The following is a 57,671-nucleotide window of genomic DNA, read 5'->3' as shown; positions in this document are numbered from 1 at the left end:
CGCATGACCCTGTGCAACATGGCGATCGAGATGGGCGCGAAAGCGGGCCTGGTCGCGCCGGATGAAACCACCTTCAATTACGTACGCGGCCGTCTGCACGCGCCGAAAGGCAAAGATTTTGACGATGCGGTGGCGTACTGGAAAACCCTGAAAACCGACGACGGCGCCACATTTGACATCGTAGTGACGCTGCAGGCGGCTGAGATTGCCCCGCAGGTGACCTGGGGCACCAACCCGGGCCAGGTGATTTCGGTCAGCGATAATATCCCCGATCCTGCGTCGTTCAGCGACCCGGTGGAACGCGCCAGTGCCGAGAAAGCGCTGGCCTATATGGGGCTGAAATCCGGCATTCCGCTGACGGAAGTGGCTATCGATAAAGTATTCATCGGCTCCTGTACCAACTCGCGTATCGAAGATTTGCGCGCGGCGGCGGAAATCGCCAAAGGGCGTAAAGTGGCGCCGGGCGTCCAGGCGCTGGTGGTGCCGGGTTCCGGTCCGGTGAAAGCGCAAGCGGAAGCGGAAGGCCTGGATAAGATCTTTATCGAAGCCGGCTTTGAGTGGCGCTTACCGGGCTGCTCTATGTGTCTGGCGATGAACAACGACCGCCTGAACCCGGGCGAGCGCTGCGCCTCCACCAGCAACCGTAATTTTGAAGGCCGCCAGGGCCGCGGCGGACGCACGCACCTGGTGAGCCCGGCAATGGCCGCGGCGGCAGCTGTGACCGGCCATTTCGCCGATATCCGTAATCTGAAGTAAGGAGACCATCATGGCAGAGAAATTTACCCAACATACCGGCCTGGTGGTTCCGCTGGATGCTGCAAACGTCGATACCGACGCGATCATTCCCAAGCAGTTTCTGCAGAAAGTGACCCGCACCGGCTTTGGCGCGCACCTGTTCAACGACTGGCGCTTCCTCGACGATAAAGGTCAACAGCCGAACCCGGAGTTCGTGCTGAACTTTCCTGAGTACAAAGGCGCATCTATCCTGCTGGCGCGGGAAAACTTCGGCTGTGGCTCCTCGCGCGAGCATGCGCCGTGGGCGCTGACCGATTACGGTTTTAAAGTCGTTATCGCCCCAAGCTTTGCCGATATTTTCTATGGCAACAGCTTCAACAACCAGCTGCTGCCGGTGACGTTGAGCGATGAGCAGGTCGACGAGCTGTTCAAACTGGTGCAGGCCAAACCGGGCATTACGTTTGAAGTGGACCTGGAAGCGCAGGTGGTTAAAGCGGGGGATAAAACCTACAGCTTTAAGATCGACGATTTCCGTCGCCACTGCATGCTCAATGGCCTGGATAGCATCGGCCTGACGCTGCAACATGAAGCGGCTATTTCCGACTATGAGCACAAGCTGCCGGCGTTTATGAATTAATCTTCGCGCCCGGTCATTTGACCGGGCTTTTTAGTTTATTGCGGCAGAAAATTGAGATCTCAAGCACAAAAAACAATATTGCTTCGCCGATTGTCAGCCCATGACGTTGGCCTGCCCCACGCGATAAAGACGAATGATTCCGCTTTCCTCCCCCTGACCTGCGCGGTTTATGTATTATCCCTTCACTGCAAGTAAAAATAAGGTACGAGTGTTTAATATAAAAATATAAAAATGTGAAAAAAGCGTTAATCTCATAGAGAACCCCTATAGCTCACAGCAAAAAAAAGCATTATTTTTCGATTTTTCGCCTCGCTATCTTTTCCCACAGAGAAATATTAACTAAGGACACGCCCGGGCCCCCGCATAGCGGCTTCCCGGCCTCCTGTGGAGAGAAGAGATGAGCCACTATCCGCACCTTTTCAGTCCGTTGACCATCAACGGCATGACGCTAAAAAACCGCATTATTATGCCCCCGATGGGCACCAATATGGCCACGCTCAATGGCGAGGTCTCGCAGGAACAGCTGGAATACTACGAACTGCGGGCCAAAGGCGGCACCGGGCTTATCACCATCGAAAACATCTGTATTGATTTCCCTTTCGCCTCCAACGGCACCACCCAGCTGCGGATCGATAACGATCAATATATCCCACGGCTGTTTAAATTAACCGAGACCCTGCATAAACATGGCGCTTGCGTATCCATTCAGTTAAATCACGCAGGCGCTTCGGCTTATGCCTACCGCCTCGAAGGTCAGACACCGCTCTCCTCCTCGACGACGCCCTCGAAAAAGCACGGTAATATTCCGCGGCCAATGACCCATGAGGAAATTTATCACGCGGTGGAAAAATTCGGTGACGCCGCAGAGCGCGTTCGTCGCGCGGGTTTTGACTGCGTCGAAATTCATGCCGGCCACTCCTATTTAATTAGCCAGTTTTTATCGCCGTTATTTAACAAGCGCACCGATGAATTTGGCGGCAGCGTCGAAAACCGCACCCGGATATTAAGTCTGATTGTCGATAAAGTTCGCGCCTGCGTCGGGCCGCGTTTTCCGGTCAGCCTGCGCATTAGCGCCGACGACTTCCTCAAGGGCGGCAATACCCTCGAAGATTCTCTGCGCATCCTTGAGCTTTGCCAGGAGAAGGTCGATATCATCAACGTCTCGGCGGCGCAGAACGACAACCTGAATCTGCAAATCGACCAGATGTCGCTGGAGGATGGCTGGAAGCGTTATCTCTCCCGCGCGGTGCGCGATAAATTCCATAAGCCCACGGTCATCGCCGGCAATATCCGTACCCCGCAGGTGGCCGAGGATATCCTCGCCAGCGGCGATGCCGATCTCATTGCCATTGGTCGCGGTCTGATTGCCGAGCCGGAGTGGGTGCAGAAGGTGCAAAGCGGTAAAGAACGCCTGATGCGCAAATGCATCTCCTGCAACATCGGCTGCGCCGACCATCGCATCGCCCGCTCGCGCCCGCTGCGCTGTTCAATTAACCCGGACATCATTCACGGCGATACCTACAAAACGCGGCGCGTTAATCGCGAAACGAACGTGGTCGTCATCGGCGCCGGCACTGCCGGGATGGAGGCCGCCTGCACCGCGGCGGAAGTCGGCTGCCACACCTGGCTGCTGGAGGCGAAAAATCACGTCGGCGGTCTCGCCAGCGATATCGCCCGTCTGCCGGAGAAAAAACGCATCGCGGATTTCCCGCAGTTTATGAAAAACCGCATCGCCGCGCTGGATAACCTGATGCTGCAGGTCGGCAAACGGGCAGACGTGGCCTCGGTTTCCGCCCTGCGTCCGCATCTGATCGTCAATGCCACCGGCTCAAGCCCCCTGCTGCCGCCTATTGCAGGACTGCGGGAGAATATTGACGCCGCGGAAGGCAAGGTCTTTTCCATTACCGGCATGATCGACAATCTGGCGAAATTTACCCATGTCGAGGGCAAACGCATCGCCGTTGTCGGCGCGGGCGCCGTTGGCCTTGACGTCATCGAATACTTTACCGCTCGCGGCGCGCAAGCGGTATTAATCGAAATGCAGGACGCCGCCGGTCGCGATCTCGACATCATTACCAAAAATGCCATGTTGACCATGCTCGACGAGCACCAGGTCGAACAGCACATGAATACGCAACTGATGGCGGTGGCTGCCGACCATTTCCAGGTGAAAAATACACAGCATACCTTCGATATCCCCTTCGACTACGGCTTTGTCTGCCTGGGGATGCGCGCCAACCGGACAGGTCTCGACGAGATCGAGCGCTGGGCCAATGCCAACAACGTCAAAATCATGAATATCGGCGACAGCGTGATGGCGCGACGCATTATCGACGGCATCCGCGAAGGCCGCAACGTGCTGGACACCCTCGAAGACATGGGTGCGCTGGGCAGCCGCGAAGCACAACGAATTCCCTTTCTAACTTATTGAGGATTTTTGTCATGGCAGAACGTATTACTGGACACACTGAGCTGATTGGTCTGATCGCCACCCCGATTCGCCACAGCATGTCGCCCACCATGCACAACGAGGCTTTCGCCCATCTCGGGCTGGACTACGTCTACCTGGCTTTTGAAGTCGGTAATCAGGAGCTGAAAGACGTGGTACAGGGCTTCCGGGCTTTGAAGCTGCGCGGCTTTAACGTCTCTATGCCGAACAAAACCGAGATTTGCCAGTATCTTGATAAGCTCTCGCCGGCGGCGCAGCTGGTCGGAGCGGTGAATACCGTGGTCAATGACGACGGCGTACTGACCGGGCATATTACCGACGGTACCGGCTATATGCGCGCCCTTAGCGAAGCGGGTATCGATATTATTGGCAAGAAGATGACCGTGCTCGGCGCCGGCGGCGCGGCGACCGCGCTCTGCGTCCAGGCGGCACTGGATGGCGTGAAGGCGATCTCGATCTTCAACCGTCGCGATAAATTCTTCGCCAACGCTGAAGAAACGGTAGCCAAGATCCGCAACAACACGCGCTGCGAGATCCATCTGTTCGATCTCGACGATCATGACAAACTGCGTGCCGAAATCGACAGCAGCGTGATCCTGACCAATGCCACCGGGGTCGGCATGAAGCCGTTCGAAGGCCAGATGCTGCTCCCGGACGACAGCTTCCTGCGTCCGGACCTGATCGTCTCCGACGTCGTGTACAACCCGCGCAAAACCCACCTGCTGGAAGTGGCTGAGAAAAAAGGCTGCCGTACGCTAAACGGCCTCGGGATGATGCTGTGGCAAGGCGCGCGCGCGTTCGAAATCTGGACGGGTAAACAGATGCCGGTTGATTACATCAAAAGCATCCTGTTCTAAGGAGCAAGCGATGAAAAATAAATACGTCCCTACCGCGGCAGGGCTGTACCTCAACTACCTGATTCATGGCATGGGGGTGCTGCTGATCACCCTCAACATGGCCCATCTCCAGGAGCAGTGGGGAACAGACGCTGCCGGCGTATCAGTGGTGATCTCCTCGTTAGGGATCGGCAAACTGGCGACCATCGTGACCGGCTTTCTGTCGGATCGCTTTGGTCGTAAGCCCTTTATCTATCTGGGGATCCTCAGCTATCTGATCTTTTTTATCGGCATTCTGCTGACCAAAAATATCTATCTGGCCTATGTCTTCGGCATTATGGCGGGCCTGGCGAACAGCTTCCTCGACTCCGGCACCTATCCCGCGCTGATGGAATCTTTCCCGCACTCCGCCAGCCGGGCCAACGTGCTGATCAAAGCCTTCGTCTCCGCCGGACAGTTCCTGCTGCCGTTCATTATCAGTTTCCTGATCTGGGCGAATCTGTGGTTCGGCTGGTCGTTCGTGATTGCGGCGGCGCTGTTTGTTGTGAGCGGCCTCTATTTGCTCAAAATGCCGTTCCCGGATAGCCAGGCGGCGAAAAAAGAGACCACCCCAGGGCCACAGGCGGAAACCTCCGCCCGTCCGCAGGCCAACAAACTGGATATGGTGATCTTCACCCTGTACGGCTATATCGGCATGGCGACCTTCTATCTGGTCAGCCAGTGGCTGGCGCAGTACGGTCAGTTCGTGGTCGGCCTGCCCTATGCCTCGGCGATTAAGCTGCTCAGCATCTATACCGTCGGGTCGCTGGTCTGCGTTTTCGTGACCGCCGCCTTCGTCAAAGAGGTGTTCAGCTCCGCCGTCGCCATGATCATCTATACTGGCCTGTCGATGGTCTCGCTGCTGCTGGTGTGCCTGTTCCCGACGCCGATGATGGTTACCGGCTTCGCCTTTGTCATCGGCTTTGCCGCCGCGGGCGGAGTGCTACAGCTGGGAGCGACGATCATGGCGATGAGCTTCCCGAACGGGAAAGGCAAGGCAACCGGCATCTTCTACACCGCCGGCAGTATCGCCAGCTTCACGATCCCGCTGATCACCGCCAAACTTTCGCAGATCAGTATTGCCAGCATTATGTGGTTTGATTTTGCGATCGCCGTGATCGGCTTTGTGATCGCCCTGTACATCGGCTATCGTCAACTGCAGGCTCGGGCGGCGCAAAAAGTATCACCCACCGCAGTCACCGCCTGAGGTTCAACGCGAATAATAATGGATGCCTACATGACAAATGCAGTTACCGTAAAGAACATCACCTTCCAGGAAGGGGAAACCTTAATTTGTGTACCGCTGATCGGCAAAACGCTGGATGAAATACTGGGTAACGCCCACGGCCTGGTCGACGCCGGCGCCGATATCATCGAATGGCGCGTTGACCACTTTACTCAGGTGAGAGAGATGGCTCAGGTGATGGCCGCGCTGGCGGAAATCCGTGGCGCGCTGAAAGCGCTGCCGCTGCTGTTCACCTTCCGCAGCAAGAAAGAAGGCGGCGAGACCGAGCTCAGCGACGAGGCCTACTTCGCGCTCAACCGCGAAGCGGCGCGCAGTGGCCTGGTTGATGTCATCGATATCGAGCTGTTCAATGATGAAGCGCAGATCCGCGCGCTGGTTGACGATGCGCATGCCGCGGGCGTCAAAGTGATCATGAGTAACCATGATTTTCATAAGACCCCCGCCCAGGAAGATATCATCTATCGCCTGCGCCGCATGCAGGATCTGGGCGCCGATCTGCCGAAGATCGCGGTGATGCCGCAATCGCCGCAGGACGTTCTGACCCTGCTCGCCGCCACGCTGACCATGAAAGAGAAGTATGCCACCCGCCCGCTGATCACCATGTCGATGGGAAAATCGGGCGGCGTCAGCCGGGTGACCGGGCGTCTTTTTGGCTCAGCCATGACCTTCGGTACCGTGGGTCAGGCTTCCGCGCCGGGACAGATCGCCATCGACAAGCTGCGTGAAGTGATGGATATTCTCTCCTGATAACCCCTCAGCCCGGAGGACCTCTCCGGGCTATTCGCTAACAGATCTTCTGGCTGTCGTGGATGACCACATTTTTAAACGACTGCAGCGCAGGGGAAAGTCCGCGGTCTTTCATGGTTGCCAGATAGATATAGCGCGGAGGGAGGGTGTTTTTAATCTTCAGGATATGGACGTTGTAATGGGAGAGCGCCGAGATCCGCGGCATGATAGCGATTCCGTAGTCAATGCTGACCAGCCCGGCCATCGCGGTATCCTCTTCCACGTAGCAGGCAATCTCCGGCACCAGCTTTTGCTGCATAAATACATTATCGATAAACGGACGTAAGCCGCTATTTTCTGAAAAATAGATATAGGGATAATGAATCGTCTCCACGAGGTCGACTTCATGTTCATACAGCCGGGCCAGCGGATGATCCCTGGCGGTCACCACCACCAGCTCCTGCTGAATAACCGGAATAAAATCGATATCGGGTTCATCGGCAATATAAGAGCAGATCGCCAGATCGACTTTTCCCGCTTTCAGCTCCTGCAACAGCGTCAGCGAGGTCCCTTGAGTAAAAGAAAAAGTCACGTTGTGAAATTCAGGTGAAAGAGAATATTTATTAATTAACTGCGGAACAACATATTCGCCCATCGTGTAAATAAAGGCGATACGAATGTTTTCTTTATTTTCAGCGCCGTTTTTTTGCAAAACTGTGCGGCCATTTTCCAGTGAGGCCAGCGCATCTTCGACATACGGCAGAAAACGCTTGCCGTTTTGCGTAATTTTAACGTTCCGTCCCTGTCTGGCGAACAGCGCGACCCCTAACTCCTTCTCCAGCTCTGATATCGCATGGCTTAGCGAAGGCTGGGTGATGCACAGACTGGAGGCCGCTTCGGTATAATGTTCAGTTTCAGACAGACGTTTAAAATAATAAAGTTGCTTTAGGTTCATTATTTTTGCCCGTATAATATAAGAATAAATCCACTGATGCTAATATACCATGCAAGCCACCAATAATGCGCACGCGCGGGAAAATATTGGCGGTGCATCAAATATTATTTTCTGAAGCGGATGAATGTGCCACAAAGCGTTGCCATTCATAGATACTACCTATAGTTCCCGGAGATATTTTTGCATATACAAATATATGCAAAAATATTTTAAACTTTAAAGGAACTCGCTATGAGTATGTCAAACTCTCAGGAAGTCCTCACATCCTCATCGGGGACGAAAAAAAGAAGCCGCGTTCGGATAGTTATTTTACTGCTGTTGTCCGTCGGAACGATGATCAATTATCTCGACCGCACCATCCTCGGTATCGTTGCCCCACAGTTAACCCAGGAAATTCATATCGATCCGGCGATGATGGGCATCATTTTCTCCGCCTTTGCCTGGACCTATGCCCTGGCGCAGATCCCCGGCGGCATGTTTTTAGACCGCTTCGGCAACAAACTGACCTATGCCCTGTCAATTTTCTTCTGGTCGCTGTTTACCCTGCTGCAAAGTTTCACCCTCGGGCTTAAATCTCTGCTGCTTCTGCGCCTGGGACTCGGCGTCAGTGAAGCGCCCTGCTTCCCGGCCAACAGCCGCATCGTCAGCACCTGGTTCCCGCAGCATGAGCGCGCGCGGGCGACGGCAACATATACGGTTGGTGAATATATAGGACTGGCGGCCTTCTCGCCGCTGTTATTTTTAATCCTCGAACATCATGGCTGGAGAACGCTTTTTTTCCTCACCGGCGGATTAGGTATTTTATTTACTTTGGTGTGGTGGCGTTTTTATCACGAACCCCATGAATCGCGCACGGCTAATCAAGCGGAGCTGGATTATATCGGCGCAAACGGCATTGACAATAAAATCCAGAACGTTCCATTTAACTGGCGTGACGCCAGGCGCCTGCTGGGCTGTCGCCAGATCCTCGGCGCCAGTCTGGGTCAGTTTGCCGGTAACACCACGCTGGTGTTTTTCCTGACGTGGTTTCCCAGCTATCTGGCCAACGAGCGCCATCTTCCCTGGCTGCACGTTGGCTTCTTCGCCACCTGGCCGTTCCTCGCCGCCGCCATCGGCATCCTCTTCGGCGGCTGGATCTCGGACCGACTGCTGAAGCGAACCGGCTCCGTCAACATCAGTCGGAAGTTACCAATAATTTCCGGATTATTACTCTCCAGCTGTATTATTGCGGCGAACTGGGTGAGCGCCAACAGCACCGTTATTATTATCATGTCGGTGGCGTTTTTTGGCCAGGGAATGGTTGGCCTGGGCTGGACGTTAATTTCTGATATTGCCCCGGAAAATATGGCAGGCCTGACCGGCGGTATATTTAATTTCTGCGCTAATATGGCATCGATTATAGCCCCACTGATAATTGGCGTGATTATCTCCGCAACGGGTAACTTCTTTTACGCACTGATCTACGTCGGCCTGACGGCGCTGATCGGCGTGATTGCCTACATCTTTATCATCGGCGACATCAAGCGAATCGAACTGAAGTAAACCCGGCGGCCCCGGCGAATTGTACGCCGGGGCGAAGAGGACGGTCAGATATCCTTTACCTTGCTGGTTAAAAACAGCGTCACCAGCGAAATCGCGGCGATCGTCCAGTAGACGCTGGCGTGGCCATAGCTCTGCGATAGCGCCCCCTGCATCACGCCGGCCAGGATCACGCCAGTGGAAATACTGTTGGTAAACAGGGTGGTCGCCGCCCCCGCGCGCCCCGGCATTAAATCCTGGAACCACAGCATGCCGATCCCGGCGATAATGCCGATAAAGATGGCGTTGAACAGCTGCAGGGCCAGCAGCGCCGTACGGCCATGAAACAGGATCAGCCCCAGATAAAACAGCACACCGGCCGCCACCGCCGCCACCATCATTTTACGTTTACCAAAGCGCTTCACGTAGTAGCCGGCGAGGATCATCGCCGGAATCTCCAGCCCGGCGGCAGTGCCCATCAGGATCCCGGCCAGGCTGTCGGGAAGCCCGAGATCGCTGCTGATCCACAGCGGCATATCAATGATATACATGGTGTTGCAGGTCCACATCAGGGTGGAGGCGATAAACAACATGCGTACGTTCTTGTCCTGCCAGCCGCCGGCCTGCGCCAGCGCCTCCGCCTCTTCAGAGGGTTGCTCCACGCGCGGAACCGAGGGCAGTTTGACGGCAATCAGCGCCAGGCTGATCACAAAGATGCCCGCCGCAATGGAGAACATGGTGGTAAAGCCATAGTTGAGCGCCAGCATAAAGGCCAGCGGCGGGCCAATCACCCACGCCAGGGACAGCTGGGCACGCATGACCGAGCTGAACATCACCACTTCCCGCGCCGAGCTGTCGGCATACTCCCGCGCCAGGGCAAAGAGCTGCGGCATGGCGGCGTTAGCGATGGATGCCAGCATCACCCCGCAGGTGATCAGCGTCAGATAGTGGCGGTTGAAGGCAAACAGCAGCGCATTGCCTACCGCCATCAGGCAGCAGAACATAATTAACCGCCGCCGGTCGCCGCGGCTATCGGAGCGCTTGGCCAGCGCCAGACTCACCAGGATCCCGGCTATCGCATTCACGGTGTAGAACAGGCCCACCCAGAACGGCTGCGCCCCCACTTCGCGGCTGAGAAACAAACTCAACGTCGGCGCCTGCAATGCGCCCGCCACGCCCATCATAAAAGCAACCAGCATAAAGGCGGCATAGACGCCGTTTAGCCGTCGTCCCATCGTCATCAACCACAGCATGAAATGTCCTTAACACACGCGAAGTAAACGAAAAAAGCCAGCAGAGGCTTTCTGCTGGCGGGTGATTCTATACTCTGTGGAATTCACGTTGCAGGACAAACGGTTAACCGTTTTTGCGCTGGCTCCGAAAGGGTGAGTCCCGTAGGGGCGATTCACGCGGCCAGAACATAGGGCTCTGGGAGTATCGACAGCGATAGACCCGGGCGAGCGCGCGCACCTGCAGCTTGAAAAACGACGAGTATAACACCAATACTCAGTCACACATGATGTCTGCAAGTCAATGATCAGAGGTCTTTGACGTCACTCCCCACTGCATCAGTTCACCCAGAATTTCCTGCTGTCGTCCTGCCATCAGGCGGGCCAGCCAGGACGCTTCCTGCGTCGCAGAAAAGTAGCGCTGATAGAACGATTTTGCGGTAGACCTCATCATATTCACCTCCTCGCTTCATCGGGATTCATTATTGGCTTAATATGGGGAGTAATAAATTGCTGAGTTTTGCGCAGGAGTTCCCCTTTTATGTCTTCCGGCCGTCTGCAACAACAGTTCATCCGTCTATGGCAGTGCTGCGACGGCAAGTCGCAGGAGACCACCCTCAACGAGCTGGCGGAAATGCTGAGCTGCTCGCGCCGCCACATGCGCACCTTGCTCAATATGATGGAGTCCCGCGGCTGGCTGACCTGGGAGGCGGAGGCTGGCCGCGGAAAACGCTCGCGGCTGACCTTTCTCTATACCGGCCTCGCCCTGCAGCAGCAGCGTGCCGAAGATCTGCTTGAGCAGGATCGCATCGATCAGCTGGTGCAACTGGTCGGCGATAAAGCCGCCGTCCGTCAGATGCTGGTCTCGCATCTCGGGCGCAGCTTCCGCCAGGGGCGGCACATCCTGCGCGTGCTCTACTACCGGCCAATGAAGAATTTACTGCCCGGCAGCGCGCTGCGGCGTTCGGAAACCCATATCGCCCGGCAAATATTCAGCGCTCTGACGCGGGTAAATGAGGAAAATGGGGAACTGGAAGCCGATATTGCTCACCACTGGCAGCAGTTGACGCCCACCCACTGGCGCTTTTTCCTCCGGCCAGGCATCCATTTTCACCATGGCCGTGAGCTGGAGATGACCGATGTGATCGCTTCTCTGCAGCGCAGCAATGCCCTACCGCTCTATTCGCATATCGAACGCATTGAGTCGCCCACCGCCTGGACCCTGGATATTCATCTGCGCCAGCCCGACCGCTGGCTACCCTGGCTGCTGGGCCAGGTACCGGCGATGGTGCTGCCGCAGGAGTGGCGGACCATGAACCACTTTTCTTCGATGCCCGTCGGCACCGGCCCGTATGCCGTGGTGCGCAACAATCAGAACCAGCTCAAGATCCACGCCTTTGAGGACTATTTTGGCTACCGGGCGCTGATCGATGAGGTGAACGTCTGGGTGCTACCGGAAATTAGCGAAGAGCCCAACGGCGGCCTGACGCTGCAGGGCAATACCGAAAGCGAAAAGGCGGTGGAGAGTCGTCTGGAAGAGGGGTGCTACTACCTGCTGTTCGACTCGCGAAGCCCGCTGGGCGCCAACGAGGCGGTGCGCCGCTGGTTAAGCTATCTGTTCCAGCCCGCGAACCTGCTCTACCACGCGGGCGAGCTTTACCAGGGCAACTGGTTTCCCGCTTACGGCCTGCTGCCGCGCTGGCATCACGCCAGCAACCACGCCTGCGACAAGCCGGCGGGCCTGGAGACGGTCACCCTCACCTACTACCGCGATCACGTCGAACATCGGGTGATCGGCGGGATCATGCGCGACCTGCTGGCGGCGCATCAGGTAAAGCTGGAGATCCAGGAGCTGGAGTACGATGCCTGGCATCGCGGCGAGGTAGTCAGCGATATCTGGCTCAACAGCGTTAACTTCACCTTGCCGATCGAATTCTCGCTATTCGCCTATCTGTACGAAGTCCCGCTGATTCAGCGCTGCATCCCCATCGACTGGCAGGAAGACGCCAGCCGCTGGCGCGCGGGAGAGTTTAATCCGGCTACCTGGAGTCAGCGCCTGCTGGCCAGCCAGCATATCGTGCCGCTGATCCATCACTGGCTGATGATTCAGGGGCAGCGCAGTATGCGCGGCGTGCGGATGAACACCCTCGGCTGGTTCGATTTTAAATCCGCATGGTTTGCGCCGCCGGAGCCGTAAGCGCTTTCCGTCATCTGACAAAATCATTACACTAAGGCCGTTCTCAACGGGGTGCTAATAAACATACGCAATATCATTCAAGTTGCATCAAGGCAGCAAGCGGGTGAATCCCCTGGAGCATAGGTAACTATGTGACTGGGGTGAACGCGCGAAGCTAACGCAGATGCGGCTTGAAGGATGAAGCGTATGGGCTGAGAAAATACCCGTCGAACCTGATCCGGATAACGCCGGCGAAGGGATTTGAGGCTCACTCAAAATCCTTTGCCACCCCTTTTTTCTGAGGTGCAAAGTGTTGAAAAAATTACTCCCGCTGCTGGCGCTGGTCGCCATGCCCGCTCTGGCTAAGCCTGTCCTCACCGTCTATACCTATGACTCCTTCTCTGCCGACTGGGGCCCCGGCCCGGCGGTCAAAAAAGCGTTTGAAGCGGACTGCGGCTGCGAGCTGAAGTTCGTCGCGCTGGAAGATGGCGTTTCGCTGCTGAATCGTCTGCGCATGGAAGGCAAGAACAGCAAGGCTGACGTCGTGCTGGGCCTGGATAACAACCTGCTGGAAGCCGCGGCGCAGAGTCAGCTGTTCGCTAAAAGCCACGTTCCCGCCAGCGCGGTTAGCGTGCCGGGCGGCTGGGATAACGACACCTTTGTCCCCTACGATTACGGCTATTTCGCCTTCGTCTATGATAAAAACAAACTGGCCAATCCGCCGAAAAGCCTGAAAGAGTTGGTCGAGAGCCCGCAGAAGTGGCGCGTCATCTATGAAGATCCGCGCACCAGCACCCCGGGGCTGGGGCTGCTGCTATGGATGCAAAAAGTCTATGGCGATAAAGCGCCCGAGGCCTGGCAGAAGCTGGCGGCGAAGACCGTTACCGTCACCAAGGGCTGGAGCGAAGCCTACGGTCTGTTCCTGAAAGGCGAAAGCGACCTGGTGTTGAGCTACACCACCTCGCCGGCCTACCACATTATTGAAGAGAAAAAAGACCACTATGCGGCGGCGAACTTCGCCGAAGGCCACTATCTGCAGGTCGAAGTTGCCGCCCGCACCGCCGCCAGCAAGCAGCCGGAACTGGCGGAGAAATTCCTCAAATTCATGGTATCTCCTGGCTTCCAGAACGCCATCCCCACCGGCAACTGGATGTATCCGGTGACCCAGGTCGCGCTGCCGGCCGGTTTTGCAACCCTGGTGAAGCCGCAGACCACGCTGACGTTTACCCCGCAGCAGGTCGCCAGCGAGCGTCAGACCTGGATTAGCGCATGGCAACGCGCCGTCAGCCGCTAAACCTTAGCGGGCTGCTGCCGGGCCTGTTCGCCGCCACGCTGCTCTGCGCCGTCGCGCTGGCGGCGTTTCTGGCGCTGTGGTTCAGCGCGCCCGGCGCGGGCTGGCAGACGATCTTCAGCGATAGCTACCTCTGGCACGTGGTGCGCTTCTCCTTCTGGCAGGCGTCGCTCTCAGCGCTGCTTTCGGTGGGCCCGGCCGTCTTTCTCGCCCGCGCGCTTTATCGGCGTCGCTTTCCCGGCCGCACCCTGCTGCTGCGCCTGTGCGCGATGACCCTGATCCTGCCGGTGCTGGTGGCGGTGTTCGGCATCCTCAGCGTCTATGGCCGCCAGGGCTGGCTGGCCTCGCTGTTTCACGCTTTCGGCTGGCAGTGGGATTTCTCGCCTTACGGCCTGCAGGGCATCCTGCTGGCGCACGTCTTTTTCAATATGCCGATGGCCACCCGCCTGCTGCTGCAGGCGCTGGAGAACATTCCCGGCGAGCAGCGGCAAATTGCCGCCCAGCTTGGCATGCGCGGCTATGCCTTCTTCCGCCTCGTCGAATGGCCATGGATGCGCCGGCACATTCCCGCCGTCGCCGCGCTGATTTTTATGCTCTGCTTTGCCAGCTTCGCCACCGTGCTGTCGCTGGGCGGCGGCCCGAAGGCCACCACCATTGAGCTGGCTATCTACCAGGCGCTGAGCTTTGACTACGATCCGGCGCGAGCGGCGATGCTGGCGTTGATCCAGATGCTCTGCTGCCTCGGGCTGGTGCTGCTCAGCCAGCGTCTCAGTAAAGCGGTGGCTATCGGCGTCAGCCATGTCCGCGGCTGGCGCGACCCTGACGATCGCCTGCATAGCCGGCTGAGCGATGGGTTGCTGATCGGCGCCGCCCTGCTGCTTCTGCTGCCGCCATTGCTGGCGGTCATCGTCGACGGGATCAACCGCAACATGCTGGACGTGCTGGCGCAGCCCGCCCTCTGGCAGGCATTGACGACTTCCCTGCGCATCGCCATTGCCGCCGGGCTGTTGAGCGTCACCCTGACGATGATGCTGCTATGGAGCAGTCGCGAGCTGCGCGCACGTCAGCGGCCGCTGGCCGGGCAGGCGATGGAGCTGAGCGGCATGCTGATCCTTGCCATGCCGGGCATCGTGCTGGCTACCGGCTTCTTCCTGCTGCTCAATAACAGCATCGGCCTTCCGGAGTCCGCCGACGGCATCGTCATCTTTACCAATGCTCTGATGGCGATCCCCTACGCGCTTAAAGTGCTGGAAAACCCGATGCGCGACATTGCCGTCCGCTACAGCATGCTCTGCCAGTCGCTGGGGATCGAAGGCCTGGCGCGGCTGCGGGTCATCGAACTTCGCGCGCTCCGGCGCCCGCTGGCCCAGGCGTTAGCCTTCGCCTGCGTGCTGTCGATTGGCGACTTCGGCGTGGTGGCGCTGTTCGGCAACGAGGCGTTCCGCACCCTGCCTTTCTATCTGTACCAGCAGATAGGCGCCTACCGCAGCCAGGACGGCGCCGTCACCGCCCTGCTTCTGCTGCTGCTCTGTTTCTTATTATTTACGCTGATTGAAAAACTTCCGGGGCGTGATGCTAAAACTCAATGATGTGACCTGGCTGTACCAGCATCTGCCGATGCGCTTTACTCTCGATGTCGCGCGCGGCGAGCGCATCGCGGTGCTCGGCCCCAGCGGCGCCGGAAAGAGCACCCTGCTGAATCTGATCGCCGGTTTTCTGCCGCCCGCCAGCGGCAGCCTGCAGATTAACGGCGAGACGCATCACGCGACGCCGCCGGCGCAGCGTCCGGTTTCGATGCTGTTCCAGGAGAATAACCTGTTTAACCATCTGACCATTCGGCAGAATATCAGTCTCGGGATCCACCCTGGCCTGAAACTGAGCCGCGAACAGCAGCAGAAAGTCACGGCGATTGCCGCCCAGATGGGAATTGATGACCTGCTTGAACGCCTGCCGGGAGAGCTCTCCGGCGGTCAACGGCAGCGCGCGGCGCTGGCCCGCTGTCTGGTGCGCCAGCAGCCAGTGCTGCTGCTGGATGAACCCTTCTCAGCGCTCGACCCGGCGCTGCGCCAGGAGATGCTGGCGCTGGTGGCTGATGTCTGCGAGCAGCAGCAGCTCACCCTGCTGATGGTCTCGCACAGCGTGGAAGATGCCGCACGCATTGCGCCGCGCTCGATTGTGGTCGCCGAAGGGCGCATTGTCTGGGATGGCGCTACCGCCGAGCTGTTAAGCGGCCACAGCAGCGCCTCGCATCTGATGGGGATCAGCGCGCAATAACCTTGTGCAGGATCGCCAGATAGACCGGCATCAGCGGATGGCGGAAGACAAACGTTAACGCCGTTGCCGCCAGCGCGACCATAAGCGGCGCCAGCCACAGCAGACGCCCGCGCGGCAGCCAGCGGGTCAGCCGATCGCCAGACGTTTTCGCGCTCCGCCACAGCCGCCAGCACAGCCACCCCGCCAGCCAGGCGAGCAGCGCCGCCCCCAGCAGCAGCCATTTAAAGCTGGCGCTGTTTTCATCGGCCGGAATATCAATCGCCGCCCCGGCGAGAATGCCAGGCAGGAAATAGAGCGGCGGCCAGAGCAGGCAGCCGATAATATTCGGTAGCACGAATTTGGCCACCGGCAGGTCGAGCATCCCGGCGACCATCGGCACCAGCGGACGCGTCGGCCCGACAAAGCGGCCAATCAGGATGGTGATCATGCTGTGCTGGTGCAGCGCATGCTCGGTTTTCTCCAGCAGGGCGCGGTTTTTCTTCATGAACGACCAGCGGTGCAGCGGCTTTTTAAAGCGCCATCCGAGCCAGAATGAGATCCAGTCGCCCAGCAGACAGCCCACGATCCCCGCCAGCCACGCCTGCCAGAAGTTAACCTCACCGCCGCCAATCAGCGCCCCAAGGCCGGCCATCATCACCGTTCCGGGTAAGATAAGCCCCACCAGCGCCAGCGACTCGAGAAAGGCCACCAGCATCACGGCTAACAGCGAGTAGACCGTGGATTGGGTAATAAAGTGTTCGAGCAATGCTTGCATAATGTACCCGGTTAAAAAACGAAGCCCGGATTCTCCGAAGCCATCGCGCCGTCGTCAAGCCACCAATTGTCTTAATAGTTTACTGGCTGTGACATTTAAGCGGGTCATCATTTCACTTTCTTTACTTTTTATTCACATCCCGCGCGGAATTCGCTCGGGCTGGCGCCGGTGCATTTTTTGAACACGCGGGAAAAATAGAGCTGATCTTCAAAGCCGACGTTGCGCCCGACGGTGGCGATCGGCATCCGCGTGGTGCTCAGCAACAGTTTGGCCTGGCTGATACGCTGGTCCTCCCGCCAGCCGAGGACGCTGATCCCCAGCTGCTGGCGAAACAGGTGCGACAGGCGCGAGGGCGACAGGCAGACGTGCTGGGCGACGCTGGCGATATCAAAATGGCTGTCCGCCAGATGGTCGCTGATGTACTGGCAGGCGTCGCGCACCCGGTTATCCAGCGGCGGATGCAGCGATTCGTTGATCGCCTCCATCCGCCGCAGCAGGAGCTGTTCCAGCAGATTAATCGCCAGCAGTTCGGAATAGCGCCCCGCCCCTTGCCCGGCATCGACGATCTGGCCGAACAGCTCGCCAAAGCGCGCCTGCCACTGCTCGTCCGGACGGAAAAAGCCGGTCTGGGCGAAGATCGTCGGCCAGTTGAGCCACTCGTGCCAGTAGGCGCGCGGGCGGAAGTAGACCCACTGGTGATACCACTCGCTGGCGTCGGGATGGCGGCCATAGTGATGGATCTCCCCCGGCGGGAACAGCAGCATATCGCCCGGCCGGCAGACAAACTGCTCGCCGTGGTTGTTGATTACGCCCTCGCCGCGGATCGTCAGGTTGAGGATATAGCCTTTCATACCCAGCGGGCGGTCGATAAAGAAATCCAGGTATCCCTGCGCCTCAATCGGCGTCAGGCCGGTGACCAGATGAGCGTTAAAAGAGTAGCCCGGCAGCAGCGGATCGTTTTGCGTTTCGGCCATACGCGTGGTTCTCCCGAAGGTATTAGTGACACCAATTGTCCATATTCATCATTTTATCGCTCTCGGCCCTGTCACGACTGCGACGGCGGTGGAAATTTCGCTAAAAAGCCGCACAGCAAGCGAAAAAAGCGCCAGCAGCGTGCATTCCACCGGGATATGCCGGGTAACAAAAGTGTCTATAAATACGGCAGGAAAGTCCACATCGAATATTTGCACGGCGTCACACTTTGCGAGGTGACAGCAAAATAATCCATAAGATTAGCGAATCCGGCCTGACGGATTTTGCCGGGGATATCTACTGTTGCTGCATGAATGATTTCTGCATGGAGTAACAAGATGGCAATTGCGATTGGCCTCGACTTTGGTAGTGACTCAGTCCGCGCCCTGGCGGTGGAATGCGCGTCCGGCGCAGAACTGGCGGCAAGCGTGGAGTGGTATCCGCGCTGGCGGGAAGGACAGTATTGCGATGGCGCGAACAACCGCTTCCGCCACCACCCGCGAGATTACATCGAGTCCATGGAAGCGGCGCTGAAAAGCGTACTTGCCTCCCTGAGCGCCGAACAGCGCGCCGACGTCGTGGGCATTGGCGTCGACAGCACCGGCTCAACCCCGGCTCCCGTTGATGCCGAGGGTAACGTGCTGGCGCTGCGCGAAGAATTCGCTGACAACCCTAACGCCATGTTTGTCCTGTGGAAGGATCATACCGCGGTCGAGGAAGCCGAGGCGATCACCCGCCTGTGCCACCAGCCGGGCAAAGAGGATTACTCGCGCTATATCGGCGGGATCTACTCCAGCGAATGGTTCTGGGCAAAAATCCTCCACGTCACCCGGGAAGATAGCGCCGTCGCCCAGGCAGCCGCCTCGTGGGTGGAGCTTTGCGACTGGGTGCCCGCCCTGCTCTCCGGCACTACGCGTCCGCAGGATCTGCGCCGCGGCCGCTGCAGCGCCGGGCATAAATCGCTGTGGCATGAGAGCTGGGGCGGGCTGCCGCCGGCCAGCTTCTTCGATGAGCTTGATCCCATCATTAACCAGCATCTGGCCTGGCCGCTGTTCACCGATACCTGGACGGCCGATGTGCCGGTCGGCACGCTAAGCGCAGAGTGGGCCCAGCGCCTGGGTCTGTCGCAGACCGTGGCCATCTCCGGCGGCGCCTTCGACTGTCATATGGGCGCCGTTGGCGCTGGCGCGCAGCCTAACGCGCTGGTGAAAGTCATCGGCACCTCCACCTGCGACATTCTGATTGCCGATAAAGAGAGCGTCGGCGACCGCACGGTCAAAGGCATCTGCGGCCAGGTCGACGGCAGCGTGGTCCCGCACTTTATCGGTATGGAGGCAGGCCAGTCCGCCTTCGGCGATATTTACGCCTGGTTTGGGCGCATCCTCGGCTGGCCGCTGGAACAGCTGGCCCAGCAGCATCCGGAATTACGCGAACAAATCAAAGCCAGCCAAAAACAGTTACTGCCGGCGCTCACCGAAGCCTGGGCCAGTAACCCATCGCTCGATCATCTGCCGGTAGTGCTGGACTGGTTCAACGGCCGCCGCACGCCGAATGCCAACCAGCGCCTGAAAGGGGTGATCACCGACCTTAACCTGGCCACCGACGCGCCGGCGCTATTCGGCGGACTGATCGCCGCCACCGCCTTCGGTGCCCGCGCCATTATGGAGTGCTTCACCGAGCAGGGGATCCCGGTTAACAACGTCATGGCCCTCGGCGGTATCGCACGGAAAAACCAGGTCATCATGCAGGCCTGCTGCGACGTGCTGAACCGCCCGCTGCAGATTGTCGCCTCCGATCAGTGCTGTGCGCTGGGGGCGGCTATCTTCGCCGCCGTCGCCGCCGGCGTCTATGAGGATATTCCAGCCGCCCAGCAGCGGATGGCAAGCCAGGTGGAAACCACCCTGCAGCCGCGCCCGGCGCAGGCGCAACGTTTCGAACAACTCTATCAGCGCTACCAGCAGTGGTCGGTCAGCGCCGAACAACACTATCTCCCTTCGGCTGCAAAGGCGGAAAAAGCCCCGCAATCTCAGGCAGCGCTCACCCATTAAGGATACGAAAATGACGATTTTTGATAACTATGAAGTATGGTTCGTTATTGGCAGCCAACATCTCTACGGCCCGGAAGCCCTGCGCCAGGTGACGAAGCATGCCGAACATGTGGTGAACAGCCTGAATGCGGAAGCCAAACTGCCGTGCAAACTGGTCCTCAAGCCGCTGGGCACTACCCCGGACGAGATCACCCATATCTGCCGCGACGCCAACTACGATGACAAATGCGCCGGGTTAGTGGTCTGGCTGCATACCTTCTCGCCGGCAAAAATGTGGATCAACGGCCTGACCATCCTCAACAAGCCGCTGCTGCAGTTCCATACGCAGTACAATGCCGCGCTGCCGTGGGACAGCATCGATATGGACTTTATGAACCTGAACCAGACCGCGCACGGCGGCCGCGAGTTCGGCTTCATCGGCGCCCGTATGCGCCAGCAGCACAGCGTGGTGACCGGCCACTGGCAGGATAAAGAGGCCCACCAGCGCATCGGCGGCTGGATGCGCCAGGCGGTCTCCAGACAGGATACCCGTCATCTGAAAGTGTGCCGTTTCGGCGATAACATGCGTGAAGTGGCGGTGACCGACGGCGATAAAGTCGCGGCGCAGATCAAGTTTGGCTTCTCAGTGAACACCTGGGCGGTCGGCGATCTGGTGCAGGTGGTCAACAGCGTCAGCGACGGCGATATCAGCGCGCTGGTCGATGAATACGAGAGCAGCTACCGTCTGACCCCGGCGGCGCAGGTTCACGGCGACAAGCGCCAGAACGTGCTGGACGCCGCGCGCATTGAGCTGGGGATGAAACGCTTCCTCGAACAGGGCGGTTTCCACGCCTTTACCACCACCTTTGAAGATCTCCACGGCCTGAAACAGCTCCCGGGTCTCGCCGTACAGCGCCTGATGCAGCAGGGCTACGGCTTTGCCGGCGAGGGCGACTGGAAAACCGCCGCTCTGCTTCGCATCATGAAGGTGATGTCAACTGGTCTGCAGGGCGGCACCTCCTTTATGGAGGATTACACCTACCACTTCGACAATGGCAACGATCTGGTGCTCGGCTCGCACATGCTGGAAGTGTGCCCGACGATCGCCACCGCCGAGAAACCGATCCTCGACGTCCAGCCGCTGGGCATCGGCGGCAAAGCGGATCCGGCGCGCCTGATCTTCAATACCCAGACCGGCCCGGCGATTGTCGCCAGCCTGATCGACCTGGGAGACCGCTTCCGTCTGCTGGTCAACACCATTGAAACCGTCCCGACGCCGCACGATCTGCCGAAGCTGCCGGTGGCCAACGCCCTGTGGAAAGCGCAGCCGGATCTGCGTACCGCTTCGGAAGCCTGGATCATCGCCGGCGGCGCGCACCATACCGTCTTCAGCCATGCGCTGAACCTCGACGATATGCGCCAGTTCGCCGAGCTGAATGATATCGAGCTGACCGTCATCGACAACGATACCCGTCTGCCGGCCTTCAAAGACGCGCTGCGCTGGAATGAAGTCTATTACGGTTCAAAACGCTAAAAGGTCGTCCCCTCACCCTCCCCCTTTCCCCGCCGGGGAGAGGGTACCGGCCGGGCGCGATGCCGCCTTTCTCTCTCTCCCGCCGGGAGAGGGCCGGGGTGAGGGATACCCGACTCGCCTGCTATTCGGAGCACACTATGTTAGAAGATCTTAAACGCCAGGTTCTGGAAGCCAACTTAGCGCTGCCGCAGCATAATCTGGTGACCTTAACCTGGGGCAACGTCAGCGCCGTCGACCACGACCAGGGCGTTCTGGTTATCAAACCCTCCGGCGTGGATTATCGCGTAATGACCGCCGACGATATGGTGGTGGTCAGTCTGGAGAGCGGCGAAGTGGTGGAGGGTAAGAAGAAGCCCTCGTCGGATACCCCGACCCATCGCCTGCTGTATCAGGCTTTCCCGACGCTGGGCGGCATTGTGCATACCCATTCGCGCCACGCCACCATCTGGGCGCAGGCCGGGCAAGCTATTCCGGCGACCGGCACCACCCACGCCGACTATTTCTATGGTCCGGTGCCCTGCACCCGGCTGATGACCGATGCGGAGATCAATGGCGAATACGAATGGGAAACCGGCAAGGTGATTGTTGAAACCTTCCGCCAGCGCGAGATCGACCCGGCGCAGATGCCTGGCGTGCTGGTTCATTCCCACGGCCCGTTCGCATGGGGTAAAAATGCCGAAGACGCGGTGCATAACGCCATCGTGCTGGAAGAGATCGCGTATATGGGCATCTTCTGCCGCCAGCTGGCGCCGCAGCTGCCGGATATGCAGCAGACCCTGCTGGATAAGCACTATCTGCGTAAGCACGGGGCTAAAGCCTACTACGGCCAATAATCACCCTGCTCGCGCTGCGCCTGGCAGGGCTACGGCTCTGCCGCGTCGGGTAGCCCGGATAAGCGCGCAAGCCGAAATCCGGCGCCACCTTAGCGCCGAGTACCTGTATAAAACCCCAGCACCCCCTGAGAAACCAGGCTATAATCAGGCCTGGTTTTTTATCGTTGAGAGCACCCGTGACCCAGCCACGAGCAGGTTTTTTACTCACCCGTCACTGGCGGGACACTCCGCAAGGCACCGAGCTGTCCTTCTGGCTGGCCACCGACGACGGTCCGCTGCAGGTCACGCTGCCGCCGCAGGAGTCCGTCGCCTTTATCCCCGCCGCGCAGCGGGCGCAGGCTGAGCGACTGCTGCAGGGTGAGAAAGGCTTCCGCTTCGCCCCGCTGGCCCTGAAAGATTTCCACCGCCAGCCGGTGGTCGGCCTCTACTGCCGCGCCCATCGTCAATTGATGCGTCTGGAGAAGATGCTCCGCGACAGCGGCGTCACCCTCTATGAGGGCGATATCCGTCCGCCGGAGCGCTACCTGATGGAGCGCTTTATTACCGCCCCGGTGTGGGTGGAAGGCGAAACGCGTGGCCCGCATCTGGTCAACGCGCGCATGAAACCCCATCCTGACTATCGCCCGCCGCTGAAATGGGTGTCGCTGGATATCGAAACCAGCCGTCACGGCGAGCTGTACTGCATCGGCCTGGAAGGCTGCGGTCAGCGGGTGGTCTACATGCTGGGCCCCGAACCGGAAACGCCGCCAGACGTCGATTTCGATCTGGTCTACGTCGCCAGTCGCCCCCTGCTGCTGGAAAAGCTCAACGCCTGGTTTGCCGATCACGATCCCGACGTGCTGATCGGCTGGAACGTGGTGCAGTTCGATCTGCGCGTCCTGCAAAAGCATGCCGAACGCTATCGTATCCCGATGCGGCTCGGCCGCGGCAACAGCGAGCTGGAGTGGCGCGAGCACGGCTTTAAGAACGGCGTCTTCTTCGCCCAGGCCAACGGCCGGCTGATTATCGACGGTATCGAGGCGCTGAAATCGGCGTTCTGGAATTTCTCCTCCTTTTCACTGGAGGCGGTGGCGCGCGAGCTGTTGGGCGAAGGCAAAGCCATCGACAACCCGTGGGATCGGATGGACGAGATCGATCGCCGCTTCCATGACGATAAACCGGCGCTGGCCATCTATAACCTACAGGACTGCGAGCTGGTGACGCGGATCTTCCACAAAACGGAGATCATGCCGTTTCTGCTCGAACGAGCGACGGTCAACGGCCTGCCCGCCGATCGCCACGGCGGCTCGGTCGCCGCCTTCAGCCACCTCTATTTTCCGCGCATGCACCGCCTGGGCTACGTGGCGCCGAACCTCGGCGACGTGCCGCCGCAGGCGAGCCCCGGCGGCTATGTGATGGACTCCCGCCCCGGCCTGTATGACTCGGTGCTGGTCCTGGACTACAAGAGCCTGTATCCGTCGATCATTCGCACCTTTTTAATCGATCCGGTCGGCCTGGTGGAGGGTCTGGCGCAGCCCGATGACCAGCACAGCATTGAGGGCTTCCTCGGCGCCCGCTTCTCGCGAGACAAGCACTGCCTGCCGGGGATTGTCAGCCAGATCTGGCATGGCCGCGATGAAGCCAAGCGCCGGCACAATAAGCCGCTCTCCCAGGCGCTGAAGATCATCATGAACGCCTTTTACGGCGTACTGGGCACCAGCGCCTGCCGCTTCTTCGACCCGCGTCTCGCCTCGTCGATCACCATGCGCGGCCACGCGATCATGCGTCAGACCAAAGCGTTAATTGAAGCCAAAGGCTATGACGTTATCTACGGCGATACCGACTCCACTTTCGTCTGGCTTAAGCGCCCGCACAGCGAAGCGCAGGCGGCGGAGATTGGCCGGACGCTGGTGAACGATGTCAACGCCTGGTGGGCGCAGGAGCTTGGCAAAAGCCAGCTTACCAGCGCCCTGGAGCTGGAATACGAAACCCACTTCTGCCGTTTTCTGATGCCGACGATCCGCGGCGCCGATACCGGCAGCAAGAAGCGTTACGCCGGCATGATTCAGGAGGGCGACGGCCAGCGCATGGTTTTCAAAGGGCTGGAAACGGTGCGCACCGACTGGACGCCGCTGGCCCAGCAGTTTCAGCAGGAGCTGTACCTGCGCATCTTCCGCAACCAGCCGTATCAGGATTATGTGCGGGAGACTATCGCCAGGCTGATGAACGGCGAGCTCGATGAGCAGCTGGTTTATCGCAAACGCCTGCGCCGGCCGCTGGCGGAGTATCAGCGCAACGTGCCGCCTCATGTGCGCGCCGCGAGGCTTGCCGATGAGCACAACCTGAAGCGGGGTCGGGCGCAGCAGTATCAGCAGCGCGGCACCATCAAATACGTCTGGACCACCGGCGGCCCGGAACCGGTGGATTATCAGCAATCGCCGCTCGATTACGACCACTATTTGTCAAAGCAGCTGCAGCCGGTGGCGGAAGGGATCCTGCCCTTCGTCAACGACGACTTTGCTACAATAGTGACAGGACAGCTGGGGCTATTTTGATTTTTTCACACCCATTCTGCGGGCGCAGAAGCCTGAAAATGAACCGTGAGGAGGACGTGACGAACGTTCTGCCATCCAGTAATATAGCGCCCTTTCCATTCCTGGCCCCAATTTTGACGCATCTCCGGTTGTACATGGGGATGATCAACTATTGCCTGCAATTAAAGAACTAAAGAGCCGAACATATATGCCTTTTACACTTGGTCAACGCTGGATTAGCGACACAGAGAGCGAACTAGGATTAGGGACGGTGGTAGCGCTGGATGCGCGCATGGTCACTCTCCTCTTCCCCGCCATCGGCGAAAACCGTCTGTACTCACGCAACGATTCCCCGATCACTCGCGTGATGTTTAACCCGGGCGACACCATTACCAGCCACGAAGGCTGGCAGCTCCACGTTGACAAAGTGCATGAAGAGAACGGGCTGCTGTCCTACACCGGCACCCGCCTCGATACCCAGGAAGCGAACGTCACCCTGCGTGAAGTGCTGCTCGACAGCAAACTGGTGTTCAGCAAGCCGCAGGACCGCCTGTTCGCCGGCCAAATCGACCGCATGGACCGCTTTGCCCTGCGCTACCGCGCGCGCAAGTTCCAGAGCGAGCAGTACCGCATGCCGTGGAGCGGCCTGCGCGGCCAGCGCACCAGCCTGATCCCGCATCAGCTGAACATCGCCCACGACGTGGGTCGTCGTCACGCTCCGCGCGTCCTGCTGGCCGATGAAGTGGGCTTAGGTAAAACCATCGAAGCCGGGATGATCCTGCACCAGCAGCTGCTCTCCGGCGCCGCCGAGCGCGTACTGATTGTGGTCCCGGAAACCCTTCAGCACCAGTGGCTGGTGGAGATGCTGCGCCGCTTCAACCTGCGCTTCTCGCTGTTTGACGACGAGCGCTACACCGAAGCGCAGCATGACGCCTATAACCCGTTTGAAACCGAACAGCTGGTGATCTGCTCTTTAGACTTCGTGCGCCGCAGCAAGCAGCGTCTGGAGCATCTGTGCGACGCCGAGTGGGACCTGATGGTGGTCGATGAAGCGCACCACCTGGTGTGGAGCGAAGAGGCGCCGAGCCGCGAATATCAAGCCATTGAACAGCTGGCCGAGCGCGTGCCGGGCATTCTGCTGCTGACCGCGACGCCGGAACAGCTGGGGATGGAGAGCCACTTTGCGCGCCTGCGCCTGCTGGATCCGAACCGCTTCCACGATTTCGCGCAGTTTGTCGAAGAACAGCAGAACTACCGTCCGGTGGCCGACGCCGTCGCCCTGCTGCTGGCGGGCAACAAGCTGAGCGATAACGAACTCAATACCCTCGGCGATCTGATCGGCGAGCAGGATATCGAGCCGCTGCTGCAGGCCGCCAACAGCGATCGCGAAGACGCCCAGGCCGCGCGCCAGGAGCTGGTCTCGATGCTGATGGACCGCCACGGCACCAGCCGCGTGCTGTTCCGTAACACCCGTAACGGCGTCAAAGGTTTCCCGAAACGCGAGCTGCACACCATTCGCCTGCCGCTGCCGACCCAGTACCAGACGGCCATCAAAGTGTCCGGCATCATGGGCGCCCGCAAAACCGCGGAAGAGCGCGCGCGCGACATGCTCTATCCGGAGCAGATCTATCAGGAATTTGAAGGCGATACCGGCACCTGGTGGAACTTCGACCCGCGCGTCGAGTGGCTGATGGGCTACCTGACCAGCCACCGTTCGCAGAAGGTGCTGGTGATCTGCGCCAAGGCCGCCACCGCGCTGCAGCTGGAGCAGGTGCTGCGCGAGCGCGAAGGTATCCGCGCCGCCGTGTTCCATGAAGGAATGTCGATTATCGAACGCGACCGCGCCGCGGCGTGGTTTGCCGAAGAAGACACCGGCGCCCAGGTGCTGCTGTGCTCTGAGATCGGTTCCGAAGGACGCAACTTCCAGTTCGCCAGCAATCTGGTGATGTTCGATCTGCCGTTTAACCCGGATCTGCTGGAGCAGCGTATCGGCCGCCTCGACCGTATCGGCCAGGCGCACGATATCCAGATCCACGTCCCGTACCTGGAAAAGACCGCGCAGTCGGTGCTGGTGCGCTGGTACCACGAAGGTCTCGACGCCTTCGAGCATACCTGCCCGACCGGACGGACCGTTTACGACAGCGTCCATGACGAGCTGATCAACTACCTTGCGGCGCCGGAATCCACCGACGGCTTTGACGATCTGATCAAGTCCTGCCGCCAGCAGCATGACGCCCTGAAAGCGCAGCTGGAGCAGGGCCGCGACCGTCTGCTGGAGATCCACTCCAACGGCGGCGAGAAAGCTCAGGCCCTGGCGGAGAGCATCGAAGAGCAGGATGACGACACCAGCCTGATCGCCTTCTCGATGAACCTGTTCGATATCGTCGGCATCAACCAGGACGACCGCGGCGAAAGCCTGATCGTCCTCACCCCTTCCGACCATATGCTGGTCCCGGACTTCCCGGGTCTGCCGGAGGACGGCTGCACTATCACCTTCGAGCGTGACGTGGCGCTGTCCCGTGAAGACGCGCAGTTCATCACCTGGGAGCACCCGCTGATTCGCAACGGCCTCGACCTGATCCTCTCCGGCGATACCGGCAGCAGCACCATTTCCCTACTGAAGAACAAGGCGCTGCCGGTCGGCACTCTGCTGCTGGAGCTGATCTACGTGGTCGAAGCGCAGGCGCCGAAGCAGCTGCAGCTCAACCGCTTCCTGCCGGCGACCCCGGTTCGCATGCTGCTGGATAAAAACGGCAACAACCTCGCCGGCCAGGTGGAGTTTGAAAGCTTCAACCGCCAGCTGAGCGCGGTCAATCGCCACACCGGCAGCAAGCTGGTCAACGCGGTTCAACAGGACGTTCACGCCATTCTGCAGCAGGGCGAAGCGCAGATCGCCAAGGCGGCGCAGGGGCTGATCGACGCGGCGCGTAGCGAAGCCGACGATAAGCTGACGGCGGAGCTCTCCCGTCTGGAAGCGCTGAAGGCGGTCAACCCGAACATCCGTGACGACGAACTGGCGGCGATTGAAAGTAACCGCCAGCAGGTGCTGGAGGCGCTGGGACAGGCCGGATGGCGTCTGGACGCGCTGCGTCTGATCGTCGTCACTCACCAGTAACGGAACGCAAAATGGCGATGGAAAACTACAATCCGCCGCAGGATCCCTGGCTGGTGATCCTGTATCAGGATGAGCACATCATGGTGGTCAACAAGCCGAGCGGCTTGTTGTCCGTGCCGGGTCGTCTTGATGAACATAAAGACAGCGTGATGACGCGCATTCAGCGCGACTTCCCGCAGGCCGAATCGGTGCATCGCCTTGATATGGCCACCAGCGGCGTGATTGTGGTGGCGCTGAATAAGGCGGCGGAACGCGAACTGAAGCGTCAGTTCCGCGAGCGCGAGCCGAAGAAGCAGTACATCGCCCGCGTCTGGGGCCATCCGCAGCCGGCGGAGGGCCTGGTGGATTTACCGCTGATTTGCGACTGGCCGAACCGGCCAAAGCAGAAGGTGTGTTATGAAACCGGCAAAGCGGCGCAGACCGAGTATGAGGTGCTGGAGTACGCGGAAGATAACACCGCCCGCGTGCGCCTGAAGCCGATTACCGGACGGTCGCACCAGCTGCGCGTGCATATGCTGGCGCTGGGGCATCCGATCCTTGGCGACCGCTTTTACGCCACGCCTGAGGCGCTGGCGATGGCCCCGCGCCTGCTGCTGCACGCTGAGACGCTCACCATTACCCACCCCGCCTACGGCAACGCGATGACCTTCCGCGCGCCGATCGACTTTTAGGACCTCCCCGGCAGCGCTTTGCCGCCGGGGAATACTGACCCGTTAATCGCGGGCAAACCACGCGTCAATCATCTGCTCAACGCGGGCAACGACGAGATCGGTGTCGTGACGACGACTGCGCGCGCAGGCGTGCGCCGGCTCATCGCACAGCAGGCAGCGGCGCTGCGACTCGCCCAGCGACTGGCGTCCCACCTGGCCGCTCTGCGGACAGATCACATCGATATCCCACAAGCGTCCCAGCGGATGGCTCTGCTCCAGCGTACTGCACATCGCTTTGATTTCGCTGGCCGGGTGCGCCACGCACCACAGCGCTTCAGGCCCGGTCGGCAGCCACAGCACCTGACGATCCAGCGTTTGCCAGCGGTGCTTCCACAGCAGTTGATCGCAGGCCTGGAGGGCTACGCCCATCATGTTGCGATAGCGAATGCTGTCCTTCACCGCCCCGGGGGTCACCAGGGTCAGGGAAATAACAGGCTGCTGATAATGGGCCAACCAGTCGGCCTGGCGGGCTGCACGCTGCTCTTTCGCCGCCAGCAATGCGTCGATGCTGACGCCCGCCTGGGCGGGAGTATCCACTGACATTAATTCCTCTCCTACATATGATAAATGCGACAGCGCCTGGACTGTCATGATGATGGTTGCGATAGCCGATCGCGCGCTGATTGTAACGCTAAATGCGGAGCATTTAGGATACAGAACGCAGATATTTTCGGCGTTCTGTAGCGGAAAATAGCAGGCTTATCGCTGAGCGTAGCGTTATATCACGCCAGATAGTGGCTGAGGAACAGCAACCCCAGCGAGACATTTATCGCCCCGCCAATCCGGGTAGCGATCTGCGCGAACGGCATCAGGCTCATGCGGTTGCCAGCGGTCAGGATCGCCACATCGCCGGTGCCGCCCTGCCCGCTCTGGCAACAGGAGACAATCGCCACATCGATCGGGTGCATCCCTATCTTTTTACCGACCAGGAAACCGGTCGCCACCAGCGCGGAGACGGTGCTGACGATCACCAGCAGGTTGGTGAAGGTGAAGGCGTTCACCAGCTCCTGCCACGGGGTGATCGCCACGCCGACGGCAAAGAGGATCGGGTAGGTGACCGCGGTGCGGAAGAATTTATACACCATCTGCGATCCCTCCTGCAGGCGCGGAGAAACCACATTAGCCAGCTTTAACAGCACCGCGAGAAACAGCATGCCCACCGGCGCCGGCAGACCAATCAGTTTGTGGCCGAGCATCCCCATCATATACAGCAGCACCGCCAGCAGCGCGCCGGAGGCCAGCGTCCCGACGTCGGTTTTGCCGCTCACGCCTTCGCTCTCGCCGAGGCTGCGAGTTTCATGGCTGCGGTTCGGCATCAGCTGCCCTTCGCCGGTCAGATGCGGGAAGCGCTTGCCGAGCTGGTTGAGGCAGCCGGAGATGACGATCGCCGTCAGGCTGCCGAGCATCACCATCGGCAACACCCGGCCCAGGGCCACTCCCTGCTCCATATGCATTAGCGCGGCGTAACCCATCGATAGCGGGATCGCCCCTTCTCCTACGCCGCCGGCCATGATCGGCAGCACGATAAAGAAGAACACCTGGAACGGCTCCATGCCCAAGAGCGTGCCGACGCCGATGCCCACCAGCATGCCGACCACCTCGCCGCACAGCATTGGGAAGAAGATCTTCAGGAAGCCCTGAATCAGGGTGGTGCGGTTCATACTCATGATGCTGCCGACGATAATGCAGCAGATATAGAGATAGAGGATGTTGGTGGATTTATAGAATTTGGTGGTGGATTCAACGACCACGTCCGGCAGCAGGCCGTAATGGACCAGCGCGGAAGGAATAAAAGTGGCGCAGATCGCCGCCGCGCCGAGTTTTCCCAGCACCGGCAGACGTTTGCCAAACTCGCCGCAGGCGAAGCCAAAGAAAGCCAGTGTAGCCACCATCACCACGATATCGCTCGGCAGTTTACCGCCAAGGCAGTCGAGAGCGATCAGCCCCCCGGCCAGCAGAAACAGCGGCAGCGGGACGATCCCTACCTTCCAGTTATCCATGATGTGCCACCAGCGCTGCCTGAGCGTGGTTTTCGGCGTATTGATCGGTTCAAGGGTTGCAGAGAATGCGTTGTCTGTGGTGCTCATAAATTCAGCCCTGTCGTTATTATTCATTTTCAGCGTAAAGGGACAGCGGCGTCGTTAATGTGAAGCTCCCCGAATTAAAAAAGAAGTTTTAATGGTCACTATGGTTTTTATGGTTTCTATTCGCTGATCCGCGCAGGGGTGATATATCTCTGATTTATTATCGTGGTTTTTATGGTTTTTATTTCCCGCCACGCGTTATTTCCGCCGCGACCACTGGCGGTAGCCCGCGCCTGCGCCGCTGATCACAACTTTCCCTTAACATTTACGTCACGTGACAGAAAAATGATAGAGTGCCGGTATGGTGAATACGTCGTCCGGGACCTATGAAATTATCTTTTCAATATAAGCTGTTTATTTCGCTGGTCGCTTTTTTCTCAGTCCTGTTTATCGCGCTGGGTATTTATTATTACTTTGACGCCAGCCGCCAGCTTTATCAGGAAATGAGCGCCAGGGCCAAAATTCAGGCCGAAGAGATAGCCCTGATGCCAAATTTACGTCAGCAGGTCAGCCGGCATGACCCACAGGCGATTCAGGCGTTTATGCAGCAAATCGCCGCCCATAGCGACGCCAGCTTTATCGTCATCGGCGACCGCCAGGGGATGCATCTGTTTCATTCCGTCCATCCAGAGTGGGTCGGCACGCGGCTGGTCGGCGGCGACAACCAGGCGGTACTGGAGGGAAAGTCCATTACCACCATTCGCAAAGGCGGCCTTGGCGTCTCGCTGCGCAGTAAAACGCCCATCGTCGATGGCGCGGGGCGGGTGATCGGCATTGTCTCCGTCGGCTACCTCACCAGCTATCTCGACAGCATTACCCTGAGCAAAGTGATCAATATTTTTATCGCCGCCGTCCTGCTGCTCACCGCCCTGTTTATCTTCTCCTGGTACTTTACCCGCAGCATCAAGAAACAGATTTTTTCGCTCGAGCCGCGGGAGATAGGCCTGCTGGTGCGCCAGCAAAAGGCGATGATGGAGTCGATCTTTGAGGGGGTGATCGTCATCGATCGCCAGCGGCGCATTGAGGTGATTAACCATGCCGCCCGCAGCCTGCTGGGACTCAGCCAGCCCGCCCGTCAGCTGCGCGGCCAGTCCATCGACAGCGTGATTTCCCCGCAGCCCTTTTTCGCCAGCGGCGACATGCTTGAGCGCGACACCCATGATGAACTGTGCCGCTTCAACCAGTTGACCGTGCTCGCCAGTCGGGTGCGCATTATGCTGGAGAATACCCTGCAGGGCTGGGTGATTACCTTCCGTGACCGCAATGAAATCAATGCCCTCACCGCCCAGCTGAGCCAGGTGAAGCGCTATGTCGACAATCTTCGCATCATGCGCCACGAGCAGCTCAACCGGATGACCACCCTCTCCGGCCTGCTGCATATGGGCCATTATGACGAAGCGATCCGCTATATTCAGGCCCAGTCGGAGCATGCTCAGGAGTTACTGGACTTTATCTCCTCGCACTTCCACTCGCCGACGCTGTGCGGTCTGCTGCTCGGCAAAGCCACTCGCGCCCGCGAAAAAGGCGTGGCGCTGAGCTTCGACCCGGCCTGCCGCATTGACCGTCCGCTGCCGTCGCTGATGGAATCCGAACTGATCTCCATCATCGGCAACCTGCTGGATAACGCCATCGAAGCCACGCAGCGCGCCGAGCTTCCGCATGAGCCGGTGGAAGTCCTGATCCAGCTCAACGCCCGGGAACTGATTATCGAAGTGGCCGACCGCGGCGTCGGCATCCGCCCCGATATCCGCGAGCGCATTTTTGAACGCGGCGTCACCACCAAAACCCGTGGCGATCACGGCATTGGTCTGTATCTTATTGAACATTATGTCACTCAGGCGGGCGGCACCATCGAAGTCGCCGATAACGTGCCGCGGGGAACGATCTTCACCCTGTTTATCCCGGCCGACGCGCCCGCCTGTCCGCAACCGGAGGCCCACGATGCATCATGACCTGGTCGATGTGCTAATCATTGAAGATGAGAGCGAGCTGGCGCGCCTGCACGCCGAGCTTGTGCAGAAACACCCGCGCCTGCGGCTGGCGGGCATGGCGGCCTCCCTCGCTCAGGCCCGTCAGTTGCTCCACGCCACGCCGCCGCAGCTGGTGCTGCTGGATAACTATTTGCCGGACGGCAAAGGGGTGACGCTGATGACCGACCCGGCGCTGGCGACCAGCCAATGCTCGGTGATCTTTATCACCGCCGCCAGCGATATGGAAACCTGCAGCCAGGCCATCCGCAACGGCGCCTTCGACTATATTCTTAAGCCGGTATCATGGAAGCGGCTGAGCCAGTCGCTGGAGCGTTTTATCCAGTTCTACGATCAGCAGCGGGAGTGGAAAATCGTCGATCAGCAGAACGTCGATTCCCTCTATCAATTGCAGGCGAAGAACTATCGTATGGATAGTGGCAGCAAAGGGATTGAAGAGAAAACGCTGGCGCTGGTGCAGGGTCTGTTTAGCGGCCGGGAAGCGCACTGCTTTTCCGTTGATGAGGTGGTCAGCGCCGCCGGGCTCAGCAAAACCACCGCCCGCCGCTATCTTGAACACGGCGTTGAGACCGGTTTTCTGGAGGTGGAGATGCTGTACGGAAAAATCGGCCATCCGCGGCGGCTGTATCGCCGCGCACAGGCCAAACGCTAACCCCCTCGCCGGGCGGGAGGGGCTGGAAAACTCAGAAGCCGCGCTGCTCTTTAATCAGCTCCCAGGCCTTCTGGATCTCCTGGGCTTTCTGTTTGGCCATCTCCATCATCTCCGGCGGCAGCCCTTTCGCCACCAGCTTGTCCGGATGGTGCTCGTTCATCAGCTTACGATAGGCGCGCTTCACCGTCGCCGCGTCGTCAGTCGGTTTCACCCCCAGCACGTTGCAGGCGTCCTCCAGCGTTGGACCGCGCTGCGCCTGCTGCCAGCCGGCGTTGCCGCCGTGCTGACCATAAGATTGCTGCTGCGAACCGCCGCCGAACTGGGCGCCGCCCTGCATCATTCGCAGGAATTGATCGAACTGGGCGCGGGAGATGCCAAGCTCATCGGCGATGACGAACAGCACTTCACGTTCGTTAGGGTGCAGTTCGCCGTCAGCGAACGCCGCCTGCAGCTGAATTTCCAGAAACATCCGAATCAGATCGAAGCGGCCAAAGCAGACGCTGCGCAGCTGGCGCATCTTCTCGCGCAGCGGATAATTGTCGGCCTTGCCGTCGCGAAATGCCTGCTGCGCCGCGGTGCGCGAAGCGCCGTGCAGATTCATGCGATCCATCAGCACATTGGCGACGTGAATATCCGCTTCGGTAACGCGGCCCTTGGACTTGGTCAGATGCCCCATCACTTCAAAGGTGGTGGAAAAGAAGAGCGACTGACGCTCCTGCTGATTGGCGAAGAGATTCAACCGGCGGCTGCGCGCCCGGTCAAACATATGGCCGACCAGGAAGCCGAGCACCACGCCCCAGAACCCACCGCCCATCAGCAAAGCCACTGCCACGCCAATCACTTTACCCAAATACTGCATAGACTCCCCAACTGTTTGTCGCCGTTAAGCACGAATATGACCGCACGTTACCCGGCACTCGCGCCTCGGTCAATTGTGGGACATAGCCTATAATTTGCTTTATCATACTCGTCATTCAACAGGGTGCCTAACGCTCGGGCTCGAAACGGGCAGGATTAACACTAGCGTGATAAAGTTGAGTAAGTTAGGCTCTGACCGTTTGCAAGCCGCTGCCACAAGATGATGGAACAATAAATACAACGTATGAAAAAACGTATTCCCAGCCTCCTGGCTACGATGATTGCCAGCGCCTTGTATAGCCAACAAGGCCTCGCTGCCGATCTCGCAACGCAATGTATGCTTGGCGTGCCAAGCTATGATCGTCCGCTCGTGGAAGGTCGGCCTGGCGATCTGCCGGTGACGATTAACGCCGATCATGCGAAGGGCAACTACCCGGACAACGCCGTCTTTACCGGCAACGTCGATATTAACCAGGGGAATAGCCGCCTCCGCGCCGACGAAGTTCAGCTGCATCAGCAGCAGGCCGCAGGCCAGGCGCAGCCGGTGCGCACGGTGGACGCGCTGGGCAACGTGCACTACGACGATAACCAGGTGATCCTCAAAGGGCCAAAAGCCTGGTCGAATCTGAATACCAAAGATACCAACGTCTGGCAGGGCGATTATCAAATGGTCGGACGCCAGGGACGCGGCACCGCTGACCTGATGAAACAGCGCGGCGAAAACCGCTATACCATTCTGGAAAACGGCAGCTTTACCTCCTGTCTGCCGGGCTCCGACACCTGGAGCGTCGTGGGCAGCGAAGTCATCCACGATCGCGAAGAGCAAGTTGCCGAGATCTGGAACGCCCGCTTCAAGCTTGGCTCCGTGCCGATTTTCTATAGCCCCTACCTGCAGCTGCCGGTGGGCGATAAGCGTCGTTCAGGCTTCCTGATCCCGAACGCGAAATACAGCACCAAAAACGGCGTGGAATTCTCCCTGCCGTACTACTGGAACATCGCGCCAAACTTCGATGCCACTATCACCCCGCACTATATGAACAAGCGCGGCGGCGTGATGTGGGAAAACGAATTCCGCTATCTGACCCAGCTCGGCAGCGGCTTAACGGAGTTTGACTACCTGCCGTCGGATAAAGTCTACGAAGACGACCACTCCAGCGACAGCAACAGCCGCCGCTGGCTGTTCTACTGGAACCACTCCGGGGTTATCGATCAGGTGTGGCGTCTGAACGCTGACTACACCAAGGTCAGCGATCCTGACTACTTCAACGATTTCAGCTCGAAGTATGGTTCCAGTACCGACGGCTATGCGACGCAGAAATTCAGCGCCGGGTATGTCAATCAGAACTTTGACGCCACGGTCTCAACCAAGCAGTTCCAGGTCTTCGATCGGGAGTCGAGCAACTCCTACTCGGCTGAGCCGCAGCTCGACATCAACTACTACCAGAACGATGTCGGTCCGTTCGATACCCATCTGTACGGCCAGGTCGCCCATTTTGTTAACTCGAACAACAACATGCCGGAAGCGACCCGCGTTCACTTCGAACCGACGATCAACCTGCCGCTGTCCAACGGCTGGGGGAGTCTGAATACCGAAGCCAAGCTGCTGGCGACCCACTACCAGCAGAGCAATCTTGATAAGTACAACGCCGCCAACGGTACGGACTACAAAGAGTCCGTTAGCCGCGTGATGCCGCAGTTTAAAATCGACGGCAAAATGGTCTTTGAGCGCGACCTGCAGGAGGGATTCACCCAAACGCTGGAACCGCGCATGCAGTATCTGTACGTGCCGTACCGCGATCAGAGTGAAATCGGCAGCTACGACTCCACGCTGTTGCAGTCGGACTACACCGGCCTGTTCCGCGACCGTACCTATAGCGGTCTGGACCGCATCGCGTCGGCCAATCAGGTCACTACCGGTATCACCTCGCGCGTGTATGACGCCGCCGCGGTGGAACGTTTTAACATTTCCGTTGGTCAAATCTACTATTTCACCGAGTCACGCACCGGTGATGACAACATCAACTGGGAGAACAACGACACCACGGGTTCACTGGTATGGGCCGGCGACACCTACTGGCGCATTGCCGATAACTGGGGTCTGCGCGGCGGGATCCAGTATGATACGCGTCTGGATAACGTTGCAACCGGCAACGGCACCATTGAATACCGTCGCGATGAAAACCGCTTAGTCCAGCTTAACTATCGTTACGCCAGCCCGGAATATATTCAGGCCACGCTGCCGTCATATTCCACTGCGGCGCAATATAAAGAGGGTATTTCGCAGGTCGGGATGACCGCCAGCTGGCCGATCGTCGATCGCTGGTCCGTGGTCGGGGCCTACTACTACGATACCAATACCCGGAAAGCAGCAAACCAGATGTTGGGTGTCCAGTATAACTCCTGCTGCTACGCCATCCGTCTTGGCTACGAACGTAAAGTCAACGGTTGGGATAGCAACAACAATGGCGGCGAGAGCAAATACGATAACACCTTCGGAATCAATATCGAATTGCGCGGTCTGAGCTCTAATTACGGCCTCGGCACCCAGCAGATGCTGCGTTCGAACATTTTACCGTACCAGAGCTCCCTGTGATGCGGCTGGTTTACAACATCATCCGCATTTGCGGTTAATCGAAATGGAAAAAGTATGAAGAACTGGAAAACGCTGCTTCTCGGTATCGCCATGATCGCGAATACCAGTTTCGCTGCCCCCCAGGTGGTCGATAAAGTAGCGGCCGTCGTCAATAATGGCGTCGTACTGGAAAGCGACGTCGATGGTTTGATGCAATCGGTTAAGCTCAATGCTGGTCAGGCTGGCCAACAGCTACCGGATGACGCGACCCTGCGCCATCAGATCCTCGAAAGACTGATCATGGACCAGATCGTGTTACAGATGGGGCAGAAGATGGGCGTGAAGGTCTCTGACGACCAGCTCGATCAGGCCATCGCCAACATCGCCAAACAAAACAATATGACCATGGATCAGATGCGCAGCCGTCTGGCCTATGAAGGCATCAACTACAACACCTACCGTAACCAGATCCGTAAAGAGATGCTGATTTCGGAAGTGCGTAACAATGAAGTGCGTCGTCGCATCACCGTGCTGCCGCAGGAAGTGGAAGCGCTGGCCAAACAGATCGGCGACCAGAACGACGCCAGCACCGAGCTTAACCTGAGCCACATCCTGCTCCCGCTGCCGGAGAACCCGACCTCTGATGAAGTCGCCGCGGCTCAGGAGCAAGCGAATTCCATCGTTGAGCAAGCGCGCAACGGCGCCAACTTCGGTAAACTGGCGATCACCTACTCCGCCGACCAACAGGCGCTGAAGGGCGGCCAGATGGGTTGGGGTCGTATCCAGGAGCTGCCGGGCATTTTCGCCCAGGCGTTAAGCACCGCGAAGAAAGGGGATATCGTCGGTCCGATCCGTTCCGGCGTCGGCTTCCACATTCTGAAAGTGAATGACCTGCGCGGCGGGACCCAGAACATCTCCGTCACCGAAGTGCATGCCCGTCATATTCTGCTGAAGCCATCGCCAATCATGAACGATGCGCAGGCTCAGGCTAAGCTGGAGCAGATTGCCGCCGACATTAAGAGCGGGAAAACCACCTTCGCTAAAGCGGCGAAAGCGTATTCTGAAGATCCAGGCTCGGCGAACCAGGGCGGTGATTTAGGCTGGGCCACGCCGGATATCTTCGACCCGGCGTTCCGCGATGCGCTGATGCGTCTGAACAAAGGGCAGACCAGCGGACCGGTGCACTCCTCCTTCGGCTGGCATCTGATCGAACTGCTGGATAGCCGTCAGGTCGACAGAACCGACGCCGCGCAGAAAGATCGTGCTTACCGTATGCTGATGAACCGCAAATTCTCTGAAGAAGCGGCAACCTGGATGCAGGAACAGCGCGCCAGTGCGTATGTTAAAATTCTGAGCAACTAATATCGATGCCTGAAACCCGTAAAGTTGTTATCACTCCCGGCGAACCCGCCGGGATTGGCCCTGACCTGGTCGTGCAGCTTGCCCAGCGCGACTGGCCAGTTGAGCTGGTGATCTGCGCCGATGGCGCCCTGTTAACTGACCGAGCCCAGAGGCTCGGTCTTCCTTTATCTCTCCTGCCATATGATGCTGCGCAACCGCCCGTTCCGCAGCGTGCCGGTACGCTGACGCTGCTTAACGTACCGCTGAGCGTCCCGGCGGAGCCCGGCGTGCTGAACGTACAAAACGGCGCCTACGTAGTCGAGACGCTGGCGCGCGCCTGCGACGGCTGCCTGAGCGGCGAATTTGCGGCGTTAGTGACCGGCCCGGTGCACAAAGGCAACATCAACGACGCCGGCATCGCCTTCACCGGTCATACCGAGTTCTTCGAAGAGCGCGCGCAGGCCAGCAAAGTGGTGATGATGCTGGCGACCGAGGAGCTGCGGGTGGCGCTGGTGACGACCCATCTGCCGTTGAAAGCCATCAGCGAGGCGATAACGCCCGACCTGCTGCGCGAGATCATCACGATTCTCGATCACGACCTGCGCACGAAATTTGGCATTGCCCAGCCGCATGTGCTGGTTTGCGGGCTTAACCCGCACGCTGGCGAAGGCGGTCATATGGGAACGGAAGAGATAGACACCATCATTCCGGTGCTGGAAGAGATGCGCGCGAAGGGGATGCACCTCAGCGGTCCGCTGCCGGCTGACACCCTTTTTCAGCCCAAATACCTTGACCATGCCGATGCGGTACTCGCGATGTACCACGATCAGGGCCTGCCCGTGCTAAAATACCAGGGCTTTGGCCGCGGCGTGAATATTACGCTCGGTTTACCTTTTATTCGTACCTCCGTCGACCACGGCACCGCGCTGGAATTAGCGGGCCAGGGAACAGCGGACGTCGGCAGTTTTATCACGGCGCTTAATCTCGCCATCAAAATGATTGTTAATACCCAATGAATAATCGAGTCCATCAGGGCCATTTAGCCCGTAAACGCTTCGGGCAGAACTTCCTCAACGATCAGTTTGTGATCGACAGCATCGTCTCGGCGATTAATCCGCAGAAAGGCCAGGCGATGGTTGAAATCGGCCCCGGTCTCGCCGCGCTGACCGAGCCGGTCGGTGAACGCCTTGACCAGCTGACCGTTATCGAGCTGGACCGCGATCTGGCGGCCCGCCTGCAAACGCATCCGTTCCTCGGGCCGAAGCTGACCATCTATCAGCAGGATGCGATGACCATGAACTTCGGCGAACTGGCGGAGAAAATGGGTCAGCCGCTGCGCGTCTTCGGCAACCTGCCGTACAATATTTCGACCCCGCTGATGTTCCATCTGTTCAGCTATACTGATGCCATTGCCGATATGCACTTTATGCTGCAGAAGGAAGTGGTGAATCGTCTGGTTGCCGGACCGAACAGTAAGGCGTATGGTCGGTTAAGCGTGATGGCGCAATATTATTGCCAGGTGATCCCGGTACTCGAAGTGCCGCCGAGCGCGTTTACCCCGCCGCCTAAGGTCGATTCCGCGGTGGTCCGCCTGGTGCCGCACAGCACGATGCCATATCCGGTCAAAGAGATCCGGGTGCTGAGCCGCATCACCACCGAAGCGTTCAACCAGCGCCGCAAGACCATCCGCAACAGTCTCGGCAATCTGTTCAGCGTGGACGTGCTGACCGAGCTGGGCATCGACCCGGCCATGCGTGCAGAAAATATTTCCGTGGCGCAGTACTGCCAGATGGCCAACTGGCTGTCTGACAATCTGCCATCGAAGGAGAGCTAACCATGATCAATTCGCCTCGTGTTTGCGTTCAGGTGCAAAGCGTCTATATCGAATCGCAGTCTTCTCCGGAAGAAGAGCGCTACGTCTTCGCTTATACCGTCACCATTCGCAATCTGGGGCGGAGTCAGGTTCAGCTGCTTGGCCGCTACTGGCTCATCACTAACGGCCACGGTCGTGAGACTGAAGTTCAGGGTGAAGGGGTGGTCGGCGAGCAACCGCATATTCCCGCCGGCGGTGAATATCAATATACCAGCGGCGCGGTCATTGAAACGCCGCTGGGAACCATGCAGGGTCATTATGAGATGATCGATATCGACGGCGCGCCGTTCCGTATCGAGATCCCTGTTTTCCGTCTCGCAGTTCCAACGCTCATTCATTAAAACAATGTCAACATACCTTATTGGCGACGTTCACGGTTGCTACGATGAACTGATCGCATTATTAGCGCAGGTTGAATTCGACCCGGCGATCGATACGCTGTGGCTGACCGGCGATCTGGTGGCCCGTGGCCCGGGGTCGCTGGAGGTTCTGCGCTATGTCAAATCTCTGGGCGACAGCGTGCGACTGGTGCTGGGCAATCATGATTTACACCTGCTGGCGGTCTTCGCCGGCATCAGCCGCAACAAGCCGAAGGATCGTCTGAAATCACTGCTGGAAGCGCCGGATGCCGATGAGCTCCTCAACTGGCTGCGTCGTCAGCCGCTGCTCCAGGTGGACGAAGAGAAAAAGCTGGTGATGGCCCACGCCGGCATCACCCCGCAGTGGGATCTGGAGACTGCCCAGCAGTGCGCGCGCGATGTAGAAGCGGTGCTCTCCAGCGACTCCTACCCTTTCTTCCTCGATGCCATGTACGGCGACATGCCGAATCACTGGAGCAACGAGCTGAGCGGCCTGGCGCGCCTGCGCTTTATCTCTAACGCCTTCACCCGCATGCGCTACTGCTTCCCGAACGGCCAGCTGGATATGTACTCGAAAGAAGCGCCCGAGGACGCCCCGGCGCCGCTGAAGCCGTGGTTTGCCATTCCGGGACCGGTCAGCAGTGCCTACAGCATTGCCTTTGGCCACTGGGCGTCTCTGGAGGGACGCGGTACGCCGGAGGGCATTTACGCGCTGGATACCGGCTGCTGCTGGGGGGGGGAACTCACCTGCCTGCGCTGGGAGGATAAGCAGTACTTTACCCAGCCGTCGAACCGGCAGAAAAGCCTCGACGAAGGCGAAGCCGTCGCGTCCTGAAGAAACAGGCGCCGGCCCCCCAGGCCCGCGCAAGCGCAGCGCCGCCGGGCAGGAACTGCGGGCGTGGAGCCACGTTTGTGTCGGGTAGCGGCTAACGCCTTACCCGACCTACGTTTACGTGCCATTTTTCCCCCCGGGCAGCGCTCCGGAAAGACGCACCCGCGACAGGAAACCTGGCCCAGGCCCGCGCAAGCGCAGCGCCGCCGGGCAAGAACTGCGGGCGCGGAGCCTCGTTTGTGTCGGGTGGCGTCTAACGCCTTACCCGACCTACGTTTACGTGCCATTTGTCACCCCGGGCAGCGCTCCGGAAAAGCGCACCCCGCGACGGGAAAACTGGCGTAGAAAAAATAGTGGCAGCGGCATCCGCGCTGAATTCACGCCAAAGAAAACCCCGGTCACGCCAGACGCGACCGGGGTTTTTTCATTGCTATCCTTCCCGCTTAACGGCGTTCGAGGATCTCAAAGCAGTAGCTGTGGGAGTTCTGCGCGTCGGCGTCATGAAACTCGCTGAACACCGATTCCCACTGGTCCGGATCGTAATCCGGGAAATGGGTATCGCCTTCCACTTCCGCATCGATATGGGTAAGATAGAGCTTCTGCGCCTTCGGCAGGAACTGCTCATAAACCCGACCACCGCCGATCACCATGATCTCTTCCACATCGCCGCAGGCGGCAATCGCTTCGTCAACGGAGGAGACCCACTGCACGCGATCGTCGCTGCCTGGCTTGCTGCTGATCACGATATTTTTACGCCCCGGCAACGGGCGCCCAATGGATTCCCAGGTCAGACGCCCCATCACTACTGGCTTATTTAATGTGTTGCGTTTGAACCAGGCGAGATCGGCAGGCAGGTTCCATGGCATGGCGTTTTCCATACCAATGACGCGATCTACCGCTAACGCCGCAATCAGACTGATCATTCATTCATTCCTGAGTACAAAAAATTGTCGCCACTATACGGAAAGCGTACAACTTCGTCGACTGGCCGGAGGGTAAAGAATAAGAAAATTTTCTGATTTGCTGGCAAGCCCACGTTCGTGCCGTGGGCCGCCAGAACAGGATCCAAACGAAAACAAAATGTTACTGATTAACGTCAGGCGGAGGGCTTATTTTCCGGCTCATCGGCGATATCGCCGGTGTGCCTGCCCTCTTCCGTCCCCTGCCAGCCGTGACGCTGCACCAGCGACAGATGATGACGATCTTCGTTGATGATGCCGGTCAGCATATCGCTGGTCCGCTTGAAGACCGCCACCCGCGACGCCGCATCGTTTTCCGCCATCGCCACCATCTCTTCGACCATCTGCAGGTTGAAGCGACGGAACAGATCGGCCCGCTCGCGCGCTTCATACGCGCCGAGCCCCAGCGCCTCCAGCGTCATCCGGCCGGATTTCAGCGCCGCCTCGAAGGTTTCACGCTCCGGGGCTTCGACGCCAGCCTGACGCAGCTGGATATAGTGATCGACATCGCGGGCGCGGGAGATAATCTGCAGATGCGGAAAATGCTCTTTTACCCTCGCCACCAGCTCCAGGCTGACGTGCGGATCGTCAATGGCATTGATCAGCACCTCCGCCTTTTCGGCGCCAGCCGACTCCAGCAGATCGACCCGGGTGGCATCGCCGTAGAAGACCTTCATATCAAATTTGCGCAGGGTATCGACATGGTCCGGGTCGTGATCGAGGATCACCATCTTCACCCCGCTGGAGAGCAGCAGTCGCCCGGCGATCTGCCCGAAGCGGCCAAAGCCGGCGACAATCACCCGCGGCTGCTCTTCATCAATCTCGTCCGCATCCCGCGCCTGGCCGCTGGACGATTTCTCCAGACGGGTCAGCAGCACCAGCAGGATGGGGGTTGCCGCCATCGACAGCGCCACCGCCAGGGTCAGCGCCTTTGCCCATTCGCCGTCCAGCACCTCCGCCATCCGCGCGGCGCCAAAGACCACAAACGCGAACTCACTCCCCTGCCCCAGCAGCACCGCAAACCAGCGGCGCTGGGCGCGAGGCACGCCAAGCGGTCTGGCGATAAGCCACAGCATCAGCATTTTTATCGCCAGGAAACCCACCAGCAAAATCACAATACGCAGCGGGTGGGTAACCAGGGTGCCGAAATCAATCGACATCCCGACGCCGATAAAGAACAGCCCCAGCAGCAGGCCTTTAAACGGCTCAATATCGCTCTCCAGCGCATGGCGATACTCGGAGCTGGCCAGCAGCACCCCGGCGAGAAACGCCCCCATCGCCATCGACAGCCCCACCTCCTCCAGCAACAGCCCAAAGCCGAAGACCAGGAACAGGGCCACGGCGCTGAACACTTCGCGCAGACCGGAACGGGCGACAAAGCGCAGCAGCGGACGGGTCAGATAGCGCCCCAGAACCACCACCAGCGCCAGCGCCGCGGCCACCTTCAGCGCGGAGAGGGCAAAAGCCATCAGCGAAGTGGCGCCGCCGCTGGCCGCCAGCAGCGGGATCATCGCCACCAGCGGGATCGCCGCGATATCCTGGAACAGCAGCACCGCGAAGGCGCTGCGCCCCATCTGCGACATCGTCAAATTGCGCTCATTCATCGCCTGCATGGCGATAGCGGTTGAGGAGAGCGCCAGGGTCATACCGATCAGCTCGGCCACCTGCCAGCGCAGGCCCAGCAGCATGCAAAAGAGGCCGATCAAAACCCCACAGGCCACCATCTGCAGCGCGCCGCCGCCAAACACCGAAGCGCGCAGCTTCCACAGACGCTGCGGATCCAGCTCCAGACCAATGACGAACAGCATCAGCACCACGCCAATCTCGGCAAAGTGCAGAATCGCCTCGGCGTCGGTCACCAGCCGCAGCCCCCACGGCCCGATAATACAGCCGGCGATGAGATAGCCCAGCACCGACCCAAGCCCAAGGCGGACGGCGATGGGCACAATCAGCGCCGCGGCGCCCAGGTAAATCAGCGCCTGTATCAGCGTATGGCTATCCATTCTGATTTGCCTCCTGCCAGTCGATTAAGCGTTGACGATAGTGGCGGGCCTGCGCCTGCAGCGTTTCGTCATCGCAGATAAAGGTGCAGTGCATGGCGAATGGCGGCAGCCATTTCATCCCGCAGTAAAGCGCGGTGGCCTGCAGCGGCTGCGCCAGCACCGGAAAACCGGGAAACGAACCGATATCAAAGTGGCTTTCACCGCCGCCGGTGGTCACCGCCCACATCAGCGATTTACCGCGCAGCGCAATTCCGTTATGGCCATAGGCCCAGCCGTGCGACAGCACTTTGTCCATCCACAGCTTCAGCAGCGGCGGCACGCTATACCACTGCATCGGGTGCTGCCAGATAACCAGATCGGCACGGGCGAGCGCCGCCTGCTCGGCGGCGACATCGATATTAAAGTCGGGATAGAGTTGATAAAGGGAGCGTATCTCTACGCCTTCAAGCGTCCCTGCTTGTTCAAGCATTCGCTTATTCGCATGAGAATGCTGCGGATAAGGATGCGCATAAATTATCAGAATCATTGATTGGCCTGCGTTAGCTCTTGTCGTAATCAGCAAGAGTGTAGACAGTTAAGCGAACCGCTTACAATGATAACTGTGATTTATGTCGCGGTGGTGTACGTAACGCGCGCCTGAATGGAAAATGTCAGGCCTTAATTATCCAGCTCATCCATGGATTTCACCTGATCGCGGTTAATCTGCTCCACGCGTCCGGTTTCGGCATTTTTGTAGGAGACCAGACCGGTATCATCATCCACCTGCGGTTTACCGCTGGTGACAATGGTCTTGCCGTCGGTGGTTTTGATCGACTGATTCGATGAGCAACCGGCCACGAACATGATTGCCGTCGCTGCCAGCGCGGATGCCACCAGAATATTGTTGCGCATTGTATCCTCCTGTCTTTTCATCAATAGGTATCGTTATGGTGCTAACTATAGTTAGCCTGACCCGACAGGGGGTTAAAAGCAGAACTCTCTGAAGATGGCCGCAGCCCAAAAAAATGGGCTGACGATGTCGTCAGCCCAGGTTTGTTGCTATCCGGCCAGGACGGAGCGCTTATTTGGTGATTTGCGCGTGCATTTCCTGAACCGAAATCACCTTGTCGGTGGCGTCAGCGTTCAGCGCCATCGCGGTGGCAAAGCCGCCGTTCAGGGTGGTGTCATAGTGCACTTTGTACTGCAGGGCGCTGCGGCGAATCAGCTTGGAGTCTTCAATCGCCTGACGACCTGCGGTGGTGTTGATGATGTAGGTATATTCGCCATTCTTGATACGGTCCTGAATGTGCGGACGACCTTCATGCACCTTGTTCACCAGACGCGGGTTGATGCCCGCTTCGCCCAGCACAATCGCGGTACCGTGGGTTGCATCCAGCTCGAAACCAAACTTCAGCAGCTTCGCCGCCAGGTCGACTACGCGCTCTTTGTCGCCTTCGCGGACGGAGAGCAGCGCGCGCCCCTGTTTCTTCATGGTCGAGTTGCTGCCCAGCTGCGCCTTGGCGAACGCTTCGGCAAAGGTGCGGCCGACGCCCATCACTTCCCCGGTGGAGCGCATTTCTGGCCCTAACAGCGGGTCAACGCCCGGGAATTTGTTGAACGGCAGAACCACCTCTTTCACCGAGTAGTACGGCGGGATGATCTCTTTGGTCACGCCCTGCTGCGCCAGCGTCTTACCGGCCATCACGCGCGCCGCCACTTTCGCCAGCGGTACGCCGGTGGCTTTGGAGACGAACGGCACGGTACGCGCCGCACGCGGGTTGACTTCAATCAGATAGACTTCGTTATCTTTCACCGCGAACTGGACGTTCATCAGACCGCGAACCTGCAGCTCAAAGGCCAGCTTCTGCACCTGCTCGCGCATCACATCCTGAATCTCTTTGCTCAGGGTGTAGGCTGGCAGGGAACAGGCGGAGTCGCCGGAGTGAACGCCTGCCTGCTCGATATGCTCCATGATGCCGCCAATCAGCACCATTTCGCCATCGCAGATAGCATCGACATCCACTTCAATCGCGTCGTCGAGGAAGCGGTCCAGCAGCACCGGCGCGTCGTTGGAGACGCTGACCGCAGTCTGGAAGTAGCGGCGCAGATCCTGCTCGTCATAGACGATCTCCATCGCCCGACCGCCCAGCACGTAAGACGGACGCACCACCAGCGGGTAGCCAATCTCTTTCGCTTTCTCTACTGCCTGTTCAATGGCGGTGACGGTGGCGTTCGCCGGCTGCTTCAGCTTCAGACGGTCAACCGCGTGCTGGAAGCGCTCACGGTCTTCCGCACGGTCGATAGCGTCCGGGCTGGTACCGATAACCGGTACGCCTGCGGCTTCCAGAGCGCGCGCCAGCTTCAGCGGCGTCTGGCCGCCGTACTGCACGATAACGCCTTTTGGCTTCTCGATACGCACGATTTCCAGCACGTCTTCCAGGGTGACCGGCTCGAAGTACAGACGGTCGGAAGTGTCGTAGTCAGTAGAGACGGTTTCCGGGTTACAGTTGACCATGATGGTCTCGTAACCGTCTTCGCGCAGCGCCAGCGAGGCGTGTACGCAGCAGTAGTCGAATTCGATACCCTGACCGATACGGTTCGGGCCGCCGCCGAGGACCATGATTTTATCGCGGTCAACGGACGGGTTGGACTCGCACTCTTCTTCATAAGTGGAGTACATATAGGCGGTATCGGTGGCGAATTCCGCGGCGCAAGTGTCCACACGCTTGTAGACCGGGTGCAGATCATACTGGTCGCGCAGTTTGCGGATTTCCGCTTCCCGCACGCCCGCCAGCTTCGCCAGACGCGCATCGGCAAAGCCTTTACGCTTCAGGGTACGCAGGAAGTCAGCGTCGAGGCCGTTGATGCCCACTTCCGCCACTTTCTCTTCCAGACGGACCAGCTCTTCAATCTGCACCAGGAACCAGCGGTCGATGTTGGTCAGGTTGAAGACGCCGTCAACCGAGAGGCCCGCGCGGAACGCGTCGGCGATGTACCAGATACGCTCAGCGCCGGCGTCTTTCAGTTCACGGCGGATTTTAGTCAGCGCTTCCGGATCGTCGAGGCTCACTTTCGGGTCGAAGCCAGTGGCGCCCACTTCCAGACCGCGCAGCGCTTTCTGCAAGGACTCCTGCTGGGTACGGCCAATCGCCATCACTTCGCCGACGGACTTCATCTGGGTGGTCAGTCGGTCGTTGGCGCCGGCGAATTTTTCGAAGTTAAAGCGTGGGATTTTCGTGACCACGTAGTCGATGGACGGCTCGAAGGAAGCCGGGGTACGGCCGCCGGTGATGTCGTTCATCAGCTCGTCGAGGGTGTAACCTACCGCCAGCTTGGCGGCCACTTTAGCAATCGGGAAGCCGGTGGCTTTGGAGGCCAGCGCCGAGGAGCGGGAAACGCGCGGGTTCATTTCGATAACGATCAGGCGACCGTTTTTCGGGTTGACTGCGAACTGAACGTTAGAGCCGCCGGTTTCGACGCCGATTTCACGCAGCACCGCCATCGAGGCGTTACGCATGATTTGGTACTCTTTGTCGGTCAGGGTCTGCGCCGGCGCAACGGTGATGGAGTCACCGGTGTGGATCCCCATGGCGTCGAAGTTTTCGATAGAGCAGACGATGATGCAGTTGTCGTTCTTATCGCGCACCACTTCCATCTCATACTCTTTCCAGCCGATCAGCGATTCATCAATCAGCAGCTCGTTGGTGGGAGAGAGATCCAGGCCGCGGGTACAAATCTCTTCGAACTCTTCGCGGTTATAGGCGATGCCGCCGCCGGTGCCGCCCATGGTGAACGACGGACGGATGATGCACGGATAGCCGACGTCAGCCGCTACCGCCAGCGCCTCTTCCATGGTGTGGGCGATACCGGAACGCGCGGTGTCGAGACCGATTTTTTTCATCGCGATATCGAAACGGCGACGGTCTTCGGCCTTGTCAATCGCATCGGCGGTGGCGCCAATCATGGTCACGCCGAATTCAGCCAGCACCCCCTGACGCTCCAGCTCCAGCGCGCAGTTCAGCGCCGTCTGGCCGCCCATGGTCGGCAGCACCGCGTCCGGGCGCTCTTTTTCGATGATTTTGCGCACCACTTCCCAGTGAATCGGCTCGATGTAGGTGGCATCGGCCATTTCCGGGTCGGTCATGATGGTCGCCGGGTTAGAGTTCACCAGGATAACGCGGTAGCCCTCTTCGCGCAGGGCTTTACAGGCCTGGGCGCCGGAGTAGTCAAACTCGCACGCCTGACCGATAACAATCGGGCCCGCGCCCAGAATCAGGATACTTTTTATGTCTGTACGTTTTGGCATGGCTCTTTTACTCCTGATTATTTCGCGGACTGACGGTATTGCTCAATTAACTCGATAAAGTGGTCGAACAGCGGCGCGGCATCGTGCGGCCCCGGGCTCGCTTCAGGGTGGCCCTGGAAGCTGAACGCCGGCTTGTCGGTGCGATGGATCCCCTGCAGGGTGCCGTCGAACAGCGACTTGTGGGTCACGCGCAGGTTGGCCGGCAGCGTCGCCTCATCCACGGCGAAACCGTGGTTCTGGGCGGTGATCATCACCACGTTATTATCAATATCTTTCACCGGGTGGTTGCCGCCGTGGTGGCCGAACTTCATCTTAATGGTCTTGGCGCCGCTCGCCAGCGCCAGCAGCTGATGGCCGAGGCAGATGCCGAACACCGGAATATCGGTCTCCAGGAATTTTTCAATCGCGTCGATAGCGTAATCACACGGCGCCGGGTCGCCAGGACCGTTGGAGAGGAAAATGCCGTCCGGATTGAGCGCCAGCACATCCGCCGCCGAAGTCTTCGCCGGCACCACCGTCAGGCGGCAGCCGCGGTCAACCAGCATGCGCAGGATGTTGCGTTTCGCGCCGAAGTCATACGCGACGACGTGGAACGGCAGCTCGCTTTCCGCTTTCGCTTCCGGCAGGTCGCCCGCCAGGGTCCAGCTGCCTTGCGTCCAGCTGTAGGTTTCTGCGGTGGTCACTTCTTTCGCCAGGTCCATGCCGTTCAGGCCAGGGAACGCTTTCGCTTTTTCCAGCGCCAGCTGGGCATCCGGACTGTCGCCCGCGATGATGCAGCCGTTCTGCGCCCCTTTCTCACGCAGCAGACGCGTCAGCTTGCGGGTATCGATATCGGCAATCGCCACGATGTTATGGCGCTTCAGATAGGAAGAGAGGTCTTCGGTACTGCGGAAGTTGCTGGCAATCAGCGGCAGGTCGCGAATAACCAGACCCTGAGCATGTACCTGAGAAGATTCTTCATCGGCGGCGTTGGTGCCGACATTACCAATATGAGGATAAGTAAGAGTGACGATTTGGCGGGAATAGGAAGGATCAGTGAGGATTTCTTGATAACCGGTCATTGAAGTATTGAAAACGACTTCCCCAACCGCCGTGCCGGTTGCCCCGATGGCCCGACCGTGAAACTGGGTTCCGTCTTCCAGAACCAATAGCGCTGACTTAATCAAAACATCCTCCAGAGAATATCCACTCACTTTATTTGCATATTAATTCATAAACACGATCTGAATCAATGCAAATCTGTTGCCCGCAGATTTTTGGCAAACGGCGGCATTCTGGAGAGATGTCGGATAAAAGTCAACTTAAAGCGGAGATTTTTAATGTCATTTTACGCCACTGGCGCATAACACGTGATTTTTACGCCAAAAAGATCAACAAACCTGGCTGAGAAAACGCTTGCGGACGGCGAAGAGTGTAAAACCTGGCGCTGAACGGCAAAAAAGTGGACCAAATGGTCAAAATTTACATTTAGTTCACTAAAAAACCGAACAACATCAAAACTTATAGCCTTCTCAGATGAAAAACAAACAAAAACAGCTAAAAATAAAAAAGGGCAACAAAATATTGCCCCTTGCATCAATAACTTATTGATAGCAATAACCACATCACGATGGGTAATAATCGTTATAAACTATTCAGTTCCAGCACGTCGCGCATATCAAATAGGCCATTTTTCTTGCCTTTCAGCCACAATGCAGAGCGAACCGCGCCATTAGCAAATGTCATCCGACTGGAGGCTTTATGGGTGATCTCAATACGTTCGCCAATATCAGCAAACATCGCTGTATGTTCACCGACGATATCCCCCGCGCGGACGGTCGCGAAGCCAATGGTGCCCGGGACGCGTTCGCCAGTGTGGCCTTCACGACTGTAGACCGCGCAGTCCTTGAGATCTTTGTTCAATGCCCCGGCGATCGCTTCGCCCATCGCCAGCGCGGTGCCTGACGGCGCATCCACTTTATGCCGATGGTGCGCTTCGATAATTTCGATGTCGGTGTAGTCGCCCATCACCTTCGCCGCCTTCTCCAGCAGCTTTAACAGAACATTGACGCCGACGCTAAAGTTAGCGGCAAAGACAATGGCAATCTCCTGCGCGGCATCGCTAATCGCCTGCTTGCCAGCGTCGTCAAAACCGGTGGTGCCGATGACCATCCCTTTGCCGTGGTCGCGGCAAAACGCCAGATGGTTCAGCGTGCCTTCCGGGCGGGTAAAATCGATCAACACGTCGAAATCATCTTTTACCGCCGTCAGGCTGCTCTGCACCGTGACGCCCGCTTTGCCGGCGCCCGCCAGCTCGCCGGCGTCGCTGCCCACCAGGCTGGATCCTTCACGCTCCAGCGCCGCGCCCAGCGCCACTCCATCCATCTGCAGCGCAGCCTGAATTAACTGGCGTCCCATCCGGCCGCCCGCGCCGGCGATGGCCACGCGGATTTGTGCATCATGCATAGCTATTCTCTTTTGTTAACATTACGTAAATTGTTTTCAGAGTAACCAGCCCGTCAGCGGGCCGCTACTCAAAAACGCCGATAATTAGAAATTTATGACAAACGGCGGACGATATCAGTAAAAACTATATGATTGTGCCGCAATTCCTCGTTTACGCAGTGAGAACCAGGATGCGAATGATGATGCCCCGCCCGCACGGTGCGGGCGAGGGCGATGTTGCAGAGGGTTACAGCGGGAAAAGCGCGCCGGCGGGAAACGCGGATAAAAACCAGGTCACCGCCAGCAGATCGGCGCTACCGCCGGGGCTAAGATGGCGGGCAATCAGATCGTCATCAAACTGGCGCAACGCCTCCAGCCCACCGTCAGCCAGCACGCCGCCCTGCCACAGCAGCCGCTGCGCCTCCTGCTGGACATAGTTCAATCCGGCCAGCCCGCCGCGTGACACCAGGTTGGTGTCATCATTCCATGCCATCAAATGCAGCAGGGTTTGCAGTAGCGCCAGATTGCTGTCGCCGGTCTCCTCCATCATGCGGTTAAAGACCGGTAATGCCTGGGTGCGCACAGTCAGGAATCCGCTCTCCGCCTCGCCGCGGGCGCCGGAGAAGCCGTAACGCAGAAAATGCATCTCGCCTTTGCTCAGCCGTTCCCCACTGGCGGAGGATAATTCCTGCATAACCATGCCGCGACAGAAGCGCGCCACCTGGTCGCAAAGCCGGTGCTGCTCTATCGGCTCGCCTTTCGAGACCAGCCTGCCCGCTGCCGCGCTGAGCAGGCCAAAAGCGAAGATCGCCCCACGATGGGTATTCACCCCGCCGGTGACCTCCAGCATATCGTTCTCGCAGGCCATTCCCACCGGACGCAGCATCATCAACACCTGCTCCGGCGCGACCGCCGCGGTATCGTGGCCCATGATAAAAAACTTCTCCATCCACGGCGCCACCACCGCGGTACTGGCCTCAAACGAGGCCAGATCCATATCCCGGTGCGCGCCAGCGTTACGAATATCCACCAGCCCGGGCTTAGGGGTCAGGCGAACTTCGGTCAACAGCGCGCGCTCTACCGCGCTGACCACCTCTTCGGCGCTCAGTGGTTTTCCGCGTAGCACACGCGGAGGTTGAATTAACACGTCGCTCATAGCCTTTCCCCTCTGCGCTTAGTCGCTGTTTTTCACCTGATGGATCACATCGATGACCGAACCGTCGCGATAGCGGACTACCGCCACCACCCGATCGGTAAATTCGATCGCTTTCGGTTTGCCCGTCAGCAACTCCGCGCGCTGCTGCAGTTCCTCAATGGTCATCAGCGCAATACCGGCGTTGCGTAAATTGTCGATCAGGTCCTGGCGCGCCGGGTTTACCGCAATGCCATGGTCGGTGACCAGCACATCCACGCTGGCTCCCGGCGTCACGCGGGTCAGCACCTTTTCCACGACGCAGGGAATGCGGCCGCGAACTAACGGCGCGGTAATGATGGTCAAATCCGCGCCGGCGGCGGTATCGCTATGGCCGCCTGACGCGCCGCGCAGCACGCCATTGGAGCCGGTCATCACGTTGACGTTAAAGTCGGTGTCAATTTCCAGTGCGCTGAGCATTACCACGTTTAAGCGCTCGCAGGAGGCCCCTTTGGAACCCGGGCTGGCATACTGATTGGTAGAGATTTCGACGTGGTTCGGGTTCTGCGCCAGCGAGCGCGCCGCATCGCCATCGAACGACTGGGTGTCGAGCAGCGTTTTAATCAGCCCTTTCTCATGCAGATCGACCATCGTCCCGGTGATGCCGCCAAGGCCGAAGCTGGCGGTGATACCGTTGCGGCGCATTTTGTCTTCCAGGAAGCGGCTCACCGCCAGCGAGGCGCCGCCGGTGCCGGTCTGCAGCGAGAACCCCTCTTTAAAGTAACCGGAGTGTTCAACCACCTTCGCCGCCTGGCGGGCGATCAGCAGCTCGCGCGGGTTGCTGGTCAGACGAATGGCGCCAGCGGTGATTTTTTCCGGATCGCCTACTTCGTCCACCTGAACGATCAGATCCACCTGATCCTGGGCGATACTGGCCGGGTAGTTAGGGTAGTCCACCCACTCTTCGGTCAACAGCACGACGCATTTGGCATGTTCCGCATCAACGCGCGCGTAGCCCAGCGAGCCGCAGCGCGACTTACCGCTAAAGCCGTTGGCATTGCCAAACTCATCGCAGCAGGGAACGCCGAGGAACGCCACGTCAATGGACAACTCACCGCTTTGGATCAGCTGTACGCGACCACCGTGAGAGTGGATCTGCACCGGATTTTCCATCAGCCCGGCGGAGATCTCCTCGCCGAGCTTCCCGCGCAGGCCGGAGGTGTAGATCTGGCGGATCACGCCGTTTTTAATATGCTCGATCAGCGGCCAGTGAGCGTCGATAAGCGAACTGGACGCCAGGGTCAGATCGCGAAAGCCCATCTCCGCCAGCTTCGCCACCACCATATTGACCACTTTGTCACCGCCGCGAAACGCGTGGTGGAACGAGATGGTCATACCGTTTCGCAGGCCGGAACGACGGATTGCCGTTTCCAGCGAGTCGCAGATTTTACGCCGCCGCTTTTCCGTCTCACTGGCCAGCCATGGGCTTTTCGCCGTCACGCCGCTGTAAGGGGTCAATCCTTCCGGCATCACATACTGCTGATTAAGCATTGCTACTGTCTCTTTCATCTTATTCCCCTTAATCACGAATACCGGAAGCTGAAAGCGCCACCACTTTGCGCGCGTGGTCGATAATCGGTCCATCGATCATCTTGCCGTTCAGCGACACCACGCCCAGACCGCGCGACTCTGCCTCTTCCGCCGCGGCAATCACCTCCAGCGCATGGTCGACCTCTTTTCGCGTCGGGGCATAGACCTGGTGCAACAGTTCGATCTGGCGCGGGTTGACCAGTGATTTCCCGTTGAAGCCGAGGTTCTTCGCCAGATTCGCTTCCGCGAGGAAGCCCTCTTCATTATTAATATCCGACCACACGACGTCATAGGCGGCGATGCCGGCGACCCGCGCAGCATGCAGCACGGCGCAGCGGGCATAGAACAGCTCAGTGCCGTCGCCGCGGGAGGTGCCCATATCCATAACGTAGTCGAAGGCCGCCAGCGCGATGGCCGACAGACGAGGGCTGGCGCGGGCGATCTCGACCGCGTTTACCACCCCCAGCGCCGACTCGATGGCCGCCATAAGCCTGGTGCTACCCACTTCCCGGCCGCACTCGCGTTCAATCCGCTCAACGTGGGCTTCCAGTTCATGAATATCTTCTTTGCTGTCGGTTTTCGGCAGACGTACCATGTCCACACCCGCGCGTACCACCGCTTCCAGGTCGGCCAGACCAAACGGCGTATTTAGCGGGTTAATGCGCACCACGGTTTCGATATCCTGATACAGCGGATGCTGCAACGCCTGATACACCAGCAGGCGAGCGGTATCTTTCTCGCGCAGCGAAACGGCATCTTCAAGGTCGAACATCACCGCATCGGCGCCGTAAACGAATGAAGTACTTAACATGGCGGCATTGGCGCCGGGGATAAACAGCATACTGCGACGTGGTTTCATAGCTGGCTCCATTGCAATTGAGACTGTTGCGCCGCGCGCAGGGCCGCAGCCTGAACCCGGGCGCGCAGAACGCACTCCAGCGCCCCTTTATCATCCACCACCACGTTGGCCTGGCTAACGCCGAGCTGCGTCAGGGTTTCTCTGACCACCAGCTCAATCGCATCGCCAAACTGCTGCTTCACAATGCTGTCGATCTCCAGTTGAATGCCCGGCTGCGTCGCCGGCCCAATCCTGACCATCACATCGCTGGACTCCAGCGTGCCGGCCAGGGCGTCAATCTTCATTTCCATAGAGGCAAATCCTTTGTTATGGCGTAAAAATCAGGCGGTTTGATGTTCGCTTTCCGCCAGTTGCATCAGAAAAGAGAGGGTTCCCGGCGGCACCAGCGCCGCCACCGCCTGCCAGTTGCGCTGCCGGTACAGTTCGCGCACCCTGGAAGCCGATATCGGCCCGCCGTTTTTTTCGATTCGCGCCAGCTCAACCACCTCAACAGGCGGCGCGTCGCCTGGCGCTGCCAGCGACGCTTTCATACGCTGGTTGTAATGGCGGGTCAGCGAACACAGCGGCTCAGTGCCGACAAAACGATGGGTTATCTTCAGCGCCGGGGCTAAATGTTCGCGGAACAGCTGGAGATCGATCTGGTTGTGGCAGTCGTCCACCACCCCCTGTTCTTTGAGGAAGTAGCCAGGGAAGGTGGCCCGCGAGATGAGGTATGCCGAACCGGGATGCAGCGTTACCTTGTTGATGCCGGCAATCCCTTTTTCGATTAGCGTGTAGCGATCCTGATACGTGAAACGGGAGGCATCCTCTTTCACCACAAACAGGTGTAGCCAGTCGCACTGACGGGCCGCCTGCTCCACCAGCCAGCGGTGGCCGAGCGTGAACGGGTTGGCGTTCATCACGATAGCGCCTATTTTGCGTCCCGGCTGACGGTACATCGCCAGCTGGCGGCAGTAGCGGGTCAGCCGTTCGCGGCTATTTTCCAGTAACACGGCGAGATCGCCGGCCTGTGCGATTGGCCAGAATCCGGCGCCGGCAAAGAGCGCGGCGTTACAGGGCTTAGTGAATAAAAACAGTTCACTGCGCCCCAGCTCGTAGGCCAGGGTGAGTAATTCTGTCAGTAGCTTAAGGCTCAGCCCCTCCCCCTGCAGCGAGGGGTCGATAGCGATGCACTTCAGGACGTTGCCGGCGATGGCGCCGCAGCCGACCAGCCGCTGCTGATACTCGGCGACAATGGCCATTTCGCAATCAGCCTCTAATGAGAGCTGATGCTGACGGAGAAAGAGGTCAATCGCCTCTCGCCGCGATTTATCCTTCCGTAGCAGAACGCGTTTTAATATCAGAGTCATTTTTTAGCGCTTCGTTATTCCAAAACGACCTGTATTTCGCCAGCGTTCGGCTATCGATTCTTGTATTTAAATCACAATTTTTCCCGTCGCTTAATTGGCTTTATGGTTTTTATGTTGTTAATTCATTCAGCATAATAAAAATAATTAAATTAATTAAAAACACGAGTATTCAGTGAAGGTTATCACACCTTAACACTGAGTCTATTTATTACTATGCGCCGGTCTTATTACTTCATTGATAAACAGGATAACGTTTATGACTAACATGAGCCAAGCTCCGGCGACGGAGAAAAAGGGCGTAAGCGACCTGCTGGGATTTAAAATCTTCGGCATGCCGTTACCCCTTTATGCGTTTGCGTTAATTACGCTATTACTTTCCCACTTCTTTAATGCGTTACCCACCGACCTGGTTGGCGGCTTTGCCATTATGTTTATTATCGGCGCCATCTTTGGCGAGATTGGCAAACGGCTGCCGATATTTAATAAATATATTGGCGGCGCGCCGGTGATGATCTTCCTCGTCGCCGCTTATTTCGTTTACGCAGGCATTTTTACCCAAAAAGAAATTGATGCAATCACTAATGTGATGGATAAAAGCAACTTCCTGAACTTATTCATCGCAGTTTTGATAACTGGCGCCATTCTCTCGGTTAACCGTAAACTGCTGTTGAAATCGCTGCTGGGTTATATTCCGACGATCCTTATGGGGATCCTCGGCGCATCTATCTTCGGGATTATCATCGGCCTGTGCTTCGGTATTTCCGTAGACCGCATCATGATGCTGTACGTCCTGCCGATTATGGGCGGCGGCAACGGCGCAGGCGCGGTTCCGCTGTCTGAAATTTATCACTCCGTCACCGGCCGCTCCCGTGAAGAGTACTACTCCACCGCGATTGCCATTCTGACCATCGCCAATATCTTCGCCATCGTTTTTGCCGCGCTGCTCGATATTATCGGTAAAAAACACACCTGGCTGAGCGGGGAAGGCGAACTGGTACGTAAAGCCTCCTTTAAAGTTGATGATGATGAAAAAGCAGGCCAGATTACCCATCGCGAAACGGCAGTCGGCCTGGTGCTCGCCACCACCTGTTTCCTGCTGGCCTACGTCATTGCCAAGAAAATTTTGCCAAGCATTGGCGGTGTCTCAATCCACTATTTCGCCTGGATGGTGCTGATCGTCGCGGCGCTGAACGCTTCCGGCCTCTGCTCGCCGGAGATCAAAGCCGGGGCCAAACGCCTGTCTGACTTCTTCTCTAAGCAGCTGCTGTGGGTACTGATGGTCGGGGTCGGCGTGTGCTACACCGACCTGCAGGAAATTATCGACGCGATTACCTTCGCGAACGTCATCATCGCTGCGGTAATCGTCGTGGGTGCTGTCATCGGGGCGGCCATCGGCGGCTGGATGATTGGCTTCTTCCCGATCGAATCCGCCATCACCGCAGGCCTGTGCATGGCTAACCGCGGCGGCTCAGGCGACCTGGAAGTGCTCTCTGCCTGTAACCGTATGAATCTTATCTCTTATGCGCAAATCTCCTCCCGTCTGGGCGGCGGTATTGTGCTGGTCATCGCCAGCATTGTGTTCGGCATGATGATGTAACCAACACGCACGATGGCGATGTTTGAGCGTCAACCACAGCGATGCCAGTTAGGGGCCAGAGCCGGGGGCGGCTTCGGGAAATCCCCCCTACTCCTTAGCCGGAAGTATCGTTTGGTTAACCTTCAAACACGCCGTCGTGCCCTTACTTTAGGGTCTTTCAATGACTGAAGCTGTACTGCTGGGTGAAGGCTTCACCCTGATGTGCCTCGGCATGGGGTTCGTGCTGGCGTTTCTGTTTCTGCTGATTTTCGCCATCCAGGGGATGTCCGCCGCCGTCAACCGCTTCTTCCCCGAACCGGCTGCGGCGCCGAAAGCGACGCCACTGCCCGCCGTTGCGCCCGCCGA

The 57,671-nt window shown here is 58.7% G+C and carries 47 protein-coding genes and 1 riboswitch (1 of these 48 running past the window's edge); of the genes, 27 read left to right on the top strand and 20 right to left on the bottom strand.

The genetic code is table 11. The features are described from left to right. The 6 genes from leuC to aroD form a co-directional block, all read left to right on the top strand. On the top strand, positions 1-756 hold the 3' portion of the coding sequence (gene leuC, locus ACOI6Z_RS21340) for a 3-isopropylmalate dehydratase large subunit (protein ID WP_065813025.1). The gene continues 645 nt to the left of window position 1, outside the view; 756 of the gene's 1,401 nt are visible here — the last part of the coding sequence; its start codon lies beyond the left edge, outside the window; the stop codon is at positions 754-756. 10 nt (positions 757-766) lie between these two features. Then, positions 767-1,372 (top strand): 3-isopropylmalate dehydratase small subunit, encoded by a 606-nt coding sequence (gene leuD, locus ACOI6Z_RS21335; protein ID WP_048336394.1) that lies wholly within the window; start codon positions 767-769, stop codon positions 1,370-1,372. A 397-nt stretch (positions 1,373-1,769) separates the two neighbouring features. Then, on the top strand, positions 1,770-3,803 hold the full coding sequence (locus ACOI6Z_RS21330) for an FAD-dependent oxidoreductase (protein ID WP_049015392.1): 2,034 nt from the start codon (positions 1,770-1,772) through the stop codon (positions 3,801-3,803). Positions 3,804-3,814: 11 nt separating this feature from the next. Continuing rightward, entirely contained in the window at positions 3,815-4,678 is an 864-nt protein-coding gene (locus ACOI6Z_RS21325) for a shikimate dehydrogenase (RefSeq protein ID WP_017901194.1), read from the top strand. 10 nt (positions 4,679-4,688) lie between these two features. After that, entirely contained in the window at positions 4,689-5,903 is a 1,215-nt protein-coding gene (locus tag ACOI6Z_RS21320; RefSeq protein WP_044521015.1) for an MFS transporter, read from the top strand. A 30-nt stretch (positions 5,904-5,933) separates the two neighbouring features. Beyond that, positions 5,934-6,689 carry a type I 3-dehydroquinate dehydratase gene (gene aroD / locus ACOI6Z_RS21315; protein ID WP_023291968.1) on the top strand — a complete coding sequence of 252 codons (756 nt, stop codon included), beginning with the start codon at positions 5,934-5,936 and terminating at the stop codon, positions 6,687-6,689. A 37-nt stretch (positions 6,690-6,726) separates the two neighbouring features. Here aroD and ACOI6Z_RS21310 read toward each other — a convergent pair whose 3' ends face one another. Beyond that, complete coding sequence (locus ACOI6Z_RS21310; RefSeq protein WP_004204315.1) at positions 6,727-7,623, bottom strand: LysR family transcriptional regulator; 897 nt, start codon at positions 7,621-7,623, stop codon at positions 6,727-6,729. A 231-nt stretch (positions 7,624-7,854) separates the two neighbouring features. Here ACOI6Z_RS21310 and ACOI6Z_RS21305 point away from each other — a divergent pair, with 231 nt between their 5' ends. After that, positions 7,855-9,165, top strand: coding sequence for an MFS transporter (locus tag ACOI6Z_RS21305; protein ID WP_023291967.1), 1,311 nt, complete (start codon positions 7,855-7,857; stop codon positions 9,163-9,165). Between the two features lie 44 nt (positions 9,166-9,209). Here the strand turns inward: ACOI6Z_RS21305 and ACOI6Z_RS21300 are convergent, their stop codons facing one another. Both ACOI6Z_RS21300 and sgrT read right to left on the bottom strand, forming a co-directional pair. Then, a complete protein-coding gene (locus ACOI6Z_RS21300) occupies positions 9,210-10,394 on the bottom strand; it encodes a sugar efflux transporter (protein WP_023291966.1) in 1,185 nt (394 codons plus the stop codon). 277 nt (positions 10,395-10,671) lie between these two features. Next, positions 10,672-10,824, bottom strand: coding sequence for a glucose uptake inhibitor SgrT (gene sgrT / locus ACOI6Z_RS21295; RefSeq protein WP_004204309.1), 153 nt, complete (start codon positions 10,822-10,824; stop codon positions 10,672-10,674). A gap of 87 nt (positions 10,825-10,911) precedes the next feature. On the opposite strand from sgrT, the gene sgrR reads away from it, so the two are divergent. The 4 genes from sgrR (at position 10,912) to thiQ (ending at position 16,111) form a co-directional block, all read left to right on the top strand. Beyond that, the gene (gene sgrR, locus ACOI6Z_RS21290; RefSeq protein WP_044521013.1) at positions 10,912-12,567 is read left to right on the top strand and encodes an HTH-type transcriptional regulator SgrR; all 1,656 of its coding nucleotides are present in this window, start codon (positions 10,912-10,914) and stop codon (positions 12,565-12,567) included. A 37-nt stretch (positions 12,568-12,604) separates the two neighbouring features. Beyond that, positions 12,605-12,824: riboswitch (TPP riboswitch) on the top strand. A gap of 32 nt (positions 12,825-12,856) precedes the next feature. Further along, complete coding sequence (thiB, locus tag ACOI6Z_RS21285) at positions 12,857-13,840, top strand: thiamine ABC transporter substrate binding subunit (RefSeq protein WP_023291964.1); 984 nt, start codon at positions 12,857-12,859, stop codon at positions 13,838-13,840. Then, positions 13,816-15,426 carry a thiamine/thiamine pyrophosphate ABC transporter permease ThiP gene (gene thiP, locus ACOI6Z_RS21280; RefSeq protein WP_044521011.1) on the top strand — a complete coding sequence of 537 codons (1,611 nt, stop codon included), beginning with the start codon at positions 13,816-13,818 and terminating at the stop codon, positions 15,424-15,426. The genes thiB and thiP overlap by 25 nt, the downstream gene beginning before the upstream one ends. Beyond that, positions 15,410-16,111: a thiamine ABC transporter ATP-binding protein ThiQ gene (thiQ, locus tag ACOI6Z_RS21275; protein WP_023291962.1), complete on the top strand. Its 702-nt coding sequence runs from the start codon at positions 15,410-15,412 to the stop codon at positions 16,109-16,111. Before thiP ends, thiQ begins: the two co-directional genes overlap by 17 nt. Here thiQ and ACOI6Z_RS21270 read toward each other — a convergent pair. Together ACOI6Z_RS21270 and araC are read right to left on the bottom strand one after the other, a co-directional pair. Continuing rightward, positions 16,098-16,865: a DedA family protein gene (locus tag ACOI6Z_RS21270; RefSeq protein WP_044521009.1), complete on the bottom strand. Its 768-nt coding sequence runs from the start codon at positions 16,863-16,865 to the stop codon at positions 16,098-16,100. The genes thiQ and ACOI6Z_RS21270 overlap by 14 nt on opposite strands. A 128-nt stretch (positions 16,866-16,993) precedes the next feature. Continuing rightward, positions 16,994-17,839 carry an arabinose operon transcriptional regulator AraC gene (araC, locus tag ACOI6Z_RS21265; protein ID WP_004204301.1) on the bottom strand — a complete coding sequence of 282 codons (846 nt, stop codon included), beginning with the start codon at positions 17,837-17,839 and terminating at the stop codon, positions 16,994-16,996. Between the two features lie 336 nt (positions 17,840-18,175). Between araC and araB the strand changes: the two genes are divergently transcribed. The 6 genes from araB to rluA all read left to right on the top strand — a co-directional run bounded on the left by araB (position 18,176) and on the right by rluA (position 28,530). Continuing rightward, positions 18,176-19,885: a ribulokinase gene (gene araB, locus ACOI6Z_RS21260; protein WP_023291960.1), complete on the top strand. Its 1,710-nt coding sequence runs from the start codon at positions 18,176-18,178 to the stop codon at positions 19,883-19,885. A 10-nt stretch (positions 19,886-19,895) separates the two neighbouring features. Continuing rightward, positions 19,896-21,398, top strand: coding sequence for an L-arabinose isomerase (gene araA, locus ACOI6Z_RS21255; RefSeq protein ID WP_023291959.1), 1,503 nt, complete (start codon positions 19,896-19,898; stop codon positions 21,396-21,398). Positions 21,399-21,535: 137 nt separating this feature from the next. Further along, complete coding sequence (gene araD, locus ACOI6Z_RS21250) at positions 21,536-22,231, top strand: L-ribulose-5-phosphate 4-epimerase (RefSeq protein ID WP_420687513.1); 696 nt, start codon at positions 21,536-21,538, stop codon at positions 22,229-22,231. A gap of 176 nt (positions 22,232-22,407) precedes the next feature. After that, positions 22,408-24,765 carry a DNA polymerase II gene (gene polB, locus ACOI6Z_RS21245; protein WP_060591125.1) on the top strand — a complete coding sequence of 786 codons (2,358 nt, stop codon included), beginning with the start codon at positions 22,408-22,410 and terminating at the stop codon, positions 24,763-24,765. A gap of 187 nt (positions 24,766-24,952) precedes the next feature. After that, positions 24,953-27,859: an RNA polymerase-associated protein RapA gene (gene rapA / locus ACOI6Z_RS21240; protein WP_117129208.1), complete on the top strand. Its 2,907-nt coding sequence runs from the start codon at positions 24,953-24,955 to the stop codon at positions 27,857-27,859. Positions 27,860-27,870: 11 nt separating this feature from the next. Further along, positions 27,871-28,530 (top strand): bifunctional tRNA pseudouridine(32) synthase/23S rRNA pseudouridine(746) synthase RluA, encoded by a 660-nt coding sequence (rluA, locus tag ACOI6Z_RS21235; RefSeq protein ID WP_023291957.1) that lies wholly within the window; start codon positions 27,871-27,873, stop codon positions 28,528-28,530. A 42-nt stretch (positions 28,531-28,572) separates the two neighbouring features. On the opposite strand, the gene citX is transcribed toward rluA, so the two are convergent. Next, positions 28,573-29,112: a citrate lyase holo-[acyl-carrier protein] synthase gene (gene citX / locus ACOI6Z_RS21230; RefSeq protein ID WP_004204286.1), complete on the bottom strand. Its 540-nt coding sequence runs from the start codon at positions 29,110-29,112 to the stop codon at positions 28,573-28,575. A 179-nt stretch (positions 29,113-29,291) separates the two neighbouring features. Then, positions 29,292-30,656, bottom strand: coding sequence for a 2-hydroxycarboxylate transporter family protein (locus ACOI6Z_RS21225; RefSeq protein WP_023291956.1), 1,365 nt, complete (start codon positions 30,654-30,656; stop codon positions 29,292-29,294). A gap of 323 nt (positions 30,657-30,979) precedes the next feature. On the opposite strand from ACOI6Z_RS21225, the gene ACOI6Z_RS21220 reads away from it, so the two are divergent. Both ACOI6Z_RS21220 and ACOI6Z_RS21215 read left to right on the top strand, forming a co-directional pair. After that, positions 30,980-32,605: an ATP-binding protein gene (locus ACOI6Z_RS21220; RefSeq protein WP_065813187.1), complete on the top strand. Its 1,626-nt coding sequence runs from the start codon at positions 30,980-30,982 to the stop codon at positions 32,603-32,605. Continuing rightward, entirely contained in the window at positions 32,595-33,293 is a 699-nt protein-coding gene (locus ACOI6Z_RS21215) for a response regulator (RefSeq protein WP_023291954.1), read from the top strand. Before ACOI6Z_RS21220 ends, ACOI6Z_RS21215 begins: the two co-directional genes overlap by 11 nt. Before the next feature lie 31 nt (positions 33,294-33,324). On the opposite strand, the gene djlA is transcribed toward ACOI6Z_RS21215, so the two are convergent. Then, the gene (djlA, locus tag ACOI6Z_RS21210; RefSeq protein WP_008807470.1) at positions 33,325-34,152 is read right to left on the bottom strand and encodes a co-chaperone DjlA; all 828 of its coding nucleotides are present in this window, start codon (positions 34,150-34,152) and stop codon (positions 33,325-33,327) included. Positions 34,153-34,395: 243 nt separating this feature from the next. Here djlA and lptD point away from each other — a divergent pair, with 243 nt between their 5' ends. The 6 genes from lptD to apaH are packed head-to-tail and all read left to right on the top strand — an operon-like array spanning position 34,396 to position 41,131. Then, positions 34,396-36,744 (top strand): LPS assembly protein LptD, encoded by a 2,349-nt coding sequence (gene lptD, locus ACOI6Z_RS21205; protein WP_032429098.1) that lies wholly within the window; start codon positions 34,396-34,398, stop codon positions 36,742-36,744. Positions 36,745-36,798: 54 nt separating this feature from the next. Continuing rightward, on the top strand, positions 36,799-38,085 hold the full coding sequence (gene surA / locus ACOI6Z_RS21200; protein WP_049015411.1) for a peptidylprolyl isomerase SurA: 1,287 nt from the start codon (positions 36,799-36,801) through the stop codon (positions 38,083-38,085). A 5-nt stretch (positions 38,086-38,090) separates the two neighbouring features. Continuing rightward, complete coding sequence (pdxA, locus tag ACOI6Z_RS21195) at positions 38,091-39,080, top strand: 4-hydroxythreonine-4-phosphate dehydrogenase PdxA (RefSeq protein WP_023291951.1); 990 nt, start codon at positions 38,091-38,093, stop codon at positions 39,078-39,080. Beyond that, on the top strand, positions 39,077-39,898 hold the full coding sequence (gene rsmA, locus ACOI6Z_RS21190) for a 16S rRNA (adenine(1518)-N(6)/adenine(1519)-N(6))-dimethyltransferase RsmA (RefSeq protein ID WP_023291950.1): 822 nt from the start codon (positions 39,077-39,079) through the stop codon (positions 39,896-39,898). The genes pdxA and rsmA overlap by 4 nt, the downstream gene beginning before the upstream one ends. Positions 39,899-39,900: 2 nt before the next feature. Further along, the gene (gene apaG, locus ACOI6Z_RS21185) at positions 39,901-40,278 is read left to right on the top strand and encodes a Co2+/Mg2+ efflux protein ApaG (RefSeq protein WP_004204274.1); all 378 of its coding nucleotides are present in this window, start codon (positions 39,901-39,903) and stop codon (positions 40,276-40,278) included. A 4-nt stretch (positions 40,279-40,282) separates the two neighbouring features. Further along, positions 40,283-41,131: a bis(5'-nucleosyl)-tetraphosphatase (symmetrical) ApaH gene (gene apaH / locus ACOI6Z_RS21180; protein ID WP_023291949.1), complete on the top strand. Its 849-nt coding sequence runs from the start codon at positions 40,283-40,285 to the stop codon at positions 41,129-41,131. 440 nt (positions 41,132-41,571) lie between these two features. Here apaH and folA read toward each other — a convergent pair whose 3' ends face one another. The 12 genes from folA to citC form a co-directional block, all read right to left on the bottom strand. Further along, positions 41,572-42,051: a type 3 dihydrofolate reductase gene (gene folA, locus ACOI6Z_RS21175; RefSeq protein WP_004204271.1), complete on the bottom strand. Its 480-nt coding sequence runs from the start codon at positions 42,049-42,051 to the stop codon at positions 41,572-41,574. A 173-nt stretch (positions 42,052-42,224) separates the two neighbouring features. After that, on the bottom strand, positions 42,225-44,090 hold the full coding sequence (gene kefC, locus ACOI6Z_RS21170; protein WP_023291948.1) for a glutathione-regulated potassium-efflux system protein KefC: 1,866 nt from the start codon (positions 44,088-44,090) through the stop codon (positions 42,225-42,227). After that, on the bottom strand, positions 44,083-44,616 hold the full coding sequence (kefF, locus tag ACOI6Z_RS21165; RefSeq protein WP_023291947.1) for a glutathione-regulated potassium-efflux system oxidoreductase KefF: 534 nt from the start codon (positions 44,614-44,616) through the stop codon (positions 44,083-44,085). Before kefF ends, kefC begins: the two co-directional genes overlap by 8 nt. A gap of 131 nt (positions 44,617-44,747) precedes the next feature. Continuing rightward, complete coding sequence (locus ACOI6Z_RS21160; RefSeq protein WP_002888059.1) at positions 44,748-44,981, bottom strand: YgdI/YgdR family lipoprotein; 234 nt, start codon at positions 44,979-44,981, stop codon at positions 44,748-44,750. A gap of 169 nt (positions 44,982-45,150) precedes the next feature. Next, positions 45,151-48,375, bottom strand: a complete 3,225-nt coding sequence (gene carB / locus ACOI6Z_RS21155; protein ID WP_004204267.1) for a carbamoyl-phosphate synthase large subunit — start codon at positions 48,373-48,375, stop codon at positions 45,151-45,153. A gap of 17 nt (positions 48,376-48,392) precedes the next feature. Continuing rightward, positions 48,393-49,541, bottom strand: coding sequence for a glutamine-hydrolyzing carbamoyl-phosphate synthase small subunit (carA, locus tag ACOI6Z_RS21150; protein WP_023291945.1), 1,149 nt, complete (start codon positions 49,539-49,541; stop codon positions 48,393-48,395). A gap of 457 nt (positions 49,542-49,998) precedes the next feature. Continuing rightward, positions 49,999-50,820 (bottom strand): 4-hydroxy-tetrahydrodipicolinate reductase, encoded by an 822-nt coding sequence (gene dapB / locus ACOI6Z_RS21145; RefSeq protein ID WP_023291944.1) that lies wholly within the window; start codon positions 50,818-50,820, stop codon positions 49,999-50,001. A 226-nt stretch (positions 50,821-51,046) separates the two neighbouring features. Then, complete coding sequence (gene citG, locus ACOI6Z_RS21140; protein WP_032453157.1) at positions 51,047-51,955, bottom strand: triphosphoribosyl-dephospho-CoA synthase CitG; 909 nt, start codon at positions 51,953-51,955, stop codon at positions 51,047-51,049. A gap of 18 nt (positions 51,956-51,973) precedes the next feature. After that, positions 51,974-53,500 carry a citrate lyase subunit alpha gene (gene citF / locus ACOI6Z_RS21135; RefSeq protein ID WP_032429096.1) on the bottom strand — a complete coding sequence of 509 codons (1,527 nt, stop codon included), beginning with the start codon at positions 53,498-53,500 and terminating at the stop codon, positions 51,974-51,976. A gap of 10 nt (positions 53,501-53,510) precedes the next feature. Next, positions 53,511-54,380 (bottom strand): citrate (pro-3S)-lyase subunit beta, encoded by an 870-nt coding sequence (gene citE, locus ACOI6Z_RS21130; RefSeq protein WP_023291941.1) that lies wholly within the window; start codon positions 54,378-54,380, stop codon positions 53,511-53,513. Beyond that, positions 54,377-54,670 (bottom strand): citrate lyase acyl carrier protein, encoded by a 294-nt coding sequence (citD, locus tag ACOI6Z_RS21125; protein WP_065813190.1) that lies wholly within the window; start codon positions 54,668-54,670, stop codon positions 54,377-54,379. Before citD ends, citE begins: the two co-directional genes overlap by 4 nt. A 30-nt stretch (positions 54,671-54,700) precedes the next feature. Beyond that, positions 54,701-55,729 carry a [citrate (pro-3S)-lyase] ligase gene (gene citC, locus ACOI6Z_RS21120; RefSeq protein WP_065813191.1) on the bottom strand — a complete coding sequence of 343 codons (1,029 nt, stop codon included), beginning with the start codon at positions 55,727-55,729 and terminating at the stop codon, positions 54,701-54,703. Between the two features lie 256 nt (positions 55,730-55,985). On the opposite strand from citC, the gene citS reads away from it, so the two are divergent. Further along, positions 55,986-57,326 carry a citrate/sodium symporter CitS gene (gene citS, locus ACOI6Z_RS21115; RefSeq protein ID WP_064155367.1) on the top strand — a complete coding sequence of 447 codons (1,341 nt, stop codon included), beginning with the start codon at positions 55,986-55,988 and terminating at the stop codon, positions 57,324-57,326. 160 nt (positions 57,327-57,486) lie between these two features. Continuing rightward, on the top strand, positions 57,487-57,671 hold a 185-nt coding region (locus ACOI6Z_RS21110; protein ID WP_186997380.1), incomplete at its 3' end, for an oxaloacetate decarboxylase subunit gamma.

This window comes from Klebsiella sp. C239, from assembly GCF_048822715.1.
Classification (GTDB): domain Bacteria; phylum Pseudomonadota; class Gammaproteobacteria; order Enterobacterales; family Enterobacteriaceae; genus Klebsiella; species Klebsiella quasipneumoniae.
This window is presented reverse-complemented; position numbering and strand designations above follow the sequence as displayed.

Coding starts and splice junctions, on each gene's coding strand:
- citF (WP_032429096.1), bottom strand. CDS start 53,500: ATGAAAGAGACAGTAGCAATGCTTAATCAGCAGTATGTGATGCCGGAA.
- rsmA (WP_023291950.1), top strand. CDS start 39,077: ATGAATAATCGAGTCCATCAGGGCCATTTAGCCCGTAAACGCTTCGGG.
- ACOI6Z_RS21305 (WP_023291967.1), top strand. CDS start 7,855: ATGAGTATGTCAAACTCTCAGGAAGTCCTCACATCCTCATCGGGGACG.
- ACOI6Z_RS21225 (WP_023291956.1), bottom strand. CDS start 30,656: ATGAGCACCACAGACAACGCATTCTCTGCAACCCTTGAACCGATCAAT.
- rluA (WP_023291957.1), top strand. CDS start 27,871: ATGGCGATGGAAAACTACAATCCGCCGCAGGATCCCTGGCTGGTGATC.
- djlA (WP_008807470.1), bottom strand. CDS start 34,152: ATGCAGTATTTGGGTAAAGTGATTGGCGTGGCAGTGGCTTTGCTGATG.
- apaG (WP_004204274.1), top strand. CDS start 39,901: ATGATCAATTCGCCTCGTGTTTGCGTTCAGGTGCAAAGCGTCTATATC.
- ACOI6Z_RS21310 (WP_004204315.1), bottom strand. CDS start 7,623: ATGAACCTAAAGCAACTTTATTATTTTAAACGTCTGTCTGAAACTGAA.
- rapA (WP_117129208.1), top strand. CDS start 24,953: ATGCCTTTTACACTTGGTCAACGCTGGATTAGCGACACAGAGAGCGAA.
- citS (WP_064155367.1), top strand. CDS start 55,986: ATGACTAACATGAGCCAAGCTCCGGCGACGGAGAAAAAGGGCGTAAGC.
- sgrR (WP_044521013.1), top strand. CDS start 10,912: ATGTCTTCCGGCCGTCTGCAACAACAGTTCATCCGTCTATGGCAGTGC.
- folA (WP_004204271.1), bottom strand. CDS start 42,051: ATGATCAGTCTGATTGCGGCGTTAGCGGTAGATCGCGTCATTGGTATG.
- carB (WP_004204267.1), bottom strand. CDS start 48,375: ATGCCAAAACGTACAGACATAAAAAGTATCCTGATTCTGGGCGCGGGC.
- ACOI6Z_RS21270 (WP_044521009.1), bottom strand. CDS start 16,865: ATGCAAGCATTGCTCGAACACTTTATTACCCAATCCACGGTCTACTCG.
- lptD (WP_032429098.1), top strand. CDS start 34,396: ATGAAAAAACGTATTCCCAGCCTCCTGGCTACGATGATTGCCAGCGCC.
- kefF (WP_023291947.1), bottom strand. CDS start 44,616: ATGATTCTGATAATTTATGCGCATCCTTATCCGCAGCATTCTCATGCG.
- thiQ (WP_023291962.1), top strand. CDS start 15,410: ATGCTAAAACTCAATGATGTGACCTGGCTGTACCAGCATCTGCCGATG.
- citX (WP_004204286.1), bottom strand. CDS start 29,112: ATGTCAGTGGATACTCCCGCCCAGGCGGGCGTCAGCATCGACGCATTG.
- araC (WP_004204301.1), bottom strand. CDS start 17,839: ATGGCCGAAACGCAAAACGATCCGCTGCTGCCGGGCTACTCTTTTAAC.
- dapB (WP_023291944.1), bottom strand. CDS start 50,820: ATGCATGATGCACAAATCCGCGTGGCCATCGCCGGCGCGGGCGGCCGG.
- leuD (WP_048336394.1), top strand. CDS start 767: ATGGCAGAGAAATTTACCCAACATACCGGCCTGGTGGTTCCGCTGGAT.
- ACOI6Z_RS21220 (WP_065813187.1), top strand. CDS start 30,980: ATGAAATTATCTTTTCAATATAAGCTGTTTATTTCGCTGGTCGCTTTT.
- citG (WP_032453157.1), bottom strand. CDS start 51,955: ATGAGCGACGTGTTAATTCAACCTCCGCGTGTGCTACGCGGAAAACCA.
- pdxA (WP_023291951.1), top strand. CDS start 38,091: ATGCCTGAAACCCGTAAAGTTGTTATCACTCCCGGCGAACCCGCCGGG.
- apaH (WP_023291949.1), top strand. CDS start 40,283: ATGTCAACATACCTTATTGGCGACGTTCACGGTTGCTACGATGAACTG.
- ACOI6Z_RS21300 (WP_023291966.1), bottom strand. CDS start 10,394: ATGCTGTGGTTGATGACGATGGGACGACGGCTAAACGGCGTCTATGCC.
- ACOI6Z_RS21215 (WP_023291954.1), top strand. CDS start 32,595: ATGCATCATGACCTGGTCGATGTGCTAATCATTGAAGATGAGAGCGAG.
- surA (WP_049015411.1), top strand. CDS start 36,799: ATGAAGAACTGGAAAACGCTGCTTCTCGGTATCGCCATGATCGCGAAT.
- ACOI6Z_RS21325 (WP_017901194.1), top strand. CDS start 3,815: ATGGCAGAACGTATTACTGGACACACTGAGCTGATTGGTCTGATCGCC.
- araA (WP_023291959.1), top strand. CDS start 19,896: ATGACGATTTTTGATAACTATGAAGTATGGTTCGTTATTGGCAGCCAA.
- araB (WP_023291960.1), top strand. CDS start 18,176: ATGGCAATTGCGATTGGCCTCGACTTTGGTAGTGACTCAGTCCGCGCC.
- sgrT (WP_004204309.1), bottom strand. CDS start 10,824: ATGATGAGGTCTACCGCAAAATCGTTCTATCAGCGCTACTTTTCTGCG.
- kefC (WP_023291948.1), bottom strand. CDS start 44,090: ATGGATAGCCATACGCTGATACAGGCGCTGATTTACCTGGGCGCCGCG.
- citC (WP_065813191.1), bottom strand. CDS start 55,729: ATGACTCTGATATTAAAACGCGTTCTGCTACGGAAGGATAAATCGCGG.
- ACOI6Z_RS21160 (WP_002888059.1), bottom strand. CDS start 44,981: ATGCGCAACAATATTCTGGTGGCATCCGCGCTGGCAGCGACGGCAATC.
- ACOI6Z_RS21330 (WP_049015392.1), top strand. CDS start 1,770: ATGAGCCACTATCCGCACCTTTTCAGTCCGTTGACCATCAACGGCATG.
- aroD (WP_023291968.1), top strand. CDS start 5,934: ATGACAAATGCAGTTACCGTAAAGAACATCACCTTCCAGGAAGGGGAA.
- thiP (WP_044521011.1), top strand. CDS start 13,816: ATGGCAACGCGCCGTCAGCCGCTAAACCTTAGCGGGCTGCTGCCGGGC.
- ACOI6Z_RS21320 (WP_044521015.1), top strand. CDS start 4,689: ATGAAAAATAAATACGTCCCTACCGCGGCAGGGCTGTACCTCAACTAC.
- citE (WP_023291941.1), bottom strand. CDS start 54,380: ATGAAACCACGTCGCAGTATGCTGTTTATCCCCGGCGCCAATGCCGCC.
- citD (WP_065813190.1), bottom strand. CDS start 54,670: ATGGAAATGAAGATTGACGCCCTGGCCGGCACGCTGGAGTCCAGCGAT.
- araD (WP_420687513.1), top strand. CDS start 21,536: ATGTTAGAAGATCTTAAACGCCAGGTTCTGGAAGCCAACTTAGCGCTG.